The following is a 57,190-nucleotide window of genomic DNA, read 5'->3' as shown; positions in this document are numbered from 1 at the left end:
GCGGTTTGTCCTTGGCGGGCACCACATGGCTGGCGATCGGCGAGCGTCCGGCGGGGAGTTGGTCGAGGACGGAGGTCTCCAGATCGCCGAAGACGGTCATCGCGACCGTGCGCGGGATGGGTGTCGCGGTCATCACCAACAGGTGCGGCGTCTGCTTCTCGCGCTGGGAGTGCCCCTTGCCACGCAGGGCGTCGCGCTGCTCGACGCCGAAGCGGTGCTGTTCGTCGACGACCACCAGCCCCAGGTCGTGGAACTGCACCTTGTCCTCGATCAGCGCATGGGTGCCGACGACGATGCCGGCCTCGCCGGTGACCAGGTCGAGCAGTGCCTGGCGGCGGGCCGCGGCTCCCATCGAACCGGTCAACAGCACCACCTTCGTGCCCCGTTCGGCCCCGCCCAGCATCCCTCCCTCGGCCAGCTCGCCCATCATCTCGGTGATCGAGCGGTGGTGCTGCTGGGCGAGCACCTCGGTGGGCGCCAGCATCGCGGCCTGGCCACCGCTGTCGACGACGCCGAGCATGGCGCGCAGCGCGACCATGGTGTTGTGCGTGACGGTGAAGTGGTCGGTCACATAGGCGTGGGAGGGGTGCGCGACGCTGATGCACTGGACGGGCTTACGGCCCACGTGCTCGATGGCCCGGATGGTGCGCCGGAAGGCGGGGCCGGCACCGGCCCCCTCCTCTGCCCCCTCCTCCGGCAGCGCGACATGGACGTCGTACGCGCCCGCGCCGGCGTCGTGCCGTCGGGCCGCGCCGCCCAGGGAGCGCACCAGCCAGGCGAGGTCGTCGGCCAGCGGGCCGGGCGCGGCACGGAACACCTCGCCGGTCCCGGAGGGCTCTCCCCCGGCGTCCAGCAGGCCCCGCAGCACGGCCCGCCGGTCCTTGACGGGGGCGTTGCGGTAGGCGGCCGGCAGTCCGTCCGCGGGGAGGGACCGGCCGAGGTGGTACGGGTCGAGCGGCCGCTTGCCGCCGTCGTCGAGGTCGACCGGTGTGGCGGGCGCGATGGACCACTTGGGCCGGCCGTCGGCGTCCAGCAGGTCGGCCCGTAGCTCGCGGGTCGTCAGCACCCGCTCGCCGGTGTCGCGGGACCCGACGATCCACAGGTGCTCGTCGTCGCACTCGACGGTGGAGCCGTCCGACAGCACCAGCCGCCACACCTCGCGCTCGCCCTGCGGGAAGACGCCGTCCACCACGGCGCGCTCGCCGCTGGGCACCACCACTTCGGTGCCGACGGTCATCTCGCCCATGGGCCAAAAGCCGCGCGGGGTGAGTACCAGGGCGTCCAGCGGCTGGGCCTTGCCGGAGCCGACCTCGCCCTGGAGGAGGCGGTGCATGGGGTGTGCGGTGGCCAGGTCGTCGAAGATCTCCCGGCTGACCTTCTGCTGGCCTTCGGTGAGCGTGAAGGGCAGCTCGGCGTCGAACGCGTCGAGGATGCCGTCCTTGACCAACTGCCGTGGTACGGCGGGGAGTTGGGTGTCGGCCAGGCGCCGGCGGGCCAGCGCGACCTGCATCACGAACGCCTCGTCCCACTTCAGCCGGTCGCGCGCGTCGGCGATGTCGGCCTTGCTGCCGGGCCGGTGGATCTTCAGCAGGGCCTCGGTGAGCGGGACCAGCGACCGGCCCGCGCGCAGCGCCTCGGGCAGCGGGTCGACGGCGTCCTGGGCGCTGGGCAGCACCGCGTCGACGGCCTTGGTGATCTTCCAGGAGGCCATCTGCTGGCAGGCCGGGTAGATCGGGATGAGTTGACTGGCGAAGGCGTCCACGGCCTCGCCGTCGGTGTCGCCGTCCAGGAGCGCGTATTCGGGGTGGGCCAGCTGGAGTTTGCGGTTGAAGACCGAGACCTTGCCGGCGAACATCGCGCGGCGGCCCGGCAGCAGTTCCTTGTGCGGTTTGTGGATGCCCTTGCCGAAGAAGACCAGCTGGAGCCGGCCGCTGCCGTCCGTGAGCGTCACTTCCAGGCGCTGCCCCCGGCCGGCGTTGAACTTGTGCACCCGGGCGTCGGCCACCCTGGCGACGACCGTGACGTGTTCGTCCAGCGGGAGGTCGGCGAGGCGGGTCAGCTCGCCGCGCTCGGCGTAGCGGCGCGGGTAGTGGTGCAGCAGATCGCCGACCGTGTGCAGGTCGAGATGCTCGGCCAGCACCTTCGCGGTGGTGCCGCCGAGGATTTTCTTCAGGGGTTCGTCGAGCGCAGCCACGCGTCTATTGCACACCACGCCTCTGACAATTGCGCCGGTCCGGGCCGCCGGGGCGGCGTCACTCCACGCCGATGAGCAGCGGGGCGGTGCGCTGACCGCCGTCGTAGACGACCGTGTCGACGGCGAGGTGCCGCTCGCGGACGTGCCGTTCCAGCCGCTCGGCGAGGGCGGCGGGGGCCCCCGCGCCGAGGACCAGGGTCACCATCTCCCCGCCCGCGGACAGCATCCGGTCCAGCACCGTCATGGCGGTGACGGTGAGGTCCGGGCCGATCACCGCGACATCGCCGTCGATCAGGCCGAGGACGTCCCCGGCCTGGCAGACGCCCGCCATGGTCCACGACTGCCGTTCGGCGACGGCGAGCTCGGCGTAGCGGGTGGCGCCGGCGGCGGAGGTCATGGCGACCGCGTCCTCGTCGAAGCTGCGGTCCGGCTCGTGCACGGCCAGCGCCGCGATGCCCTGGACGGCGGCGCGGGTGGGGATCACCGCGACCCGGACGCCTTCGGTGCGGGCCTGTTCGGCGGCGGCCGCGGCGGTGTGCCGGAGTTCGGGGTCGTTGGGCAGCAGCATGACCTCGCGGGCGTGGGCCTGCCGGATCGCCTGCACCAGTTCGCCGCTGGCCGGCGGCTCCCCTGGGCGTACGGTGACCGCGGTCGCGCCGGCCTCGGCGCAGAGGTCGGCGAGCCCGGTGCCCGGCACCACCGCGACCACGGCCCGCGGTGCCAGCGCCGGCTCCTTGGTGCGGCCGCCACCGAAGTGCGTGATGCGGATCCGGTACGGGCGGCCGGCCTCGATGCCGGCCTCCACGGCGGCGCCCGCGTCGTCGACATGGATGTGGACGTGCCACAGCCCGTCCCCGCCGACCACCACCAGGGAGTCGCCGAGCCCGTCGAGCCGGGTGCGCAGCCGCGCCACGGCGTCGTCCGGCGCCTCCAGCAGGTAGATCACCTCGAAGGCGGGCCCGCCGGGTTCGCCGCAGCCGTCCGCCGCCGTGTGTGCCGCGACGTCGCAGCCGGCGGCCTCGGGGAGCGGGGCGTCGGCCCGTACGGCGACGGGGGTGGCGGTGACCTCTCCGGAGAGGGCGTCGGCGAGCGCGCCCAGCAGCGCGACCAGCCCGCAGCCGCCGGCGTCCACGACGCCCGCCCGGCCGAGGACCGCCAGCTGCCCGGGGGTCGCCTGCAGGGCCGTACGGGCCCCTGCATGGGCGGCGCGGGCGACCGCGGCGGCGTCCCGGGCCTCGCCGGCGGCACGTTCGGCGGCATCAGCGGCAGCGGTGGCCACGGTCAGGACGGTGCCCTCCACGGGGTGGGCGACGGCCTCGTACGTGGAGGCGGCGGCCCGGCGCAGGGCCCGGCGCAGCGCCTCGGCCGAGCCGTCACCGGCCGCGGGGTCCGTGCCGTCCGTCGTGCCGCGGGCCGCCAGGACGTCGGTCATGCCGCGCAGCAGCTGCGCCAGGATGGTGCCGGAGTTGCCGCGCGCTCCTATCAGGGCGCCGTGTGCCATCGCGCCGATCGCGTCGGCGAGGCCGGGGGCGGTGCCCGCCGAGGCGTGTCCGTCGAAGGCGGCCTCGACGGCCCGGGCAGCGGATTCCAGCGTCAGATAGAGGTTGGTGCCGGTGTCGCCGTCGGCCACCGGGTAGACGTTGATCGCGTCGATCCGCTCGCGTTCCCGGCCGAGCGCCTCCAGCGCCAGCCCGCACCAGGAGCGGACCGCGGCGGCGTCGAGCGGGTACGGCACATCGTCCTCCTGGGTCACGGGCTGCACCGCACAGTAGCCGCGTGCCGGTGGGAAGGCCGGGGCGGGGGCCGGGAGGTGCGTGGTAGTTTCGTTCTACGGGAGCGGTCGTTGTATGCTGCTCCGGTTGCCCGATGAGAATCGGGCCATTTCCTCTCCTGACGGCGCCGGTCGGGCAATGCACTCGGCCCGTTGGGATTTCACCGTAAGTGCATCTGAAGTCTTTGGAGTGACCCGTGGCTGCCAACTGCGACGTCTGCGGCAAGGGGCCGGGCTTCGGCAAGAGTGTCTCGCACTCGCATCGCCGTACCAACCGTCGTTGGAACCCCAACATCCAGACGGTGCGTGCAGTGATCGGGCGCACGCCGAAGAAGCTGAACGCCTGCACCTCGTGCATCAAGGCCGGCAAGGTCTCGCGCTGACGCCTTAAGTCGTAGCGCAGCCGGCCGGTTGCCTGGGAAAGCCGGTCCACCCCCTGGGGTGGGCCGGCTTTTTGCCGTTCCTGCGGCCCTTCCCGCCCGGCATGACGTGGCACGTCGGTGTCCCGGCCCGCGCGGCGGTCAGTGGTCGCCGCGCAGCCGCCAGCCGTGGTCGACCGGGCCGATGCCGGCGCCCAGCCGGAAGCCGGCCGCGATCGCGCCGGTGACGTAGTCCTTCGCCGCCGCGGCGGCCCGCGGCACGGGGTCGCCCTTGGCCAGCTGCGCGGCGAGTGCGCTGGCGAGGGTGCAGCCGGTGCCGTGGGTGTGCCGGTTGTCGTGGCGAGGGGCGCGCAGCCAGTGCTCCTTAGTGCCGTCGGTGAGCAGGTCGACGGCGCTGCCGCCGCCCCCGTCCGGGGCCGTGAGGTGGCCGCCCTTGATGAGTGCCCAGCGCGGCCCGAAGTCCAGGACGGCGGCGGCCGCCCGGCGCAGGTCGGCCTCCTCGCGGACGGTCACGCCGGTGAGCTGGGCCACCTCGTCGAGGTTGGGGGTGGCGACGGTGGCCGTCGGCAACAGCTTGGTGCGCACCGCGTCCAGGGCGCTCGCGGCGAGCAGCGCGTCACCGTGTTTGGAGACGCCCACGGGGTCGACGACGACCGGGACGTCCAGTCCGCCGAGGAGTTCGGCGACGGTCTCGACGAGTTCGGCCGAGGAGAGCATCCCGGTCTTGACCGCCTGGACGCCGATGTCGTCGACGACGCTGCGGAACTGGGCGCGTACGGCCTCGGCGGGCAGGTCCCACGCGCCCTGCACGCCCAGGGAGTTCTGTGCGGTGACGGCGGTGAGCACGCTCATGCCGTGGGTGCCGAGCGCCAGCATCGTCTTCAGGTCGGCCTGGATGCCCGCGCCGCCGCCGGAGTCGGACCCGGCGACGGTCAGAACGCGTGGAGGTATGTGCATGCCGGCGAATCTACCCGCCCGCCGCACAGGGGTTACTCGGCGTCGGCGTTGTCCCCGAAGTGGTCCCAGCCGGCCTTCGCCCAGGGGGCGCCGTCCACCGTCACCTGCGGCAGCGCGGAGGGGTTGAGGACCTCGCCGATGACCTTCCACCGGGCGGGCAGCTTCACGTCCGGCGGGAACGTGGCCACGATCGCGTGGTCCTCGCCGCCGTTGAGCACCCACTGCATCGGGTCCACGCCGACCGCGGTGCCGATGTCGGACATCTGCGTGGGGATGTCGATCGCGGCGGACCGCAGGTCGATCCGGACCTTGCTGGCCTCGGCGATGTGGCCGAGGTCGGCGACCAGCCCGTCGCTGACGTCGGTCATGGCGGTGGCGCCGAGCCCGGCGGCCGCGGGGCCGGCGTGGTACGGCGGTTCGGGCCGGCGGTGCGCCTCCACGAAGGCGCGCGGCGAGCGGAAGCCGCGGGAGAGGACCGCGTGGCCGGCGGCGGACCAGCCGAGCCAGCCGGTCACCGCGACCACGTCGCCGGGCTGGGCGCCGGCCCGGGTGACCGGCTCCTGGTTGCGCAGGTCGCCGAGGGCGGTGATGGCGACGGTGATGGTGTCACCGCGGACCACGTCCCCGCCGACGACCGCGGCGCCGGCCACCTGGCACTCGTCGCGCAGCCCGTCCATCAGCTCGGTCGGCCAGGTCGCGGGGAGTTCCGCGGGCACGACCAGGCCCAGCAGGATCGCGGTGGGCACCGCGCCCATCGCCGCGATGTCGGCGAGGTTCTGTGCGGCGGCCTTGCGGCCGACGTCGTAGGCGGTGGACCAGTCACGGCGGAAGTGCCGGCCCTCCAGGAGGATGTCGGTGCTGGCGACCACCCTCCGGTCCGGCGCGGTGACCACCGCGGCGTCGTCCCCCGGCCCGATCCGTACCGCCGGAGTGGACGTGAGCCGGGAGGTGAGCTCCCTGATCAGACCGAACTCCCCCAGCTCGCCCACGGTGCCCTTCATGCTGTTGCCCTTCTCATGTGTACGGACCGTTGTACGGACGGTCCGTACGTGGCTGACGGTTGCGCCGCACCTGCCGTGTTCACCGCGCGGGTCTCCCCTCTCCGCACGGTGACGCGGTACCGTGGCGTCCCTTCTTCCCCCATGATCCTCGTAGCCGCCCTGGAGGTTCCGTGGTACAGGCCTACATCCTGATCCAGACCGAGGTCGGCAAGGCATCGGCCGTCGCGGAGGTGATCTCGAAGATCCCCGGTGTGCTGCAGGCCGAGGACGTCACCGGCCCCTACGACGTGATCGTGCGCGCCCAGGCCGACACCGTCGATGAGCTGGGCCGCATGGTGGTGGCGAAGGTCCAGCAAGTGGACGGCATCACGCGCACCCTGACCTGCCCGGTCGTTCATCTCTAGCTCCCCCGTATGCTCGGCCGGGTGATCTCTTCGCGTCGCCGGTGCCGCCTGTTTCTGGCCCTTCCCCTGCTCACCGTGGCGTTCGCCGCGGTGAGCTGTTCGTCTTCCGGGGACGTGGCCGTCCCGTCCCCCCCGGGCGAGGCGGCGCGGCACTGCCGGGCACTCCACGGGGAACTGCCGCGGACCGTCGACGGACTGAGGCGGGGTACCGCCGAGCCCGTCTCCGACTTCACCGCCGTCTGGGGCGACCCCGCCGTACAACTGCGTTGCGGGGTGCCGAAGCCGGACGTCCTGAGACACGGGAGTGAACATTACAACCCCAACCCGGAGGCGGCGGAAGTCAACGGCGTCCGGTGGCTCTTCGAGAAGCAGGACGACGGCTACCGCTTCACGACCGTGCTGCGCAAGGTGTACGTCGAGGTGACCGTGCCCGGGAAGTACGCCCCCGAGGTCGATGTGCTCCCCGACCTCGCGGGCGCGGTGAAGAAGACCATCCCCGCCGGGGTCTAGGGCACCGTCCGCACCTGACCCCTCGCAACGGGCCCCAGTCCTCCCGGCGCCGCCCGGCCGCGGTCCTAGCGCAGGCCGGTGGAGCGCTGCAGCGCCGCCTGCAGGAGGCGGTCGATCAGCTCCGGGTAGCTCACTCCGCTTTCCTGCCACATCCGCGGATACATCGAGATGGGCGTGAAGCCGGGGAGCGTGTTGATCTCGTTGATCACGAACTCGCCGTTGTCCTGCAGGAAGAAGTCCGCGCGGACCAGGCCCTCGCAGGACGCCGCCTCGAAGGCCGCGACGGCCAGTTCCTGGATCTTCGCGGTCTGCTCGTCGGTCAGCGGCGCCGGCACGATACCGGCGGCCGAGTCGATGTACTTGGCCTCGAAGTCGTAGAAGTCGTGCGCGGTGACCGGCGGGATCTCGGCCGGCACGCTGGCCCGCGGCCCGTCCTCGAACTCCAGCACCCCGCATTCGATCTCGCGGCCGCTCAGCAGCGATTCCACGAGGATCTTGGGGTCGTGCCGGCGGGCCTCCTCGATGGCCTCGTCCAGGCCCGCGAGGTCGTCGACCTTGCTGATGCCCATGGAGGAGCCGGCCCGGGCGGGCTTCACGAAGAGCGGCCAGCCGTGTTCGGCGGCGAAGTCGACGATCTTCTTGCGGGCCGCGGCGGGGTCCTTCTCCCACTCCCGGGGGCGGATGACCTCGTAGGGGCCGACCGGCAGCCCGAAGGAGGTGAACACCCGCTTCATGTAGTCCTTGTCCTGGCCGACCGCGGAGGCGAGCACGCCCGAGCCGACGTAGGGCACGCCGGAAAGCTCCAGGAGGCCCTGCAGGGTGCCGTCCTCGCCGTACGGGCCGTGCAGGACGGGGAAGACCACGTCGACCTCGCCGAGGGCCTTGGGCACCGCACCGGGCTCGGTGTAGACGACCTCGCGGTTGGACGGGTCGACGGGGAGCACCACTCCGCCCTCGGTGGACTCGGCGAGCTCGGCCACGCTGGGCAGCCGCCGGTCCGTGATGGCCATCCGCTCGGGATCGTCGGCGGTCAGCGCCCAGCGGCCGTCGGTGGTGATGCCGATGGGCAGCACGTCGTACTTCTCGCGGTCGATGGCGCGCAGTACGGCTCCGGCGGTGACCACGGAGATGGCGTGCTCGGAGCTGCGCCCGCCGAACACGACGGCGACGCGGGGCTTGTGGGAGGAGGTCTGGCTGCTCATATCGCGATGAGGGTACCTGCTGACCGGCGCGGCGTCAGTGCGGCGGCCGCCGTTGGTGGCGTGCCGCGGGCGGCCGGGCCGCAGCTGTCCGCTTCAGTGCCGCTCGGACTTGGCGCTGCGCGCCATCAGCTCCTTGAGGGCCACCAGCGGCGGTTTGCCGTCGTGGACGATGGACACGACCGTCTCGGTGAGCGGCATGTCGACGCCGTGCCTGCGGGCCAGATCCAGTACGGATTCGCAGGACTTGACGCCCTCGGCGGTCTGCTTGGTGACCGCGATGGTCTCCTGGAGCGTCATGCCGCGGCCGAGGTTGGTGCCGAAGGTGTTGTTGCGGGACAGCGGCGAGGAGCAGGTGGCGACGAGGTCGCCCATGCCGGCCAGGCCGGCGAAGGTGTGCGCGTCGGCGCCCATGGCGAGGCCGAGCCGGGTGGTCTCGGCGAGCCCGCGGGTGATCAGCGAGGCCTTGGCGTTGTCGCCCAGTCCCATGCCGGTGGCGATACCGACGGCGAGGGCGATGACGTTCTTCACCGCGCCGCCCAGTTCGCAGCCCACCACGTCGGTGTTGGTGTACGGGCGGAAGTACGAGGTGTGGCAGGCGGTCTGCACCCGGCGGGCGACCGCCTCGTCGGCGCAGGCGACGACCGCGGCGGCGGGCTGCCGGGCCGCGACCTCCTTGGCGAGGTTGGGGCCGGTGACCACCGCGACCCGCTCCGCGGGGGCCTTCGCCACCTCCTCGATGACCTCGCTCATGCGCTTGGCCGTGCCCAGTTCGACGCCCTTCATCAGGGAGACCAGGATCGTGTCGGCGGGCAGCAGGGGCGCCCATTCGGCGAGGTTTCCGCGCAGCGTCTGGGACGGCACGGCCAGGACGGTGAACTCCGCGTCGCGGGCCGCCCGTGCCGGGTCGGTGGTGGCCCGTACGGCCTCGGGGAGCTCGACGCCCGGCAGGTAGTCGGGGTTCGTACGGCCGTTGTTGATGGCGTCGACCAGGGCCGCGCGGCGCCCCCACAGGGTCACCTCGCATCCCGCGTCGGCGAGCACCATCGCGAATGCGGTGCCCCAGGACCCCGTGCCGTAGACGGCGCAGCGCGTCACTTGCCTTCATCCTCCTGTGCCTGCTGGGTGCTTCGGGCCTGCTGGGGGGCGATGGCGCCTTCGGTGGCGGCGGCCGGCTCCGCGGCGGTGGCCTTGGCGGCCTCGCGGGCTGCCCGGCGTTCCTGGGCGATGGCCTTGCGCCAGTCGTACGGTGCGGTCGGTGCGGTCTCGCCGCGCAGCTGGGCCAGCTGCTCGGTGATCGCGCCCATGATGAGGTCGGTGACGGCGCGCAGCACCTCGGCGGTCGGTTCCTGGTCGTAGTAGGCGCTCAGGTCGACCGGCGGCCCCGCCTTGACCCGCAGCGTCTTGCGCGGGAGGAGCTGGAGCTTCTTCTCCTTGGCGTACGGCGGCATCGCTTCGTGGGCGCCCCACTGGGCGACGGGGATGACCGGGGCCTTGGTCAGCAGGGCCACCCGTGCGGCACCGGTCTTGCCCTGCATCGGCCACAGGTCGGGGTCCCGGGTGAGGGTGCCCTCGGGGTAGAAGGCGACGCATTCGCCCTTGTGGATGGCGGTGACGGCGGCGCGGAACGCGTTGGCGGCGTCGGTGGTTTCCCGGTAGACCGGGATCTGTCCGGTGCCGCGCATCATCAGGCCCACAAAGCCGCTCTTGAAGAGTCCGGCCTTGGCGAGGAATCGGGGGACCCGCCCGGTGTTGTACTGATAGTGCGCATAGGAGAGCGGGTCGAGATAGGAGTTGTGGTTGACCGCGGTGATAAATCCGCCGTCGGCCGGAATGTGCTCCATTCCCTGCCAGTCCCGCTTGAACAGAACCAAGAGCGGCGGTTTGCAGATGACCGCGGCCAAGCGGTACCAGAAGCCGATTCTGCGGCGGGACACTGGGACACCCTCCTTGTGGGACCTGTGTAGCTGCTACGGGCCGGCAGCCGCACAAGTGTCGCCCCAGGTACCCGCTATGTCGAGGACACCGTAACCCCCGGCGCTCCCCCGGGGCGTCGGCGGCGGGTGAGAATGGCGCGGATGCGAAGAGACGGAGCGGACGGCGAAGCAGCGGCGGCCTGGAGCCTGGTGGTGCCGCTGAAACCGCTGGTGCGGGCCAAGAGCAGGCTCACCCGGGCCGCCGGGGAGGAGTTCCGGCCGCACCTGGCCCTGGCCTTCGCCCTGGACACCGTGGCAGCGGCGCTGGCCTGCGCGGATGTGCGGGATGTGGTGGTTGTCACGGACGACCGGCTGGCCGCGGAACGGCTCGCGGCGCTGGGGGCACGGATCGTGCCCGACACTCCGGCGGGCGGGCTGAACGCGGCGCTGGCGCACGGCGCTGAGGCGGTCCGGGCGGGTCGTCCGGGCGCGCCGGTGGCCGCGCTGAACGCGGATCTTCCGGCGCTGCGCCCGGCCGAGCTGGCCCGGGTGCTCCATTCCGCCGCGCTATTTCCCCGTGCATTTCTCGCGGATGCGGCGCATTTCGGGACAACACTTCTGACCGCGAGTTCCGGGGTGGAATTGGCGCCGGGATTCGGGGGTGCCTCGCGGGCCCGTCATCTGGCGTCGGGGGCGCGTGAGATCACCGCGCCGGACGTGCCGTCGGTGCGCCGGGACGTGGACACCGGCGAGGATCTGCTGGCCGCGCTGGCGCTGGGCGTGGGCCCGCACACGGCGCGGCAGGTGCCGCGGGTGGCGCGGACGGCGGCGGGAACGGGCGGCGCCGAGGCGGCCGTGGACCCGTCCGGGCCGGCCGGGCCGGTGCCGCCACAGGTCAGAGCGTCTGGAGCGTGACCAGGTCGATGTGCCGGGCGTCGCCTTCGCCGGTGACCTCGATGCGGACCCGCTGACCGGGCCGGAGCAGCAGCAGCCCGCCGGCGTCGAAGGCGGCCGCGTCGAAGGGCAGCGGGGTGCCGTCGTCGAGCAGCACGCTGCCGGAGCGGGTCTGGGGGTCGTACGTGTACGCGGTGGCCTGCATGGGAGAGAGCCTAGACGGCGGCCGGGGCCGGAAAGCACCGCGGGCCGGGCTCCCCGGAGGGAGACCGGCCCGACGCATGGCGTCGCCGCTGCTTGTGGTCACCGCTTGCGGGCGGTGGTCTTCTTCGCGGTGGTCTTGCGCGCGGTGGCCTTCTTGGCCGGGGCCTTCTTCGCCGTCGCCTTCTTCGCGGGCGCGGTCTTCTTGGCGGTCGCCTTCTTGGCGGTGGTCTTCTTGGCCGGTGCCGCCTTCTTGGCGGCGGCCTTGGCGGGAGCCTTCTTCGCCGTCGTCTTCTTGGCGGTGACCTTCTTGGCGGGAGCCTTCTTCGCCGCGGCCTTCTTGGCCGCCGGTGCCGCCTTCTTGGCGGCGGCCTTCTTGGCGGTGGCCTTCTTGGCCGCGGCCTTCTTGATCGCCGTGCCGCCGGTGAGGCTGCCCTTGGGGGCCTTCTTGACGGAGACCTCGCCGCCCTTGGGGAGCTTCTTCGAGCCGCTCACCAGGTCCTTGAAGCCCTGACCGGCGCGGAAGCGCGGCACAGAGGTCTTCTTGACCCGCACCCGCTCACCCGTCTGCGGGTTGCGGGCGTAACGGGCCGGACGGTCGACCTTCTCGAACGAGCCGAATCCGGTGACCGAAACGCGGTCGCCGGAGACCACTGCACGGACGATCGCGTCCAGTACTGCGTCGACCGCGTCCGCCGCGTTCTGGCGGCCGCCGAGCTTGTCGGCAATGGCTTCTACGAGCTGCGCCTTGTTCACGTCTTCCCCTTCGGAGACATTGCTGGAAGGAAAGTTTCCAAGCTTTTTCGCACGTTAGGCAGATATATACCGCAAATCAAACACGAAACGGGCTAATCACCCTTGTGCCGCAACGAACTCGACCTTCACGGACTTCCGTCGGCGTGCACATCTTCGGGATAACGACCTTCGTCGAGGTCTTCCATGAACCACTCCAGACGCCTTGCCGCGTCCGCAAGATCGTGTTTAGCCGCGGCCGTGATGACGAGCAGCTTCCGGGTCAGCGCCATCCGTACGCCCTCCGGGACTTGCAGTGTCCGCACTCTTGCGTGTGCGTCCTTGAGTCGGTCGGCGACGACGCCGTAGAGCTGGAGTTGGTCGTCGCGTTCCATGCGCTAATTGTGCCATCTGCGGCGAGTTGTCGCTTCACGGGGCCTCAACAGCGGTCTCGACAAGCCGATGCGCCCCCTGCCAACTGCACAGGGGGCGCATCGTACGCAATAACGCTTTGAGCCAAAAACCCGAGGTCAGACCTCGATCGTCCGCGGCTTGAAGGACGGGCGATTCGCCTCGTACGCCACGATTGATGACTCCTCCCGAAGGGTGAGGCTGATGTCGTCCAGCCCCTCCAGCAGACGCCAACGGGCGTTCTCGTCCAGCTCGAAGTCGGCGCTGATGCCCTCCGCCCGTACCTGCCGGTCCACGAGGTCGACGGTCACCTCGGCGGTCGGGTCGGCCTCCACCAGCTGCTGCAGCCGGTCCACCGTCTCCTGCGGCAGGACCACCGTCAGCAGGCCGTTCTTGAGGGAGTTGCCGCGGAAGATGTCCGCGAAGCGCGAGGAGATGACGGCCTTGAAGCCGTAGTTCTGCAGCGCCCAGACGGCGTGTTCACGCGAGGATCCGGTGCCGAAGTCGGGGCCCGCGACGAGCACCGTGGCGCCTTTGTACTGCGGCTTGTTGAGGACGAACTCGGGGTCCTTGCGCCAGGCCTCGAACAGCCCGTCCTCGAAGCCGTCCCGGGTGACCTTCTTCAGCCAGTGGGCCGGGATGATCTGGTCGGTGTCGACGTTGCTGCGGCGCAGCGGGACGGCCCGGCCGGTGTGGGTGGTGAAAGCTTCCATGGTTCAGACTCCCGCGGGCGTGGCGACGTCGGACAGGTCGGCCGGTGAGGCCAGATGGCCGAGAACCGCCGTTGCGGCGGCCACCTGCGGCGAGACCAGGTGCGTACGACCGCCCTTGCCCTGCCGGCCCTCGAAGTTCCGGTTGGAGGTGGACGCCGAGCGCTCACCGGGCGCCAGCTGGTCGGGGTTCATGCCCAGACACATCGAGCAACCCGCGTGCCGCCATTCGGCGCCGGCCGCGGTGAAGACCTTGTCCAGCCCCTCGGCGACCGCCTCCAGGGAGACCCGGACCGAGCCGGGAACGACCAGCATCCGTACGCCGTCGGCGACCTTGCGGCCCTCCAGGATCGACGCCGCGGAGCGCAGGTCCTCGATACGGCCGTTGGTGCAGGAACCTACGAAGACGGTGTCCACGGTGATCTCGCGCAGCGGCTGACCCGCCGTCAACCCCATGTACTCCAGCGCCTTTTCGGCGGCCAGCCGCTCCGAGGCGTCCTCGTACGAAGCCGGGTCGGGGACCTGCGCCGAAAGCGGGGCGCCCTGGCCGGGGTTGGTGCCCCAGGTGACGAACGGCGCCAGCGAGGCGGCGTCGATGTGCACCTCGGCGTCGAAGACCGCGTCGTCGTCGGTGCGCAGCGTCTTCCAGTACTCGACCGCGGCGTCCCAGTCCGCGCCCTTGGGGGCGTGGTCGCGGCCCTGGAGGTAGTCGAAGGTGGTCCGGTCCGGGGCGATCATGCCGGCCCGGGCGCCCGCCTCGATCGACATGTTGCAGATGGTCATCCGGGCCTCCATCGAGAGCTTCTCGATGGCCGGGCCGCGGTACTCGATGACATATCCCTGGCCGCCGCCGGTGCCGATCTTGGCGATGATCGCCAGGATCAGGTCCTTGGCGGTGACGCCCTCCGGCAGCTCGCCGTCGACGGTGATCGCCATCGTCTTGAACGGGGCCAGCGGCAGCGTCTGGGTGGCGAGCACATGCTCGACCTGGCTGGTGCCGATGCCGAACGCCAGCGCGCCGAAGGCGCCGTGGGTCGAGGTGTGGCTGTCGCCGCAGACCACGGTGGTGCCCGGCTGGGTCAGTCCCAGCTGGGGGCCCACGACGTGGACGACGCCCTGCTCGACGTCGCCGAGCGGGTGCAGCCGGACGCCGAACTCGGCGCAGTTCTTGCGCAGCGTCTCCAGCTGGGTGCGCGAGACCGGGTCGGCGATCGGCTTGTCGATGTCGAGGGTCGGGGTGTTGTGATCCTCGGTGGCGATGGTCAGGTCCGTCCGGCGCACCTGGCGGCCGGCCTTGCGCAGGCCGTCGAAAGCCTGCGGGCTGGTGACCTCGTGCAGGAGGTGCAGATCAATGAAGAGGAGGTCGGGCTCGCCTTCCGCGCGCCGGACGACGTGGTCGTCCCAGACCTTCTCCGCGAGTGTCCGTCCCATCGCTTTCCCTCCGGCCGGCCGCTGTGCCGGCCTTGCTCGTCCATGCGCGATCGCCCGCAGAACTCCCCCTGCCGGGCCTTACGCCGGGCCCTGGTCGAGGGCCACACCTACAGACTGACGACTTCCCTGGAAAATTGAACTTGCGTTTCACAGTGTGAGACGCGAGTATCGTTGCATGGACAACTCTAGCGGCGTCGGCGTTCTCGACAAGGCAGCTCTGGTTTTGAGTGCCCTGGAGTCCGGTCCGGCCACCCTCGCCGGGCTGGTCGCGGCGACAGGGCTTGCACGACCCACGGCCCACCGGCTGGCCGTGGCTCTGGAACACCACCGGATGGTGGCGAGGGACATGCAGGGCCGGTTCATCCTGGGCCCCCGGCTCTCCGAGCTGGCCGCGGCGGCCGGCGAGGACCGCCTGCTGGCCACGGCCGGACCGGTACTGACGCACCTGCGCGATGTGACGGGCGAGAGCGCCCAGCTCTATCGCCGGCAGGGCGACATGCGGATCTGCGTGGCGGCGGCCGAGCGGCTGTCCGGATTGCGGGACACCGTCCCGGTCGGCTCGACGCTCCCGATGAAGGCCGGCTCGGCCGCACAGATCCTGATGGCCTGGGAGGAGCCCGAGCGGCTGCACCGCGGCCTCCAGGGCGCCCGCTTCACGGCGACGGCCCTGTCGGGCGTACGGCGCCGCGGCTGGGCCCAGTCGATCGGTGAGCGCGAGCCCGGCGTGGCCTCGGTCTCCGCGCCCGTACGCGGCCCCTCGAACCGCGTGGTGGCCGCCGTCTCGGTCTCCGGACCGATCGAGCGGCTGACCCGCCACCCGGGCCGGATGCACGCCCAGGCGGTCATCGACGCGGCCGCCCGGCTCTCCGAGGGCCTGCGCCGCAACGGCTGACGCCCCCGGGTCCCGTACGGCGCGGTCCGTACGGGACCCGGCGCGGGCCGGCCGTTCGCACCCGTGGCCCGGGGCGCGGCTTCCGCGGCATCAGGCCGCCAGCCGGTCGGCCGCCCGCTCCCCGCGGCGGGCGACCGGCACCACCCCGCGGACCGCTCCCAGCCCGTGGGGCGGCATGTTCGCGTAGATGCTCTCGTACGAGCCCGCCGGGACGGCATAGGTCTCGTGCCAGATGCCGACGTGGTCCCGCCCCGCCCGCGCCCGCCGGTTGAAGGCGGCCCAGGCCGGCCGGTGGGCACCGCTCTGGTCGCTCGCGTAGGCCAGCAGCTTCTCCTTGGACTCCCAGTACTGCAGGACGGCGACGTTCCGCAGTCCCGGTACGAAGCGGTAGCCGAGCATCCCGCGCTCCGGGTCCCGCGCCAGCTCCTTGATCATGGGCGTCATCGCCCGGAGCACCGGCAGCCAACTGCGCACCGCCCGCCACTTGTTGATCCGCATCCCGACGAGGAAGACCACCACCTCGCCGGTCCCGTCCGCCGTCATCCGTCCCTGCACCGGCTTACCGCTCATCACGGCCCCCTTGGTCACGCCGTCAGTGTTGGATAGTTCCGCTATCCATGAATAGATAGTGTCACTCTCCAAGAGAAGGCGCAAGGGGTGCGCGACGGGCGGAGCCCAGCGAGTGCGGCGGGGTGTCCACCGGGACGATCAAGCACTGCTTGCGCCCGTGGAGCAGGCGGAGGGGGCGGTGGCTCTGAGGGTGCACTACGAGTCGGCACCGCTCGGCCCGCGCCGGCCGGCCGGGCTGGGACGGGGCGGGGGGGGTCGGGACCGAGGGGTCCAACAGGCGCTGCGGAACGGGCCGTTGACCCACCGGAACAACGGAAAGGCCCCCCGCTTGACGCGGAGGGCCTTCCCTTTGGTACCCCCGACCGGATTCGAACCGGCGCTACCGCCTTGAGAGGGCGGCGTGCTAGGCCGCTACACAACGGGGGCGAGATTTCCTGCAGTTGAGCCTGTCACGGGGACATGCTGCGCTGGGCTACCAGGACTCGAACCTAGACTAAATGAACCAGAATCACTCGTGCTGCCAATTACACCATAGCCCATGGTGGTTTAGACCAGTACCCCCGACCGGATTCGAACCGGCGCTACCGCCTTGAGAGGGCGGCGTGCTAGGCCGCTACACAACGGGGGCCCTAGCGATCCCATCCGGCCGGAGCCGGATGTTGTCACCGCAATACCATCGGGAGCGACCCTGATGATCTACGGGATGGATCTGTACCCCCGACCGGATTCGAACCGGCGCTACTGCCTTGAGAGGGCAGCGTGCTAGGCCGCTACACAACGGGGGCTTTGCAGATGAGCTCTGCGAGCTGGCCTACCAGGACTCGAACCTAGACTAACTGAACCAGAATCAGTCGTGCTGCCAATTACACCATAGGCCATCAAAGCACAACCCCCTGCGGGGGTGGTATTTGACTTACGCTTCCCGGCCGGGCCTCTCGGCCCTCTCGGGCGGCGCAGGAAGAACATTACCTGATCGTGGACGGGGCTCCAAAACCGATAACCCCGCGCAACAGCTCGGGCAGCTCCGCCAGGCCCGCGATCCGCCGCACCCCGGCCGGCAGCGCCCCGCCGGCGCCCGTACGGTCCAGCCAGACGGCGGCCAGCCCGGCGTCCCGGGCGCCGAGCGCATCGATGTCGAGCCGGTCGCCGACGTAGACCACTTCCTCGGGTCCGAGGCCCAGCGCGGCGCAGGCGCCGTGGAAGGCCTCCGCCGCGGGCTTGGCGTGCCCCAGCTCGTCCGCGCACAGCACCGCCTCGAAGTGGGCGCGGATGCCCAGCCTGGTCAGCTTGCGCTCCTGGTTGGCGACGGAGGAGTTGGACAGCACGGCCTGCCGGACCAGGGGGGCCAGGGCCGTCAGTGCGGGCTCGGAGTCGGGGAAGAGCACCCAGGACGCTTCGTAGTGCGCGATGTACCGCGCGAACCAGGCGTCCGCCTCCTCATCACTCAGCGCGACGCCCAGGAACGTCCGGGCCCGCTCCCTGCGGTGGTCGAGGAAGCCCAGCTCGCCGGCGAGGAAGCGGGCGAACTCGGTCTCCATGGCCGCGCGCCACCGCGTCAGCGCCGCCTCTTCCCCGCCGTACGCGGCCAGCAGTCCTTCGGCGCGCAGGTGCCGCAGGGCGCCGGCGCGGTCCGAGCCGGTGTAGTCGAAGAGGGTGTCGTCGATGTCCCACAGGACGGCGCGCAGGGGCATGACGGCAATCTAACGCTCCTGGGCCGTGCCCGGAATGCGGATGCCGAGGGCCCGGAAGCCGGGCGGCTTCCGGGCCCTCGGGCGTCCGTCGGGGTCAGCCGGCCAGCTTGGCCAGCGCGGCGTCGATGCGGGCGATGGTGCGCTCCTTGCCGAGGACTTCGAGGGACTCGAAGAGCGGCAGGCCGACCGTGCGGCCGGTGACGGCGACCCGGACCGGGGCCTGGGCCTTGCCGAGCTTGAGGCCGTGCTCCTCGCCGGCGGCCAGGACGGCCTCCTTGAGGGGCTCGGGGCCGGCGTTCCAGTCGGCGGCGGCGAGCTTGGCCCGGGCGGTGGTGAGCAGGGCGACCGGGTCGCCCTTCATGGCCTTGGTCCAGGACGCCTCGTCCTCCACCGGCTCCTTGCGGAACAGGAAGTCGACGTTGGCGGTGATGTCGGACAGGACCGTGAGGCGGGTCTGGGCGTGCGGGGCGATCGCGCGCCAGGCGGCCTCGTCGAAGTCCGCGGGCTCCCAGTTGGCGAACGGGGCCTTCAGCCAGGGCTCGCACCGCTTGATGAAGTCCTCGGTGTCCAGCTGCCGGATGTGGTCGGCGTTGATCGCCTCGGCCTTCTTCAGGTCGAAGCGGGCCGGGTTGGCGTTGACGTCCGCGATGTCGAACTTCTCGATCAGTTCGGACACCGAGAAGATGTCCTGGTCCGCGGAGAACGACCAGCCGAGCAGCGCGAGGTAGTTGAGCAGGCCCTCGGGCAGGAAGCCGCGCTCGCGGTAGAGGTTGAGGGATGCCTGCGGGTCGCGCTTGGAGAGCTTCTTGTTGCCCTCGCCCATGACGTAGGGGAGGTGGCCGAACTCGGGGATCGCCGAGGCGATGCCCAGCTCGATCAGCGCCTTGTACAGGGCGATCTGGCGGGGGGTGGAGGAGAGCAGGTCCTCGCCGCGCAGGACGTGGGTGATGCCCATCAGGGCGTCGTCGACCGGGTTGACGAGGGTGTAGAGGGGCGCGCCGTTGGCCCGGACGATGCCGTAGTCCGGGACGTTGTCCGGCGTGAAGGTCAGCTCGCCGCGGACCAGGTCGGTGAAGGTGATCGGCTCGTCGGGCATCCGGAAGCGGACGATCGAGCTGCGGCCCTCGGCCTCGTAGGCGGCCTTCTGCTCGGCGGTCAGCTCGCGGCAGGTGCCGTCGTAACCGGAGGGCCGGCCGGCCTTGCGGGCGGCCTCGCGGCGCTCGTCGAGCTCCTCGGTGGTGCAGTAGCAGGGGTACGCGTAGCCGGCGGCGAGCAGCTTCTCGGCGATGTCCTTGTAGCGGTCCATCCGCTGGGACTGGCGGTAGGGCGCGTGCGGGCCGCCGACCTCGGGGCCCTCGTCCCAGTCGAAGCCGAGCCAGTGGAAGGAGTCCAGCAGCTGGTGGTAGGACTCCTCGGAGTCGCGGGCCGCGTCGGTGTCCTCGATCCGGAAGACCAGGGTGCCCTTGTGGTGCCGCGCGTAGGCCCAGTTGAACAGGGCGGTGCGGATCAGGCCGACATGGGGGTTACCGGTCGGGGAGGGACAGAAACGGACGCGGACGGGGGTCGCGTTAGCCACGCTTGATCACCTTGTTGGTGAGAGTGCCGATGCCTTCGATGGTGACGGCGACCTCGTCGCCGACGTTGAGGGGGCCGACCCCGGCCGGGGTGCCCGTGAGGATGACGTCGCCGGGGAGCAGGGTCATCGCCTCCGTGATGTGGACGATCAGGTCCTCGATCGGGCGGACCATGTCGCTGGTGCGGCCGAGCTGGCGCTGTTCGCCGTTGACCGTGCACTGGATCGCGAGGCCGGCGGCGATGTCGGCGGGGTCCAGTCCGGTCTCGACCCAGGGGCCGAGCGGGCAGGAGCTGTCGAAGCCCTTGGCCCGGGCCCACTGCTTCTCGCGCTGCTGGACGTCGCGCGCGGTGACGTCGTTGGCGCAGGTGTAGCCGAGGATGACGTCCTTGGCGCGTTCGCGGGGCACCTCGCGGCACATCCGTCCGATGACGACGGCGAGCTCCGCCTCGTGGTGCACCTCCTGGGAGAAGGAGGGGTAGGCGATGGGGTCGCCGGGGCCGATCACCGAGGTGGACGGCTTGAAGAAGGTGACCGGCACGTCCGGGACCTCGTTGCCCAGCTCGGCGGCGTGCTCCGCGTAGTTGCGGCCCACGCAGACGACCTTGTTGGGCAGGACGGGGGGCAGCAGCCGGACCTTGTCGAGGGGAACCTTCTGGCCCGAGCGCTCGAATTCCGCGAAGGGATGACCCTTGATGACGTCGAGTTCGTCGCCTTCGAGGACGCCGAAGCCGACGTTGCCGTCGATGGAGAATCTGGCGATGCGCACGGGTGCCGCTGCCCCTCAGTGATCATTGACCGGAGTTGACACTCCAGGCTATCGCCCCTTTTTGGGCGCGCGCTCACCTATTGGGTGCCCGGGCGGTACGCGGCCGCTGCCCTTCCGCCGTGTGATCAGGCCGTGACGGCCTGCTCGGGGGCGTCCATCAGGACGGTGCGCCGGGGGTTGGCCGTCCGGGCGGGGAGATCGACGGTGTGCTCCGGGACCTCGGGGAGGGTGGTGCCGAGCTCGTCGGCGTCCTTGAGGTGGGCCAGGGTGGTGCGCCGCGGGTTGGCTATGTTGCGGAACATCATCGTCGTCTTCACTTCGGTATGCCTCGTGTGGGTCGAAAGCTGGTGATCGGCCGGTGAAAAGCCGTTGCGGAAACCTGTCTTGTCAGTTCCGGCAACTGTGTAAAGCGTCAGGCTATGCGGGCTATTCCCTGCGAAGTGATGGGGAACTCAACGATCTTCCTGTGAGTTTGCTCACGAGCTGCGCGACAAAAGCCACATTTCTCATGATCAACATCCCTGGGCGAATCGGACAATGGCGGATTGAAGCGCACGTTCCGCTCCCGATCACCGCACCTGGGACAGCCGTCCAGCGCATGCGACTCGTGGGCAAAAGTCCGTTATCTCCAGCGAGTTCCTCTACAAGTCGTGACGTGGTCCATACATTGCGTCATCCATGTCACAGGCACCGGCTCCGCTCTTGTTGGAGATCCGGCACTGTGCTGGAATTCCACGGACCGCCGCACGTTTCAGCCGGCGCGCAGGGCGCAAGGTGGCGCCGCGCGGTGGTGCCGCTCTCTCGGCCAGAGGGGGCAGCCCGCCGGTCATTTCACGACCGCCATGGGGGATTCACGGTCCCCGATACGACTCGACACCGTCCCACCGAGGTGGGACGCCTGGTCCAGAGGTTGCGACGCTAGTGCAGGGACGTTTCAAGAGGGATGGCAGCGCTGCGGCGGACCCGGAGCTGCGCGGCGGGACCGACCGCGCCTCCTCGCCCCAGCGCGACCGCAACAACCCGGCGGGCGGCCTCACGGCGTCCGACCGCGGCCAGGCGCCGGGCGGTGACGCCGCGGACACCGGTGCGCCCAAGGGCGCGCAGGCCGCGAGCGGGCCCGGCTCGCGCATGGCGCTGCGCAACTGGCGCATCAGCACCCGACTGGTCTCCCTGCTCGCGCTACCCGTCGTCGCCGCCACCACGCTCGGCGGCATGCGCATCGCCACGCAGCTGGACAACATCGACCAGCTCGACAAGATGCAGATGCTCACCGAGATGACCCGGCAGGCCACCGAGCTCGCCGACGCGCTGCAGATCGAGCGGGACAAGTCGGCCGGTCCGCTGGCCGGCAGCGGCAACGTCAAGGACGACGCGAACGTCGTCGCGCCCCGTGAGGCGACCGACCGCGCCAAGCTGTCGTTCAACCAGGCCACCGGCGACATCCAGGGCGACGACGCCACGATGGCCGGCGTCCGGGCGACCATCCTGGAGATCGGCCGCCAGCTCAACACCCTCAACGAGATCCGCGCCAACGCCTACAAGGACGACGGCAACACCGCGCGGACCGTCACCAGCTACAACCAGCTGATCAACTCGCTGCTGTCGCTCTCCCAGGACATGGCGCAGGCGACCAGCAACCCGGAGATGATCCGCAGTACCCGTGCGCTGGCGGCGTTCTCGTCGGCCAAGGAGTACGCGTCGATCCAGCGCGCCCTGATCAGTGCCGGTCTCGCCCACAAGGGCGGCCCGCAGCTGTCCGCCAACGACCGGCAGGCCGGCCGTAACGCCGAGATCAGCGAGAAGGCGGCCCGGGACCGGTTCTCGCAGATCTACGCGAACAACGCCGGCGCGCTCACCCGCGGTCTGGACGGCAACAACGACGAGATCAAGGCCGCGGCCGCCTTCTCCCACCGCGCCTTCGCCAGCGGCTCCGGCATCCGCAGCCAGGACTACCGCTACCTCGACTGGTACGACTCCGACACCGTCAAGATCGACGAGATGTCGCGGATCGAGACCACGCTGCTGTCCGAGATGGAGCAGAAGTCCCGCGAGCTGCGCAACGAGGCCACGCAGGACGCGCTCATCAACGGTGCGCTGATCCTGCTCGTCCTCGGCGTCTCGCTGGTCGGCGCGTTCGTCGTGGCCCGCTCCATGGTCCGCTCGCTGCGCCGGCTGCAGGACACCGCGCAGAAGGTCGCCCAGGACCGGCTGCCCGAGCTGGTCAAGCAGCTGTCCGAGTCCGACCCGCAGGACGTGGACACCTCCGTCGAGTCGGTCGGTGTGCACAGCCGGGACGAGATCGGCCGGGTGGCCGCGGCCTTCGACGACGTGCACCGCGAGGCGGTCCGCCTCGCCTCCGAGCAGGCGCTGCTGCGGGGCAACGTCAACGCGATGTTCACCAACCTCTCGCGCCGCTCCCAGGGTCTGATCCAGCGTCAGCTCTCGCTGATCTCCGAACTGGAGTCCCGCGAGGCCGACCCGGACCAGCTCTCCTCGCTCTTCAAGCTCGACCACCTCGCGACCCGTATGCGCCGTAACGGCGAGAACCTCCTGGTCCTCGCGGGTGAGGAGCCGGGCCGCCGGTGGACCCGCCCGGTGCCGCTGGTCGACGTGCTCCGTGCCGCCGCCTCCGAGGTGGAGCAGTACGAGCGCATCGAGCTCAACGCGGTCCCGCAGACCGAGGTCGCCGGCCGGGTCGTCAACGACCTCGTGCACCTGCTCGCCGAGCTGCTGGAGAACGCCACCTCGTTCTCCTCCCCGCAGACCAAGGTCAAGGTCACCGGTCACGCGCTGCCCGACGGCCGGGTCCTGGTCGAGATCCACGACACCGGTATCGGCCTGTCCCCCGAGGACCTCTCGGCGATCAACGAGCGGCTGGCCAGCCCGCCGACCGTGGACGTCTCGGTCTCCCGCCGGATGGGTCTGTTCGTGGTCGGCCGCCTGTCCCTGCGGCACGGCATCCGCATCCAGCTCCGGCCGTCCGACTCCGGCGGCACCACCGCACTGGTCATGCTGCCGGTCGACGTCGCCCAGGGCGGCAAGAAGCCGGCGCCGAGCACCGCCAAGAGCGGCTCCGGCGAGGTCGGCGGTGCGCCGTCCAGCCGGCTCGCCGGGCTCCAGCCGCGCGGCCAGGTCGGTTCCGGCCCGGGTGCCGGCGGCCGTCCCGCGCTGCCCGGCCGCGGCGGCCCCGGCGGCGCCCCGAACGCCTTCGGTGCCCCGTCCGGGCGTCCCACGCCCCCCGGCGCCCCGGCCGCGGGCGGCGACGCCCGTCCGCCCGCCCCGCGTTCCGGTGCGCGCCCCGCGCTGCCCACCCGCGGTGCGGACAGCGGCCCCGCCACCAGCCCCATGCCGACGGTCGCCCCGCCCACCGGTGCGCCGCGCCGCGAGGAGCGGGCGGAGCTGCCGGCCCGCGGTCCGGCGGCCGAACTCCCGGGCGGTGCCCCGGCCGGCGGCCGCGGCGGCCAGGACACCTTCGGCGGTCAGCAGCAGCCGGGCGGTACCAGCTGGGGTGCCCGCCGCGAGCGCGGCGGTGACGACGACTGGCCGCTGACGCCCCGCGAGGCGCAGGACCTGCCGCGCGGCCACGAGGAGCCGGAGACCACCGGCAACTTCGAGCGGCCCGCACCGGCGAACGGCCCCGGTGACACCGCCGCCTTCCCCCGTCCCGACTTCAACGCCCCGCCGCCCGCGGCCCAGGCCCCGGAGCGCGAGCCGGACCGGTACGACACGGGCGAGTACCCGGCGGACCGGTACGACACCGGCGAATACCCGGCGGACCGGTACGACACCGGCCAGTACCCGGCGGACCGGTACGACACCGGCCAGTACCCGGCGGACCGCTTCGCGCAGCCCGCCGCCGAGGCCGACCCGTACGAGACCGGGCAGCTCGACGCCCGTCAGCTGCAGCAGCCGGGCGCGGACCGGGCCGGATACGCCGACGACCCGCAGAGCACCGGGCAGTTCCCGGTGGCCGGGCCGCAGGACGGCCGGGCGCCGGAGCCGGACGTGCTCGGCAGCGCCGACGCCGGTCCCGGTGACGGCCGTACGCCGATCTTCGACACGATCGAGTCCAACTGGTTCAACCACCCGGCGTCCGCCGCCGCCGGTGTGCCGCCGCAGGCCGCCGAGGAGCCGGAGGCGCCACGGCTGCCGCGCCGCGGTTCCGCGGCGGCCCCGAGTGCGCCCGCCGAGCCGCAGCGCAACGGCACCCGCAACCCGGAGCGGGCCGACACCACCGCCCAGTGGCGCAGCTCGCCGAACGACGAGACCTGGCGGCAGGCGGAGCAGATCCGTCAGCCTGCCGCGGGCGGCATCACCACCTCGGGGCTGCCCCGCCGGGTCCCGCGCGCCAACCTCGTCGCGGGCACCGCACAACAGCAGCAACCCGCCCAGAGCGGTCCGCAGGTCTCCCGCGCGCCCAGCGATGTGCGCGGCCGGCTGACCAATCTCCGTCGCGGTATCCAGCAGGGCCGGCAGGCCGGGACGTCGCCCACCGGCAACCACGGCATTGTCGATCCCACTCACCAGCAGGAGCGTTAGTTGAGTCCGATGAGCCAGGCGGCGCAGAATCTGAACTGGTTGATCACCAACTTCGTGGACAACACCCCTGGGGTGTCGCACACGGTGGTGGTCTCCGCGGACGGGCTGCTCCTCGCGATGTCCGAGGGCTTCCCTCGTGACCGCGCCGACCAGTTGGCGGCGGTGGCCTCCGGGCTGACGTCGCTGACCTCCGGCGCATCCCGCATCTTCGAGGGCGGGAGCGTCAACCAGACCGTGGTGGAGATGGAGCGCGGCTTCCTCTTCATCATGTCCGTCTCCGACGGATCGTCGCTGGCCGTGCTCGCGCACCCCGAGTGCGACATCGGTCTGGTCGGCTACGAGATGGCCCTGCTGGTCGACCGCGCGGGCACGGTGCTGACGCCCGACCTGCGCGCCGAACTCCAGGGCAGCCTGCTGAACTGACGGCGTCCGCAGCGCCCGACGGTCCAGCACCACACCATCCATTCGTGCCGCACCCCCCACCGGCCCAACCCGACGACAGCGCGCGCTGTCCCGTCCGGAGGACCCCATGACCCCGCCACCTGCCACTTCCGGCCCGTACGGCGCCTACAGCCAAGCGCCGTACGGGAGCGAAGGTGACCAGCCGCTGGTGCGCCCGTACGCCATGACCGGAGGCCGGACCCGGCCGCGCTACCAGCTCGCCATCGAGGCGCTGGTCAGCACGACCGCCGACCCCGCCCAGCTGCCCGGGCTGCTGCCCGAGCACCAGCGGATCTGCCACCTGTGCCGTGAGGTGAAGTCGGTCGCCGAGGTCTCCGCGCTGCTGCAGATCCCGCTGGGCGTGGCACGGATCCTCGTCGCGGACCTGGCAGAGGCCGGGATGGTGGCGATCCACCAGCCCGGTGGCAGCGGCGAGGCCGGCGGTACGCCGGACGTGACCTTGCTGGAGAGGGTGCTCAGTGGACTTCGCAAGCTCTGACAGCGGCTTCGCCGCGAGCCCGGCCCGCGCCACCACGTCTGCGAAGATCGTGGTGGCGGGGGGCTTCGGCGTGGGCAAGACCACGTTCGTCGGCGCGGTCTCGGAGATCAATCCGCTGCGTACGGAGGCCGTGATGACCTCCGCGTCGGCGGGGATCGACGACCTCAGCCACGTGCAGGACAAGACCACGACGACCGTGGCGATGGACTTCGGCCGGATCACGCTGGACCAGGACCTGATCCTGTACCTCTTCGGTACGCCGGGTCAGGACCGTTTCTGGTTCATGTGGGACGACCTGGTCCGCGGTGCCATCGGCGCGGTCGTGCTGGTGGACACCCGCCGTCTGGCGGACTGCTTCCCGGCCGTCGACTACTTCGAGAACAGCGGCCTGCCGTTCGTCGTCGCCCTCAACGGCTTCGAGGGGCACCAGCCCTACACGCCCGACGAAGTGCGTGAGGCGCTGCAGATCGGTCCCGGCACCCCGATCATCACGACCGACGCCCGGCACCGCAGCGAGGCCAAGAGCGCGCTCATCACGCTCGTCGAACACGCCCTGATGGCCCGGCTGCAGTAGGAACCGGCCGCCGCTCCGGTTCGTCATCTGTAGGGGGAAACCCGTCAGTTGACTCTTATGGGGTGCGCGGCCCTGCCCAGGGCCGCGCACCACCATCCGCGAAGGGATCTGTGTCCTTCGACACGCCCACAAATTCGCTTCATAACGTTTCGACAGTGAATCCCTGAGGTTTCGACACCGCGCGCGCATGCCCGGCTTCGCTGCGCTCATGAATCGCCTTCGTTTTGCTGCGCCTCGCCCTTAACGCCCCTTTTATCTGAGGGCCTTCCGGGCCTGCTCCGACTTTGCTCAGTGTTTGGAACGCACAGCCCTGACGTGCTGAAATTCGCTGAACTCCGGAGTAGGAAAGCCCAGAAGAAACGGCACAGCAGGTAGTGCCGGCCGCCGAGAGGTTGTTGGTCGAGTGAGGCGAAGCACGTCGAGCCCCGAGCCGCAGGAACCGCGGCGGGGCAACTTCACCCCGCCACCGAGAGGTGGCGTACCGGCTTCCGACGCGCCCGAAGACACGGTCGCGAAGCCTCCGGTCAGCGGTAGCAAGTACTCCCCGCGCAACTGGCGGGTGGCCACCCGGCTGAACGCGATCCTGCTGATCCCCGTGCTGCTCGCCCTGGTCCTCGGCGGCCTGAGGGTGAACACCTCGCTCGCCACCTGGCAGGAGGCGCAGGACGCGGAGCACACCGCGAAGCTCGTGCGCGCCGCGCTGTCCTACAGCACCGCCCTGATCGACGAGCGGGACCGCACCGCGGCGCCGCTGCTGGAGGGCAAGAAGGACGACCCGGTCGTCCAGGAGGCCCGGAACGCCACCGACGCCGCCGCCGACGCGTTCCACAAGGCCGCCAAGGCCATGCCGGACAAGCCGGGCCTGAAGCGCCGGCTCGCCTCGTTCCAGAAGGTCGAGCCCAAGCTCCAGCAGCTGCGCCAGGCCGCGTACACCTCCAAGCTGCACGGTGTGCAGACCGAGGAAGGCTATATCGAGGTCCAGCACCCGCTGATGGAGTTCGCCAACGAACTCGGCCTGGGCACCGGCAACATCACCTCGTACGGCCGCACCGTCTACGCCGTGGCGCTGGCCAAGGCGGCCGAGTCGCTGGAGCGCTCGATCGGCACCCACCTGCTGGTCGACCCGGCGACCCCGCAGGGCGGCAAGGAGCACAAGCTCCAGCTGACCGCCTTCGCGTCGTACCGCTACCTCGAGGGCATCGCCATCGCCGAGTACACCTCCGGCGGCACCCCCGAGGACGTCGAGCGGCTGAAGAAGGACGCCGCCGCCCTCAAGCAGGCCGCACAGCAGAAGATCGCACAGGCAAAGGAGCAGGCGCAGGCCGCGAACCGGCCGTTCCGCGCCCCGCCGTCGATCGACCAGATGTCCGCCTTGATCGGGACGGGCGCGGCGCCGGAGACGCTGAGCCTGAAGGGCATCACCTCCGACAGCTTCTTCGCGGCCGAAACCGGCAAGTTCAACATGTACCGGTCCATCGAGAAGGACCTGGCCGACAAGGCCGTGAACGAGGCCGCGCAGATCTCCGCGGACGCCAAGCAGGCCACCTTCGTCGACTCCGCGATCGTGCTCGCCGCGCTGATCATCGCGTTCGTGGTGGCCGGTCTGATGGCCCGACGGATGAGCCGGAACATGCGCCAGCTGCGCAACGCCGCCTTCGGGGTGGCCGAGCAGCGGCTGCCGATGCTGGTCGACCAGCTCTCCCGGACCGCCCCGGGCCGGGTCGACACCCGGGTCACCCCGATCCCGATCGCCACCACCGACGAGATCGGCGAGGTCGCCCGCGCCTTCGACCAGGTGCACCGCGAGGCCGTCCGGCTGGCCGCCGAGCAGGCGCTGCTGCGGGGCAACGTCAACGCGATCTTCACCAACCTCTCCAGCCGTAACCAGGGCCTGATCGAGCGTCAGCTGGAGCTGATCACCGACCTGGAGAACAACGAGGCGGACCCGGACCAGCTGGAGAGCCTCTTCCGGCTGGACCACCTCGCCACCCGTATGCGCCGCAACGGCGAGAACCTCCTCATCCTCGCCGGCGAGGAGCCCGGGCGCCGCTGGAACCAGCCGGTGCCGCTGGTCGACGTCCTGCGGGCGGCGATCAGTGAGGTCGAGTCGTACGAGCGAATAGACCTCACCGGTGTGCCGGAGAGCGAGATCCACGGCACCGCCGTGACCGACCTCGTGCACCTGCTCTCCGAGCTGCTGGAGAACGCCACCACGTTCTCCTCGCCGCAGACCAAGGTGCGGGTGACCGCGACCCGGCTGCCCGACGGCCGGGTGATGATCGAGATCCACGACAAGGGCATCGGGCTGACCCCCGAGGACTTCGCGGACATCAACCACAAGCTGGCGAACCCGCCGAGCGTGGACGCCGCGATCTCCCAGCGCATGGGCCTGTTCGTGGTCGGCCGGCTGGCCGACCGGCACGGGATCCGGGTGCAGCTGCGCCCCTCCGGCGAGCAGGCGGGCACCACGTCCCTGGTCATGCTGCCCGAGGCGATCACCCACGGTGGTGGCGGCGACGAGCAGTTCGAGGACGACTTCACGGTGTCCCGGATCGTCCCCGAGCACCAGCAGGGCGCCTACGAGAGCCACCAGCGCACCGCCGCCGAGCTGGGCTTCGACGACAGCCGTTACGCCCGCACGGACGCCACGGACCTGGACATGGTCGGCCGCTCGCTGATGCGTGAGGAGCGCCGGGCCGCGCTGGAGGCGCAGGCCACCGGCGGCGAGCGGCCGGACGACGGGCCGCAGGTGGGCAATCCGCTCTTCCGTGACGCGCCGACGTCCGCCACCGGCTACCAGGACCACCCCGCCCCGGGCTATCCGGAAGCCGATCAACCGCTCTACGACGACCGGTCGCACGGCAGCCAGGCGTTCGGCGATCCGGGCTTCGCGGAGACCACCGGCCAGCAGCCATACGTTTCGCATGAACCGGCACAGTCGGACGAATGGCCCGAACGCAACGCGTTCGAGGGCTACTTCGGGACCGAAGCGGAATCTGACCGGAATACAACTGCCGCTCCCGCTGGCGCGTCCGAACGCGTACCATTCGAGCGTCCGGGCCCCACACCGAGCGACCCGCACCCGCTGACGGGCGCCGGCCTTCCGCGCCGCGGAGGCCGCGACCAGCAGGCACCACAGGTTCAGCAGCCGCGGAGCGCGCCGGAGACCGGCCAGGACGGCTCCGACTGGCGCAGCTCCAACGACGAGCGCTGGGAGCGGGCGGAGCGGCTGCGCGAGCCGAAGGCGGGCGGAGTCACAGCCTCCGGTCTTCCCCGCCGGGTGCCCAAGGCCAACCTGGTCGAGGGTGCAGCGGAGCAGACCCCGCAGGGCGGCCCCCAGGTCTCCCGCGCCCCGGAGGACGTCCGCGGCAGGTTGAGCAACCTGCGCCGCGGGGTCCAGCAGGGACGCAGTGTCGGCACGGACCCCTCCGGGGTCCCCCAGAATGACCAACAGGGCTTCGGCCCCGGCAGCACCTACGATCAGGAGCGTTAGTGTGAGCCCGATGAGCCAGGCGGCGCAGAATCTGAACTGGTTGATCACCAACTTCGTGGACAACACCCCCGGGGTGTCCCACACGGTCGTGGTCTCCGCGGACGGACTCCTCCTCGCGATGTCCGAGGGCTTCCCTCGTGACCGCGCCGACCAGTTGGCGGCGGTGGCCTCCGGGCTGACGTCGCTGACCTCCGGCGCATCCCGCATCTTCGAGGGCGGGAGCGTCAACCAGACCGTGGTGGAGATGGAGCGCGGCTTCCTCTTCATCATGTCCGTCTCCGACGGATCGTCGCTGGCCGTGCTCGCGCACCCCGAGTGCGACATCGGTCTGGTCGGCTACGAGATGGCCCTGCTGGTCGACCGCGCGGGCACGGTGCTGACGCCCGACCTGCGCGCCGAACTCCAGGGCAGTCTTCTCAACTAGCAAACAGGCAGTGCGTTTCCCGCCGCCGCGTCTTATGGTTCGGTGGCGCGACCGGCGTCAGACAGGCAAGTTGGAGGAGGAGACGTGGCAACGCCCCCTAGCGGATACCCGTACGGTTCCGGGCAGGAGTCCGGGCCTGTGGGCGAGACCCATCACAACCGCTTCAACTTCCCGTCTGCGCCGAGCCACCGGCCGCAGCGACCCCAGCCGCCGCAGCCGCGGCAGCCGGGACCGTACGACTCCCAGCCGTACGAGCCGTCGGTGTACGACCAGCCGCAGGCACCGCGCATCCAGCCGGTGCAGCCGCCGCGCAAGCCCGAGCCCGCGCCCTCCGGGGCGAACAACCCGCTCGTGCGCCCGTACGCCATGACCGGTGGTCGGACCCGGCCGCGCTACCAGCTCGCCATCGAGGCGCTGGTCAGCACGACCGCCGACCCGGCCAAGCTGCAGGGCCAGCTGCCGGAGCACCAGCGCATCTGCCACCTCTGCCGCGAGATCAAATCGGTGGCCGAGATCTCGGCCCTCCTCTCCATCCCCCTCGGCGTCGCCCGAATCCTCGTCGCCGACCTGGCGGAGGCCGGGCTCGTCGCCATCCATCAGCCCGGCGGGGACGAGACCGCCGGCGGACAGCCAGATGTGACACTGCTCGAAAGGGTGCTCAGTGGACTTCGCAAGCTCTAGCGGTGCAGCCCGCTCCACCACCTCCGCGAAGATCGTGGTGGCGGGCGGCTTCGGCGTGGGCAAGACCACGTTCGTCGGGGCCGTCTCAGAGATCAATCCGCTGCGTACCGAAGCCGTGATGACCTCCGCCTCCGCGGGGATCGACGACCTCACGCACGCGCCGGACAAGACGACCACGACCGTGGCGATGGACTTCGGCCGGATCACGCTGGACCAGGACCTGATCCTGTACCTCTTCGGTACGCCGGGCCAGGACCGCTTCTGGTTCATGTGGGACGACCTGGTCCGCGGTGCCATCGGCGCCGTCGTCCTGGTCGACACCCGCCGGCTCGCCGACTGCTTCCCGGCCGTCGACTACTTCGAGAACAGCGGCCTGCCGTTCGTCATCGCCCTCAACGGCTTCGACGGACACCAGCCCTACACGCCCGACGAGGTCCGTGAGGCCCTCCAGATCGGCCCGGACGCCCCGATCATCACCACGGACGCCCGGCACCGCAGCGAGGCCAAGAGCGCGCTCATCACCCTCGTCGAGCACGCCCTCATGGCGCGGCTGCGCTGACGCCGCCGCGTACCGGCTCCCCGTGCCCGTACGCCGCACCGCACCTGCCGGAAGGCCCCCACATCGCGTGATGCGGGGGCCTTCGGCATGACTGCGGGGGTCGGCCGCGGGCGGCCGGCGGCTACTTACGTGCCGGGCACTCCTTCCAGGCGAAGTGGTACACGGTGTTGATGCTGCCGTCGGTGGAGTCCATGGCCATGAAGCTGGTGGCCTTGGGGTCGGCCGACTTGCCGTCCACCCTCAGCTCGGTGTTGATGTTGAAGTAGCGTTCCTCGCCGCAGGGCGCGTAGACGAGGGCGTCGACGTCGGTCTCGTCCGAGGTCTGCCAGTTGGTGTCGTAGGGGCCGGTGAAGGTGTGGCTCTTGCGGGCCGTCTGCTGCTGGCCCTGGAAGTAGTAGTTCGCCTGCTCCAGGCCCTTGGCGCCGGCGGCCAGCGAGGCGTAGCCGCGGTAGTCGGCGCGGGCGATGGCGTAGGTGAAGCCCTGTGGGACGTGGACGTTCAGGGCGATCTGGCAGTTCTTGCGGGCGTCGGTGGGCTTGCTGGTGCCGCCCGCCTGGGCGAGGTACTCGCTGTAGGTGACGGTGAAGGCGGTGTTGTCGGGGGCGATGGCCACCGCGGCGCTACCGGGTCTGCAGCCCGATCCGTTGACCGTGGCGACGGTTATCGTGATCTTGCCGGACGGCGGGTCGTCGCCGAACCGCGCTGGTGTGGTGGGGGATGCCGATCCGGCGAGGAGCAACGATGCCACTGCGGCACCAGCACTGAGCGTGCTGAGCATGGGCTCTTTCCTTCCGGTCGTCCTGGCCCGCGGCGCGGGAACACCAGGAGTGGGGATGACGAGCGCATGCCAGCACGGGAATCTCCCCTTGACCAGCTCTGCTCCGCAGGATTGGGGCGAACCTACGCCTTGATTCGGACGTCGGCTGCCGAATCGGAATACCCGGACGCCGGGGTACCGATGTCATGTCAACGCCCTTTGTTCACAAGGAAGTTGAAAAGGGAATGGGAAGGGCCCCGCGGCCGTGCCGCGGGGCCCTTCCCTCTGCGTCTGCGCTCGGTCAGCGCTGCCAGCTGGTCGCGCCGTGGAAGCCGGTCTGGCGCTCCAGACGGCGCCAGCGGGCGGCGGTGGCGCGCGGGCCGGCCGGGGCGGCCGGGCGGTGCGCGGCACGGGCCAGGAGGACGGCGGTCAGGGCGGCGAGCTCTTCCTCGCTGGCCTGACCCTTCTCCACGCGGATCGGGGCGGTGCGGTGGGCAGGATTCACGGTGTCTTCTTCTCCGTCGTCGCGTCGTCGGTGGATCGCGGGTGCCAGATGGGCTACTGGGGCGGGTTGCCGTGCTTGCGGGCCGGGAGGTCGGCGTGCTTGGTGCGCAGCATGTCCAGGGCCCGGATGAGGGTCTGACGGGTGTCGGCGGGGTCGATGACGTCGTCGACCAGACCGCGCTCGGCCGCGTAGTACGGGTGCATCAGCTCGGACTTGTACTCCTTGACCATGCGGGTGCGCATGGCCTCGGAGTCGTCGGCCTCGGCGATCTGCTTGCGGAAGATGACGTTGGCGGCGCCCTCCGCGCCCATCACCGCGATCTCGTTGGTCGGCCAGGCGTAGGTCAGGTCGGCGCCGATGGACTGGGAGTCCATGACGATGTAGGCGCCGCCGTAGGCCTTGCGCAGGACGATGGAGATGCGCGGGACGGTGGCGTTGCAGTACGCGTACAGCAGCTTGGCGCCGTGCCGGATGATGCCGCCGTGCTCCTGGTCGACGCCGGGCAGGAAGCCGGGCACGTCGAGCAGGGTCACGATCGGGATGTTGAAGGCGTCGCACATCTGGACGAAGCGGGCGGCCTTCTCGGACGCCTCGATGTCCAGCACACCGGCCAGCGACTGCGGCTGGTTGGCGATGATGCCGACCACCTTGCCGTCGAAGCGGCTCAGCGCGCAGATGATGTTGGTCGCCCAGCGCTCGTGGACCTCCAGGAACTCGCCGTCGTCGACGATCTCCTCGATGACCTTGCGCATGTCGTACGGGCGGTTGCCGTCGGCCGGCACCAGGTCCAGCAGCGCGTCGCCGGAGCGGTCGGCCGGGTCCTCGCACGGAACCGCCGGCGGGTTCTCACGGTTGTTCGCCGGCAGCAGGGAGAGGAGGTAGCGGACCTCCTCCAGGCAGCTCTGCTCGTCGTCGTAGGCGAAGTGGCAGACGCCGGACGTCTCGGCGTGCACATCGGCGCCGCCCAGGCCGTTCTGGGTGATCTCCTCGCCGGTCACCGCACGGACCACGTCCGGGCCGGTGATGAACATCTGGGAGGTCTCGCGGACCATGAACACGAAGTCCGTCAGGGCCGGGGAGTAGGCCGCGCCGCCCGCGCACGGGCCGAGCATGACCGAGATCTGCGGGATGACCCCGGACGCCTTGGTGTTGCGCTGGAAGATGCCGCCGTAGCCGGCGAGCGCCGAGACGCCCTCCTGGATGCGGGCGCCGGCGCCGTCGTTGAGCGACACCAGCGGGGCACCGGCCTGGATGGCCATGTCCATGATCTTGTGGATCTTCGTGGCGTGCGCCTCACCGAGCGCACCGCCGAAGATCCGGAAGTCGTGTGCGTAGACGAAGACCGTGCGGCCGTGGACCGTGCCCCAGCCGGTGATCACACCGTCGGTGTACGGCTTCTTCGCCTCCAGACCGAAGCCCGTCGCCCGGTGCCGGCGCAGCGGCTCGACCTCGTTGAACGAATCCTCGTCCAGCAGCAGCTCGATCCGCTCGCGCGCCGTCAGCTTGCCCTTGGCCCGCTGGGCCTCGGTCGCCCGCTCGCTGGGTCCTCGCCGGACCTGCTCACGGATGGCGTGCAGCTCGGCGACGCGCCCGCGGGCGTCGTTGGCGCCGGCGGGCAGATCTTCGACAGTGGTCATGCATCGACGGTACGTGTGCGGGGCCCCGCACACCGATGTCGGTTTCGTACAACGTCACATGCGTTTTGGTGGGCAGGCAGTACAGAACCCTCCTGTACGCGGCCCGCGTCCCGGCCCCCGTTCGGGTGGCCGGACCCCGCTCCCTCTGTATGGGCCCGACAAACGGCCGCGGAGTGATGTTGTGGTGCCCGGTGGTCCGCGGACCCGGGTGCCGGACGGTCCGCGGCCCGGCGGTACGGCCCCCGCGCAGGTCAGCGCAGCCGCACGGTGCAGCGGTGGGTGGCGCAGACCGTACCGGGCCGGACCCGCAGCCGCAGGCCCGGTCCGATCTGCCGCACCTCGATCGCCGGGTCCTGGTCGAGCACCGCGCGCACCGGCCGCGACCAGGTGATCTCCACCGGATCGCCGGTCCGCGTGGGGGCCGCGACGCACAGCCGGGCGGTCCGCCCGCCGGGCTCCTCGCGCACCAGCACGCTCACCGGGCCACTGCTGCCGAGCGGCCCCGCGCACCCCGCCCGCCAGAAGTTCGCGGCCGTTACGCCGAGCGGGTGGACGGCGATCGCCTGACTGCACGCGTCGTTGGCGAGCACGGTCAGCCAGTGCGGGTCGGCAGCCCGCGCCGCGACGGCGTGCGCGCCGGCCCCCGGCATCAGCAGATACGCATAACGGGCAGCGACCGGATCGACCCCGTGATCACACCACAACGTGACATACCGCCGGGTGAACGGCTCCGGGGACGAGGTGGTGTTGATGTCGTGCCAGCAGCCGGTACGGGCCTCGCGCAGCGCGTGCAAGCCGGCACCACCGGGGAAGACATAGCCGCCGTGCCCGGCGAGGTGGGCCCAGCGGGCGCGGCGGAAGGCCGTGCGGCGGCCGAGCGTGCCGGGCTGCCGCACGCCGTCGACGGTGAGCGCGGCCGTGCCGTACTCCCCCAGGCACCGGTTGTCGACGACGGTCTCGACGGCCACGCCGTCCCGCGCGGTGATCCCCGCGCCCAGACAGACGACACAGTCCGCCAGCGCGAACCAGGACTTCCGGGCGCTCAGCGTCGAGGACAACCCGCGCAGATGCTGCCCGAGCGCGGCGAATTCCCCGTCCGTCGTACCGCCCACCCACCGGACATCGGGCTTCGGCTCCCCCCATCCCCCGCCCTCGTTGTCCGCGAGCCGCTTGGTGGAGACGGTCGTGCCGGGCAGCCGGTACGGGTCGACGGTCGGCCAGAACGCGTCCGTGTACTGGTCACCGCCGAAGTCCGCGCCCCACCAGTACGTCATCCCCGCACCGGTGTGCCAGCCGCGCCGGTTCTCGCCGTTGCCGTTCTCGTAGTACGTGATCCGGTCGGAGCACATCGCCACGTTCGCGACCCAGCCGGGGCGGCGGTGCACGGCACGGTCCATGGCCGCGAAGAGCCGGTGGTCGACGGGCTCGGCGGCGGCCGGCCCGGGCCCGTCGGCGATCTTCCGCAGCCGGGCGAGGTCGGCGACACCGTACTGCCGGTCGGTGAGGACCGGCAGGGTGTGGTCGCGGGCGATCCAGCCCTTGATCATCGCGTGCCAGCGGTCCCGCTCGGCGGGGCTCGCGCTCTCGCCGAGCAGCGCGATGGCGGCGATCAGCGCATGCCCGTGGTAGTGGTCGCTGCGCAGCACCTTCCGCTCGTCGTTGCGGAGGTAACCGCGGCTGATCGCACGGCCGTTGACGCTGTCCATCATCAACCCGTTGTGCAGCAGCGGCGCGTACGCGTGCGCCACACTGTCCAGGATGATCTGCCGCCGCGGATCGGTGACCTCCCACTCCGACCCGCCGAGCAGCGCGAACAGCCGCCCCAGCCCGTCCAGCAGCACATAGCCGTACGTACCGGAGTAGGCGACCCAGGTGTGCTGCACGAACGAGCCGTCGGCGTAGAGCCCGTCGCCCTCAGTGACGTACGGGAAGACCGGCGAGAGGGCGTCCCGGGCCAGTGCGATCTTGGCCGGCGCCCGGCCGAGGATGCCGCGCAGGGCGACCACCCGGCACAGGTCGACGCGGTTGGCGCCGGTGCTGGTGCCGGTGTAGTCACCGAGCATCGTGTCCGGAACGAAGTGGTCGACGGCGGCGAGACACCGCCCGCGCAGGTCCTCGGGCAGCCCGCCCGGCAGGCGCTCTTCGACGACCACGAGCGTGTCGAGAAGAAGCCTCGGACTCCCGATCTGCCACTCCCACCAGTTGCCGTAACGGGTGGTACCGGGGTGGTAGACGGTGGCGTCCAGATGGCCGAGTCCTCGGCGGACGGCATCGGCGAGGTCCGGATCACCGGTGTGCCCCGTCCCGGGCTGCGCACACGCCTGGGCCATGGTGTTCAGCCGGCCGTAGCTCTGGGTGATACCGGAGGGCGGATCGTACGGGGCGTCCGCCCACAACGAGCCGGCGGCCGGCCGCATGCTCGCCAGGAACTCGGCGGCGAGTGCGCCGGTTTCCTGCAGTACGGCCGCGTACGGCGGCGCGTCCGGCTCGAACCCGGTCCCGAGCGAGAGCTCACACCATCGGCGGCGTAACGGGGCGTAGGGGTCCTCGGACCCGTACGCCACTGGTCCCGCGAGCCCGCAGGCGCCCGCGGCGGACAACGTGAGAAAGCGTCTGCGCTTCACGCAGGAAACATCCCCACGATTGCGGCGCCTTCCACGTACTTGGCCGTCCCGCCGCGGTGGTTTCTCGCCGTTGCGCGCTGTGCGGCGCCCCGCACGTACCCGTCTGTCCCGCCGTCGAGGTTGCTCGCCGTTGCTCCCCCACTGCCTAAAGGGCGTGGGGAGCCCCCCCACTCCAAATCGGCGGGGGGGGGAGCAACGGCGAGAAACCACCGCAGCGGGACGGCCGACAACGTGCGGGGCTACTCCTGCGGCTCGACGCCCGCCCGCAGCAACCCATACGCGTACGCGTCGTCCAGTGCCTGCCAGGACGCCGCGATGACGTTTTCCGCGACGCCGACCGTGGACCACTCGCCGCGGCCGTCGCTGGTGGAGACCAGGACGCGGGTGATGGAGCCGGTGCCGAGGGCGCCTTCCAGGATGCGGACCTTGTAGTCGACGAGTTCCATGTGGGCGAGCTGCGGATAGATCCGTTCCAGGCCCACCCGCAGGGCGCGGTCGAGTGCGTTGACCGGGCCGTTGCCCTCCGCGGTGGCGACGATCCGCTCGCCCTTGGCCCACAGCTTCACGGTCGCCTCGTTGGCGTGCGTGCCGTCGGGGCGGTCCTCGACGATCGCCCGCCAGGACTCCACCGTGAAGTAGCGCAGCGCCTTGCCGCGGACCTCCTCGCGCAGCAGCAGCTCGAAGGAGGCGTCGGCCGCCTCGTACGTGTAGCCGGCCAGTTCGCGTTCCTTGACGCGTGCGACGACCCGGCCGACCAGCTCGCGTTCGCCGTCCAGGTCGAAGCCGAGTTCCTTGCCCTTGAGCTCGATGGAGGCCCGGCCGGCCATGTCGGAGACCAGCATCCGCATCGAGTTGCCGACCAGCGCCGGGTCGATGTGCTGGTAGAGGTCCGGGTCGACCTTGATCGCGGAGGCGTGCAGCCCGGCCTTGTGGGCGAAGGCGGAGACGCCGACGTAGGGCTGGTGGGTGGAGGGGGTGAGGTTGACGACCTCGGCGATGGCGTGCGAGATCCGGGTGGTCTCGGCGAGCTTGCCCTCGGGCAGCACCCGGCGGCCGTACTTGAGCTCCAGCGCGGCGACGACCGGGAAGAGGTTGGAGTTGCCGACCCGCTCGCCGTAGCCGTTGGCGGTGCACTGGACATGGGTGGCGCCGGCGTCCACCGCGGCGAGGGTGTTGGCGACCGCACAGCCGGTGTCGTCCTGGGCGTGGATGCCGAGCCGGGCGCCGGTGTCGGCGAGGACGGTGCGGACGACGGCCGTGACCTGCGCGGGGAGCATGCCGCCGTTGGTGTCGCAGAGGACCACGACGTCCGCGCCGGCCTCGCTCGCGGTGCGGACGACCTGCTTGGCGTAGACCGGGTCCAGCGCATAGCCGTCGAAGAAGTGCTCGCAGTCGAGGAAGACCCGGCGGCCCTGGGCCCGGAGGTGGGCGACGGTGTCCCGGACCATCGCGAGGTTCTCCTCCGGGGTGGTGCGCAGCGCCAGCTCGACGTGTCCGACGTGGGACTTGGCGACCAGCGTGATGACCGGGGCTTCGGAGGCCAGCAGGGCGGCGACCTGGGGGTCGTCCTCGACGCGGACGCCGGCCTTGCGGGTGGCGCCGAAGGCGACCAGCTGGGCGTGCCGGAAGTCGATCTCCTGGCGGGCGCGCTGGAAGAACTCGGTGTCGCGGGGGTTGGCGCCGGGCCAGCCGCCCTCGATGAAGCCGACGCCGTAGTCGTCGAGGTGCCGCGCGATGGTCAGCTTGTCGGCGACGGTGAGGTTGATGCCCTCGCGCTGCGCGCCGTCGCGGAGGGTGGTGTCGAAGACATGGAAGTCGTCGGGCACCGCGCCGGCGGGACGGGTGGCGGGCGACGGGGAGGCTGCGTCCGTCATGCTGGTCTGGCTCCTGTCGGTTCTCGGTCTACCGGAATTACCGGTGCCACCGCCCCTCCATGCTCCCTCGCGCTCCGCCTCCGGTGGGTGTGGGCCGGAAACGAAAAAACCTCTCGCGGGTGCGAGAGGTCTGCGCGCGGGTCTGGGACGACGGTGGCCGCGCCGTACTCGGGTCGTACGGGGCGGTCACTGCGGACCGGCGCGCCTGCTGCCAATAATCATGGCGAACGAGAGCACGGTCCGCAGTGTGCCATATCGGACGCACCGTGCACCCGCTCGTCTCACTATGCGGTCGGTGTGTCCACGGCGGCCCAGCGGCGGAGCGTGGCGGTGGCCCGGGCGCGGTCCCGGGGGGCCAGCTGGGCGAGGGTCGTGCCGTGGTTGCCGCCGGGCCCCAGGTAGACGTGCGCGTCCCGGCTGCCCTTGCCGGTGCGGAAGGGTTCCGCCCGGGTGGGGTCGTTCTCGCCGTAGACGAAGAGCAGCTGGCTGCCGTGGTGGCGCACCCAGCGGTCGATGTCGGGCATGGCGCCGGGCCGGAAGCGCATCGGGATGCTGCGCGGTACGTAGGTGCGCATGGACTGGATGCCGGGGTAACGGAGCAGGTCGGCGAGGTGGGGCGTGGCGAGGTCGACGAAACCGAGCTCGGTGCCGAGCTGGTAGTAGGAGGCGGTGACCGGGGCCAGGTAGTGGTCGGTGTAGCCGGGCACCAGGGAGGTGGTCGTCCACCAGTCGTACAGCTCGTCGGAGGTGGCGGACGGCTTGGGGATGCGGTCGCAGGCCGTCTTGTCCGCGCGCATCCAGAAGACCATGGGGAGCTGCAGCGCGGTGAGTTCCAGTACCCGGTCGGCGCTGCCGAGGGTGTGGAAGGTGTAGCCCTGACTTGCGGCCCAGCGCCCGAGTCGGTCCGTCATCTCCGCCCGCCGGGTGCCCAGCAGCTCGCGCTGTACGGCCGTGAGTGCGGCACGGCATTCGGGGGTGCCGACCCGTGCGAGGAAGCGGTCCTCGGCGGTGTCGTCCCGGTCGTCGGTGTTGTTGGGCGCGGAGTACACCACCGAGCCGGCCACGTCGTGGGGGTGGAAGCGCCGGTGGTAGACGGTGGCCATACCGCCCTTGCTGCCGCCGGTGGAGATCCAGGCGGCGCGGTAGATCTGTTTGAGGGCCTGCACGATCCGGTGGTGGTCGCTCGCCGCCTGCCGGATGTCGAGCTTCGACCAGTCGGTGGGGTGCGGCGTGGAGGTGCCGAAGTAGCGGTGCTCGACGCTGATCTGGTTGGCGTCGAGGATCTGGGTCGGCTCGGTGCGGTACCCGGGGGCCTGGTACTGGAGGTCGTAGCCGCCGATGTGCAGGACCGTCGGCCGGTCGGTGGACCTGTGGAGCAGCAGCAGCCGCTGCTCGAAGGTGCCCCGGGCGGGGTGCCGGTGGTCGACGGGCTGGCGGTAGTCGAGGGTGAAGGAGCGGTAGCCGGCCGGGGCGGGGTTCTCCTTGAGCACCCGCATGCCGGGGACGGCCGCGAGCCTGGTGCGGATGTCGTCGGCGGCCGGGCGGGACGTGGCCGGGTGCGCGGTGGCCGGGTGGGCCGTGGCGGGCCGGGCCGCCGCCGCGGCGGGAGCCGCAAGTCCCGCCGCGAGCAGGCCGGTCAGCAACAGAGGTACGAGTGGATGCCTCGTCTTCGTCATGCCTCCAGCCAAGCCGTCGGGGGCCGGTCGCGGATCCCCCGGGAACGGGGAACGGCCTCCCCCGGGCGGGGGAGGCCGTGGCCGGACGGGCGCGGCTCAGTCGGCGACGGGCTCCCGGCCCGGCGTCCGCACGGCCTCCGCGGGCGCCTCGGTGCCGACCCGGTGCAGATCGATGTTCCTGGTCTCCCGCATGGTGATGTAGACGATCAGCGAGACCGCCGCACAGCCCGCCACGTACCAGTAGTAGCCGGACTCGATGCCGCCGTTCTTGAACCACAGGGCGACGTATTCGGCGGTGCCGCCGAACAGTGCGTTGGCGATCGCGTAGGGCAGTGCGACGCCCAGCGCGCGGATGCCGGTGGGGAACAGCTCGGCCTTCACACAGGCGTTGATCGAGGTGTAGCCGGTGACCACGACCAGCGCCAGCAGCGACAGCCCGAGCGCCGGCCAGAAGCTGCCGGCGTGCTGAAGCATCGTCATGATCGGCACGGTCAGGAAGGTGGACCCGACCGCGAAGGTGATCAGCAGCGGCCGCCGCCCGATCCGGTCCGAGAGCCGGCCGGCGAACGGCTGCAGGCACATGAACAGGAACAGCGCGCAGAAGCTGACCAGCGAGGCGGTCGGCTTGGGCAGCCCGGCGCTCTGCGAGAGGTACTTGGTCAGGTAGGTCGTATACGTGTAGTAGGCGACGGTGCCGCCCATGGTGAGGGCGATGACCAGGAACGCCTCGCGCTTGTGGGCCAGCAGCGCCTTGATCGTGCCGCGCTCCGGGTCGGTCTGGGCGCCCTCGTCGTGGGCGTAGACCTCCGTCTCCAGCATGTTGCGGCGCAGGTAGAAGACGATTCCGGCGCCCAGTGCGCCGACGATGAACGGGATCCGCCAGGCCCAGCTGTGCAGCGCGTCCTCGGACAGGGTGCGCTGGAGCACGATCTGCAGCCCGAGGCCCACCAGCTGGCCCGCGGTCATCGACACGTACTGGAAGCTGGAGGCGAAACCACGCTGCCCTTCGGCGGACGCCTCGGTCAGGTAGGTGGCGCTGGCCGCGTACTCCCCGCCGACCGAGAGGCCCTGCAGCATCCGGGCGAGGAGCAGTACGGCGACCCCGCCGTAGCCGGCTACGGCGTACGTCGGCGCGATCGCGATCAGGACCGCCGAGGCGGACATCAGGGTGACGGTGAGCGTCAGCGCGGCCTTGCGGCCCTTGCGGTCGCCGATCCGGCCGAGCAGCCAGCCGCCCACCGGCCGCATGAAGAAGCCGACGGCGAAGATCCCCATGGTGTTCATGAGGTTTGCGGTGTCATTCCCCTTGGGGAAGAACGCATCCGCGAAGTACACCGCGAAGCTGGCGTACACGAACCAGTCGAACCACTCGACCATGTTGCCGGCCGAACCGACCCAGATCTTCTTCCACTGCTCTCGTCCCATAGCCGATCACGGTCGCGGACCGGTCGGCCTTCGGCAAGAGAGAGCACGGCAACGATCGGGCGTACTTACGTGCGTTGTGGTCACGCGGCCGGGTGCGGCATCGGCTACGGGTGCGGGACGCCGAGGGATTCATCGAGGAAGTCCCGTATGTGGTCGCGGACTTGTTCCCGGTCGGTGCCGGGGAGGCCGACGACGAGGTGGGTGCCGAAGCCGTCGAGGAGGGCGCGGGTGCGGGTGGCGAAGCGTTCGGCGTCGACGGCGCGGAACTCGCCCTTGGACGCGCCCTCGACGAGGAGGGCCACCAGGTCGCGGTGCCAGGCGAGTTCGAGTTCCAGCTGGCGTTCGCGGGTCTCGTCGTCGGCGTTCTGGGAGCGGTTCCAGACCTCCAGCCAGAGGGTCCAGCGCGGGTCGCGGTGGCCCTGGGGGAGGTAGAGGTCGATCAGCGCGTCCAGCCGCTCGCGGGCCGGGACGCGGCGGGAGAGGGCGGCCCGGCGCTCGGCGCCGAGCTGCTCCTCGCTCCACTGCAGGGTCTGCAGCAGCAGCTCGTCCTTGGTGCCGAAGTAGTACAGGATGTGGCCGCTGCTCATGCCGACCTCGCGGCCCAGGCCCGCCATGGTCAGCCGGTCCAGGCCCTCCGCGGCGATGGTGGCCATCGCCGCGGCGAGGACCTGCTCGCGGGGCTGGTTGAGCCGGCGCCGGGGACGGCGCACGGGACCGGTCACGGGGACCTCCGGGTCGGCTGGACGGGGCCTTGAGGATCAGACCTTCGGCTGCTGCTGGGTGATGCAGTGGATACCGCCACCCGCTGCGAAGATCGTACGGGCGTCCACGAGCGTCACGGTCCGCCCGGGGAACAGCCGGCGGAAGATCGCGGCCGCTTCCTCGTCCCGCGGGTCGTCGAAGGCGCACAGCACGATGCCGTCGTTGCACTGCAGGTGGTTGATGTACGAGTAGTCCACCAGCTCGCCGTCCTCCTCGATGACGGTGGGCGCGGGGATCTCCACGACCTCCAGTGGGCGGCCCTTGGCGTCGGTGGCGGCGCTCAGCAGCTTGCCGATCTCGTGGCAGATGGCGTGGTCGGGGTGGTCCGGGTTCGGCTGGGTGTGGACCATGACGACGCCGGGGCGGGCGAAGGCGGCGACGATGTCGACATGGCCGCGGGTGCCGAAGCGGCCGTAGTCGGCGGCGAGGCCGCGCGGCAGCCAGATCGCCTTGGTGGTGCCGAGGTGGGCGTGGATCTCCGCCTCGACCTCTTCCTTGGTGCGGTCGGGGTTGCGGCCCGGGTCGAGCTGGACGGTCTCGGTGAGCAGTACCGTGCCCTCGCCGTCGACGTGGATGCCGCCGCCCTCGTTGACCAGGGGCGTGGCGTAGCGGCGGGCGCCGGCCAGTGCGGCGACCTGCTCGGCGATCTTCTCGTCGCGGTCCCAGCGGGCCCATTCCTGGGCGCCCCAGCCGTTGAAGACCCAGTCGGTGGCGGCGAGGTTGCCCTTGCCGTCGGTGAGGAAGGTCGGGCCGATGTCGCGCATCCAGGCGTCGTTCAGCGGCCGTTCGACCAGCTCGATGTCGTCGCCGAGCAGCTCGCGGGCGCCGGCCAGCTGACCGGGGCCGGCGACGACGGTGACCGGTTCGTACCGCCGCACCGCGCGGGCGACCGCGGCCCACGCGCGGCGGGCCCCGGCCAGGGTCTCGCCGCCCTCCTCGCCGAAGGTGAAGTTGGGGCCGGGCCAGGCCATCCAGGTGCGCTCGTGCGGTGCCCACTCCGGGGGCATGGCGAATCCGTCGGCGACGGGAGTGTTCATGTGGGGTCCTTGGGAGGGAGCCGGTGCGGTCAGCGGACACCGGTGGGGTCGGGGAAGCGGTGGGTCAGAGGAAGTACAGGCGCGAGAGCGAGACGGTGTCGGCCGGCTCGGAGCGCATCGGGTCGCCGTCGAGGGTGACCAGTCCGCTGCGGGCGTCGACCTGGACCTGTCCGACCCGGGAGTTGTGGACGAGGTTGCCGGGGCCGATGCCGCGGGTGCCGCGGACCGCGACCCGGCGGCGGCGGGTGGGCATCTTGTCGTTGCCCTGGTCGACCGCGGCGCCCGCGACGAAGGCGACGGAGATCTCGGCGGGCGTCGCGCCGTGCGCCCCGAACTGCGGGCCCAGCACGAGGGGTTCGCAGGTGTCGGTGGCGGCGTTGGGGTCGCCGGTGACGCCGTAGGCCGGGAAGCCGGACTTCAGCACCAGCTGCGGCTTGGCGCCGAAGAACTGCGGTGTCCAGAGCACGATGTCGGCCATCTTGCCGACCTCGATGGACCCGATCTCGTGCGAGAGGCCGTGGGCGAGGGCGGGGTTGATGGTGAGCTTGGCGATGTAGCGCAGGACGCGGGCGTTGTCGTCGTGCGGGCCGTCGCCCTCCATGGGGCCGAGCTCGGCCTTCATCTTGCCGGCCATGGCGAAGGTGCGGCGTACGGTCTCGCCGGCCCGGCCCATGCCCTGGGCGTCGGAGGAGGTGATGCCGATCGCGCCGAGGTCGTGCAGGACGTCCTCCGCGCCCATGGTCCCGGCGCGGATGCGGTCGCGGGCCATGGCGGCGTCGCCGGGCAGGTCGGTCTTCAGGTCGTGGACCGAGACGATCATGCCGTAGTGCTCGGCGACCGCGTCCCGTCCGAAGGGGAGGGTGGGGTTGGTCGAGGAGCCGATGACGTTGGGGACGCCGGCCATCTTCAGGACGTTGGGGACGTGCCCGCCGCCGCAGCCCTCGATGTGGAAGGCGTGGATGGTGCGGCCGTCCAGGACGCGCAGGGTGTCCTCGACGGTGAGGCATTCGTTCAGGCCGTCGCTGTGCAGGGCGACCTGGACGTCGTGGTCCTCGGCGACCCGCAGCGCGGTGTCCAGGGCGCGGGCGTGCGCGCCCATGTCCTCGTGCACCTTGAAGCCGCAGGCGCCGCCCTCGGCGAGCGCCTCGACGAGCGGGGCGTCGCCGGAGGAGGAACCGCGGCCCAGGAAGCCGATGTTGACCGGCCAGGCGTCGAAGGCGCTGAACGCATGGCCCAGCGCCCAGGGGGAGTTGACGCCGACGCCCCACACGGGACCGAATTCCTGGCCGATGATCGTGGTCACGCCGGAGGCCAGCGAGGCCTCCATGACGCGCGGCGAGAGCAGGTGGACGTGGGTGTCCACGGCGCCGGCGGTGGCGATCATGCCCTCGCCGGAGACGATCGAGGTGCCGGTGCCGACGACCACGTCGACGCCGTCGAGGGTGTCGGGGTTGCCGGCCCGGCCGATGGCGTGGATGCGGCCCTCGCGGATACCGATGGAGACCTTGCGGATGCCCTGCACCGCGTCGATGACCAGGACGTTGCTGATCACCACGTCGCAGGTCTCGCGGACCGCGGCGGCCTTGAGCAGCAGTCCGTCCCGGGCGGTCTTGCCGAAGCCGGCCAGGAACTCGTCGCCGGGCTTCTGGGCGTCCGACTCGACCCGGACGACCAGGCCCGAGTCGCCGAGGACGACCCGGTCGCCGGCGCGCGGGCCGTGCACCGACGCGTACTCGTGGGGATCGATGCTCATGCCTGCTCCTCCGCTCCCAGGTAGCCGCAGGCGGCGGCCCGCCGCAGCGCTTCTTCCTTCGCGCCCGGTGCGTCCAGCGGGCCGTCCACCAGACCGGCGAAGCCGATCGCGATCCGGGCGCCGCCGATGGGCACCAGACCGACCTCCGAGGTGCCGCCGGGGTCGAACCGGACCGACGAGCCGGCCGGTACGCACAGCCGCATGCCGTACCCGGCCGCGCGGTCGAACTCCAGCCGGGGGTTGGCCTCGAAGAAGTGGAAGTGGGACGTGACGCTGATCGGCACCGTCGCGGTGTTGCGCACGGTCAGCACCACCGCGGGCTGCGGCTCCGGGTCGGCCGGGCCGGGGAGCACCGCGCCGGGCGCGGGGGCCTCGGCCCCGTCGCGCTCCCCCGCCGCGGCGCCGATCGGGTCGGTGACCACCGCGAGCCGGGAGCCGTCGTCGAAGACGGCCTCCACGTGCACCTCGGTGACGACGTCGGCCACCCCCGGCAGCACGTCGTCCGGGCCGAGCACGCTGCGTGCCGCCTCGATGGCTTGAGCGAGGCGGCGCCCGTCCCGCGCCGCCTCGCAGACTGTGTCCGCGATCAACGCGGTCGCCTCGGGCACATTCAGCTTCAGTCCGCGGGCCCGGCGCGTCCGCGCCAGCTCGGCTGCGCCGAACAGCAGCAGCCGGTCGCGTTCCGTCGGCGTCAACCGCATCCCGTCCCACCTTCCAGCTCGATTAGAGCATCACTCTAACCATGAAATTAGTCAACGCGAAAGCATTGACCTACAGGCTGGGCGTGAGTCACATTGAGCGCTGTTCTAAATAAGCGGTGAATAGAGTGCCGCTCTAAATGATCTCGCGGCGGTCCCGCAGCGCGAGTCCTCGCTCACACCCGAGCACTGTCCACACCCGGAGCACTGCACGCGGAGCACTGCTCACACACTGCTGTCCGGCCTCTCAGGGGAGCCCTCATGCCGATCGAACAACGCGGAGTCGACACCATCCCGGACGAGGAGCGCACCAGCGGTCCCCGCGACCTCGTCTCGATCCTGCTCGGATCGAACCTCGCCCTCGGCGTGGTGATCTTCGGCTGGCTCCCGGTCTCCTTCGGCCTCGGCTTCTGGGGTTCGGTCAGCTCCCTGGCCGCCGGCACCCTGGTCGGCGCCGCGCTGACCGCACCGCTCGCCCTGGTCTCGTTGCGCAGTGCGACCAACCTCTCCACCAGCAGCGGCGCCCACTTCGGCGTGCGCGGCCGGCTGATCGGCTCGGTCATCGGCCTGCTGCTCTCGCTCGGCTACACCGCGCTGACCCTGTGGGTGGGCGGCGACGCCATGGTCGGCTGTCTGCACCGCCTCCTGGGCCTGCCGACCGGCGGAGCGTCCTACGCCGTCGTCTACGCCCTCCTGGCGGGCTGTACCGCCGTGGGCGCGGTCTACGGCTACAGGGTCCTGCTGCGGATGAGCAAGGTGCTCTCCATCGGCCTGACGGTCCTGCTGGTGGTCGGTGTCTTCGCCTACGCGCACCACTTCACCACCGGCCCGGTGCCCGGCGTGCCGTACGCGCTCGGCGGCTACTGGCAGACCTGGCTGCTCTCCGCGGTCTCCGCCGGTCTGAGCGGCCCGATCGCCTTCATCACCCTGCTCGGCGACTACAGCCGCTACATCTCGCCGCGCCGCCACTCCTCGAAGAAGGTCTTCGCCGCCACCTACCTCGGCCTGGTGACCGGCCTGCTGGTGCCGCAGCTCTTCGGCACGTTCAGCGCGCTGGCGGTCGGCGCGGGCGACGACTACGCGGGCCCGCTGGTGGCCGGCGCCCCGCTCTGGTACCTGGTCTTCCTGCTGCTCAACGCGTCCGCCGGCTCGGTGGGCAACTCCGGTCTGATGCTCTACAGCATGGGTCTCGACCTCGATGCGATCCTGCCGCGGGCGACCCGCACCCAGGCCACGTACGTGGTCGCGGGCGTCTCCACGGCGCTGGTCTACGCCGGCCACTTCCTGTGGGCGGCACAGGACGCCATGACGTCCTTCGTGCTGCTGATGACCGCGATCGGCACGCCCTGGGCGGTCATCACGGTCATGGGCTTCGCGCGCTGCCGCGGCGACTACGACGCCGACTCGCTCCAGGTCTACAACCGCGGCACCCGCGGCGGCGTGTACTGGTTCAAGGCCGGCTGGAACGTCCAGGCCACCGTCGCCTGGGCGCTGGGCTCGGTCGTCGGCCTGATGGGCGTGGACACGCCGTTCTACCAGGGCCCGCTGCTGGGCTGGACCGGCGGCATCGACCTCAGCTTCCTGCTGGCCGCGGCCGTCGCCGGGCTCGCCCACCTGCTGCTCACCGCCCGCCGGCCGCGCCCGGTCCCCGCCCTGCGCGGCCTCTCCACTCCCCCGCCGGCCGCCGCACCGGAGGCCCCCGCGGAGGTCGGCTGAACCCCGCCCGCTACGGCCGAGGCCGCCCCCGACGATGCGTCGGGGGCGGCCTCGGTCGTGTCCGGGCGGGCGCCGGCCGTCGCCGGTCCCGCCGCCGGGGTCAGCCCAGGGGGTGCATCCAGCCGTGGGTGTCCTCGGCGACGCCGCGCTGGATGTCCAGCAGCGCCTCGCGCAGCTTCAGGGTGACCTTGCCGGGCTCGCCGTCGGACTGGGTCCACTCGACGCCGTCGCGCTTGACCGTGCCGACCGGGGTGATCACCGCGGCCGTTCCGCAGGCGAAGACCTCGGTGAGGGTGCCGTTGGCGGTGTCGGCCTGCCACTGGTCGATGGAGACCCGGGCCTCCTTGGCCTCGAAGCCCAGGTCACGGGCGACGGACAGCAGTGAGTCACGGGTGACGCCGGCGAGCAGCGAACCGGTCAGCGTCGGGGTGACGATCACCGGCTTCTGATTGTCCGCGGCGCCGTAGACGAAGTACAGGTTCATCCCGCCGAGTTCCTCGACCCACTTGTGCTCCACGGCGTCGAGGTAGGCGACCTGGTCGCAGCCGTGCACCGCGGCCTCGGCCTGGGCCAGCAGCGAGGCGGCGTAGTTGCCGCCGGTCTTGGCGTCGCCCACGCCGCCGGGCACCGCGCGCACCCGGTCCTCGGACAGCCAGATGGAGACCGGCTTGACGCCACCGGGGAAGTAGGCGCCGGCCGGCGAGGCGATGACGACGAAGAGGTACTCGTTGGCCGGCTTCACGCCCAGCCCGACCTCGGTCGCGATCATGAACGGACGCAGATAGAGCGACTCCTCGCCGCCGTGCGCCGGCACCCAGTCCTTGTCCTGCTGGACGAGCAGGTCACAGGCCTCGATGAAGGTCTCGACCGGCAGCTCCGGCATCGCCAGCCGGCGCGCCGACGCCTGGAAACGGCGGGCGTTGGCGTCCGGGCGGAAGGTCGCGACGGAGCCGTCGGGCTGGCGGTACGCCTTGAGGCCCTCGAAGATCTCCTGCGCGTAGTGCAGGACGTTGGTCGCCGGGTCGAGGGAGAGCGGCCCGTACGGCACGAGCTGTCCGTCGTGCCAGCCACGGCCCTCGGTCCACCTGATCGTCACCATGTGGTCGGTGAAGTGGCGCCCGAAGCCCGGGGCGGCCAGGATCTTCTCCCGCTCCGCGTCGGACAGCGGGTGCGAGGAGGGCTTGAGCTCGATCGTGGGCGTCGTCATGTATGCATGTCCTTCACTGCGTGGTCCGCGCCGGGCGGTTGGCGGTGGCCGCGTACGACGGGATCTTGACGTACCGGTCGTTACTGGGACGTCCGAGTTTCCCCGCGGACGGCGGCCCCCGTCTCCGATTATCGCTCGGGGGTGTCCGCCGCCGTACGCGCGTATGCGGTCTCCGGGTCCGATGGTCGCATCCCTCCCGGCGTTAGCACAGGGGCGGCCGGCGGGTGGCGTGCGACCGGAATGCGGACAGCGCCGGATCCCCGCGGGGCCCGGCGCTGTCGGTGGGTGCTGCGTGGTGCGCTGCGGGCCTCAGCCCGCTACTCGTGCGGCGAGCGCGTCGCCGATCTCGTCCGTGCTGCGGGCGGTGCCGTCCCGGGCCTCCAGGTCGGCCGCGACGACCGTCTCGATGCGCGCGGCCTCGGTCTCGTAGCCGAGGTGGCGCAGGAGCAGCGCGACGGAGAGGATCGTGGCGGTCGGGTCGGCCTTGCCGGTGCCGGCGATGTCCGGGGCGGAGCCGTGCACCGGCTCGAACATCGAGGGGAACTCACCGGTCGGGTTGATGTTGCCGGAGGCGGCCAGCCCGATGCCGCCGGTGACGGCCGCGGCGAGGTCGGTGAGGATGTCGCCGAAGAGGTTGTCGGTGACGATCACGTCGAACCGCTCGGGCTGGGTGACGAAGAAGATCGTCGCCGCGTCGACGTGCAGGTAGTCGGTGGTGACCTCGGGGTACTCCTGGCCGACCTGGTCGAAGATCTTCTTCCACATGTGGCCGGCGTAGACCAGCACGTTGTTCTTGTGGACCAGCGTCAGCTTCTTGCGGGGGCGGGCGTTGGCCCGCTCGTACGCGTCCCGGACCACGCGCTCGACGCCGTAGGCGGTGTTCACGCTGACCTCGGTGGCAACCTCGGCGGGGGTGCCGGTGCGCAGGCTGCCGCCGTTGCCGGTGTACGGGCCCTCGGTGCCCTCACGGACGACGACGAAGTCGATGTCCGGGCGCCCGGCCAGCGGCGTGCTCGTGTTCGGGAAGAGCTTCGACGGGCGCAGGTTGACGAAGTGGTCGAAGGCGAAGCGGAGCTTGAGCAGCAGCCCGCGCTCCAGCACGCCGGAGGGGACGGACGGGTCGCCGATCGCGCCGAGCAGGATCGCGTCGTGCTGCTTGAGCGACTCCAGCTCCGCGTCCGGCAGGGTCTCGCCGGTGGCGTGCCAGCGCCTGGCCCCGAGGTCGTACTCCTTGGTTTCCAGCTTGACGTCCTGCGGCAGGACGGCGGTCAGGACCTTCAGGCCCTGGGCCACGACTTCCTGGCCGATGCCGTCACCGGGGATCACTGCGAGGCGAATGCTGCGAGACATGGTTGGACCCTACTCTTCGTCCCATTGATTGACACGTGACGTCCGCCATGCGGACAGGCGCGAAAGCCGGTCAGCTGCCGTTCATCCGGACGACCCGTAACTGTCGGGTCATGCTGCCAAATTCGGCCACATGACTGGTACCTCCCGGGCGTCCACGCCCCCGCCCTCGCACACCCCGCGCGTCGGCATACCGGAGCAGCTCGCGGCCCGGATGACCATGCCCGAGCAGCACGACTACCTCCGTACCAAGCTCACCCGCCGGGGGCTGCTGCGCACCTCGGCCGTCACGGCGGGCTCCGGTCTGCTGGCCGGTTCGGCTCATGCCGGCTCCCCCACCCTGCTGGCGTCCTCCGCCGCCGCCACGGTCGACGGTTCGCTCGTCGCCCCCTTCGGCCGGCACCTCGCCTTCGGCGCCGACCCCACGTGCCGGATGCGGGTGAGCTGGTAGGTGCCGTTCGCGGTCCGGCGGCCGTACGTCCGGGTCGGGCTGAAGCCCTGGGACCTGGGCCGCAAGATCGAGGCCGAGGTGCGCCCGCTGCACACCCCCGCGCTCTCCGCGAAGCTGCCGGCCGTCGACCAGTACTACCTGCACGCTGCCCTGGACGGCCTGCACCCGGGCACCACGTACTACTACGGCGTCGGCCACGACGGTTTCGACCCGGCCGACCCGCGCCACTTCTCCACCGTCGGCACCTTCCGCACCGCCCCGGCCCGCGCCGAGACGTTCGTCTTCACCGCCTTCGGCGACCAGGGCGTCAGCTACCACGCGCTCGCGAACGATCAGTTGATCCTGGGTCAGAACCCGTCCTTCCACCTGCACGCGGGCGACATCTGCTACGCGGACCCGGACGGCCAGGGCTCCGACCACGACACCTACGACGCCCGGGTCTGGGACCAGTTCCTCGCCCAGACCGAGTCGGTGGCCAAGTCCGTGCCGTGGATGGTGACCACCGGCAACCACGACATGGAGGCCTGGTACTCGCCCAACGGCTACGGCGGCCAGAACGCCCGCTGGTCGCTGCCCGGCAACGGCCCGGACCCCGAGAACGCCCCCGGGATCTACTCGTTCACCTACGGCAACGTCGCGGTCGTCGCCCTCGACGCCAACGACGTCTCCTACGAGATCCCCGCCAATCAGGGCTACACCGGCGGCAAGCAGACCCGCTGGCTCGACCGCCGCCTCGCCGAGCTGCGCGCCGCCCGGGACATCGACTTCCTCGTGGTCTTCTTCCACCACTGCGCCTTCTCGACGACCACCTCGCACGCCTCCGAGGGCGGGGTGCGCGACGCCTGGCTACCGCTGTTCGAGAAGCACCAGGTGGACCTGGTCATCAACGGCCACAACCACGTCTACGAGCGGACCGACGCCCTCAAGGGCGGCCGGGTCGCGAAGAAGATGCCGATCGGCGAGTCCGTCGACGCCGCCCGCGAGGGCATCGTTTACGTGACGGCCGGCGGCGCGGGCAAGTCCCTCTACGACTTCCCGGTGCCCGACAGCTACGAGGGCCACGTCAAGGACCTCGACCACGTCGACACGTACCACTGGTCGAAGGGCCAGGTGAAGACCAAGGACACCGTGGAGTGGTCCCGGGTCCGCTACACCGGCTACTCGTTCCTCGCCGTCGAGGTCACCCCGGGCCACCGCCCGCGGATGACGGTCACCGCCCTCGCCGAGTCCGGCGAGCGCATCGACCACTTCGAGGTGACCCGCTCCCCCTGAGCGACCACCTCCGGCACGCACTCCCGTACGCGCTCCCGTACCTCAGGGGCGCCCGCACACCGGGCGCCCCGGTGGGCGTCTTCCGGGCCTCAGTGGCCGGTGGCCCCACCGTTGTCACGACGGTCGAGGGCACGCTGGAGAGCGGCCGCGGCGGCCCTGCGGTCGGCGTCGTTGGTCGTACGCGCGGAGTGGCGGGTCCTGCGGACAGCGGTCTCGGCCATGATTCACGTCTCCAATGCCAAAGCCCCGAGAACGGATGGGACACGTCGATCCAGAAGCGGGCCGGAATGGGCGGGGGCCTCGGCACAAACAGGGGTCACCTGCGCACACGCACCGGGCCACATCCGCAGTCGCTCGATGGAGCGTTACGTTCGGCTCCTACAAAGCTAGGACAGCCCGGCCGTGATGTCTGCACAATTACTTGGGCTTCCTACTATCTGAGACGGAAGCTACCCGCGGTCCGGCAAAGCCGACGGCCCGGCCCCCTTTTCCGGGGAGCCGGGCCGTGGTGCGTACCGCTGGGCGTCAGCCCATGTGCGGGTAGCGGTAGTCCGTCGGGGGGACCAGGGTCTCCTTGATGGAGCGGGTGGAGGTCCAGCGCATCAGGTTCTGCTTGGCGCCGGCCTTGTCGTTGGTGCCGGAGGCGCGGCCGCCGCCGAAGGGCTGCTGGCCGACGACGGCGCCGGTGGGCTTGTCGTTGATGTAGAAGTTGCCCGCGGCGAAGCGGAGCTTCTCGCAGGTCGCGGCGGCCGCGGCGCGGTCCTGGGCGATGACGCAACCGGTCAGGCCGTACGCCGAGGCGGACTCCATCTGGGTGAGCATCTCGTCGTAGTCGGCGTCGTCGTAGACGAAGACACCGAGGATCGGGCCGAAGTACTCGTCCTTGAAGATCTCGTTGTCCGCGTCGGTGGAGACCAGGACCGTCGGACGGACGAAGTAGCCCTCGCTGTCGTCGTACGTGCCGCCGGCCACGACCTCGATCGTCGGGTCCGCCTTGGCGCGGTCGATCGCCGCCTTGTTCTTGGCGAAGGAACGCTCGTCGATGACGGCACCGATGAAGTTCGACAGGTCGGTGACGTCACCCATGGCGAGCGACTCGACCTCGGCGGCGAACTCCTCCTTGAAGCCGGAGTTCCACAGGGAGGCCGGGACGTACGCGCGGGAGGCCGCGGAGCACTTCTGGCCCTGGAACTCGAAGGCGCCACGGGTCATGGCGGTCTTCAGCACGGCGGGGTCGGCCGAGGGGTGGGCGACGATGAAGTCCTTGCCGCCGGTCTCGCCGACCAGACGCGGGTAGGTCTTGTAGTTCTCGATGTTCGCGCCGACCGTCTTCCACAGGTACTGGAAGGTCTTGGTCGAGCCGGTGAAGTGGATGCCCGCGAGGTCCGGGTGGCTCAGCGCGACCTCGGAGACGTTCTTGCCGTCACCGGTGACCAGGTTGATCACGCCCTTGGGCAGCCCGGCCTCCTCCAGCAGCTCCATCAGCAGCACGGCCGCGAAGGTCTGGGTCGGCGAGGGCTTCCAGACGACCACGTTGCCCATCAGCGCGGGCGCGGTCGGGAGGTTGCCGGCGATCGCGGTGAAGTTGAACGGCGTGATCGCGTAGACGAAACCCTCGAGGGGGCGGTGGTCCGAGCGGTTCCAGACGCCGGGGGAGTTCGCCGGGGGCTGCTCGGCGAGGATCTGGCGCGCGAAGTGCACATTGAAGCGCCAGAAGTCGATCAGCTCGCAGGGGGTGTCGATCTCGGCCTGCTGGGCGGTCTTGGACTGGCCGAGCATGGTGGCGGCGGCCAGCGTCTCGCGCCAGGGGCCGGAGAGCAGCTCGGCGGCCCGCAGGATGATCGCGGCACGGTCGTCGAAGGACATCGCGCGCCAGGCGGGGGCGGCGGCCAGCGCGGCGTCCACCGCGTCCTGGGCGTCCTTGACCGTGGCGTTGCCGTACGTGCCGAGCCGGGCTGCGTGGTTGTGCGGCTGAACGACGTCGAAGCGCTCGCCGCCGCCCATCCGGCGCTCACCGCCGATGGTCATCGGCAGCTCCCGCGGGTTGTCGGCCAGCTCCTTGAGCTTGACCTCCAGGCGGGAACGCTCGGCGCTGCCGGGGGCGTAGGTGTGGACCGGCTCGTTCACCGGCACGGGGACCTGGGTCACAGCGTCCATGGCGGCCGTTTCTCCTTCGGTGGTCGGTTCGTACGTACGTAAAGGGGCCGGGGGGGGTCAGCCCCGGGCCGCCGTCATCCTCGGGTCGCGAGCGACCTCAGGAAGAAGGCCAGGTTCGCGGGGCGCTCGGCGAGCCGGCGCATGAAATATCCGTACCAATCGGTGCCGTACGGGATGTACACCCGCATACGGTTTCCCTCGGCTACCAGTCGCCGCTGCTCCGCCTCGCGGATGCCGTACAGCATCTGGAATTCGTAGTCCGCCGGCTTACGGCCGTTGCGGTGTGCCAGCTCCTGGGCGATGGCCACCATCCGCGGGTCGTGCGACCCGATCATGGGGTAGCCCCGGCCGGCCATGAGGATCTTCAAACAGCGCACATAGGCCCGGTCGACCTCCCGCTTGTCCTGGAGGGCGACGGTCGCGGGCTCCTTGTACGCGCCCTTGACCAGTCGCACCCGGGAGCCTTCCCCGGAGAGCGCCCGGCAGTCGTCCTCGGTGCGGAAGAGGTAGGACTGCAGCACCGCGCCCGTTTGGGGGTACCGCTTGCGCAGCTCGGCGAGGATCGCCAGGGTCGAGTCGACCGTGGTGTGGTCCTCCATGTCGAGGGTGACGGTCGTCCCGGCCTCGGCGGCCGCCTCGACCACCGGAGTGACGTTCCGCAGGGCCAGCTCGTGGCCGCCCGGCAGCGCCTGGCCGAAGGCCGACAGCTTCACCGACATCTCGGCCTTCACGCCGAGCCCGTGCTCCTTGAGGGCTTCGGCCAGCCCGAGGTAGGCGTCGCGGTTGCGCAGCGCCTCCACCGGGTCCGTGATGTCCTCGCCGAGGTGGTCGAGCGTGACCTCCAATCCACGCGCGGCCAGATTCCGCACCGCGGCCATGGCCTCGTCCAGCCGCTCGCCGGCGACGAACCGTTCCACCACGGGGCGGGTGACCGGAGCGGCCGCGACGATGCGCCGGATGCTGTCGCTGCGCGCTGCGGCGAGGAGCACGGGACCCAGCATGGGGCACCTCCACATTCAGGGTGACAAGTACCGGGCGGCGCCGTGCAGGGCGGACGCGTCGGCAAGATTGAGCCACCTGAAATTTAAGGATCGCGCCACTTCGCGGCCATCGACAGCTGTCACGCCTTCGTGGCCGGGATCTCAGACACATGTATGAGAATGGGAGGGGGACGACGCGACAGGAGAGGGGCCGAACGGCGGATGCGGGGCGACTACCAGCAGCTCGTGGACGAGATCTCGGCGGCGCTCGGCGCACCGGCGACGCTGGAGGACCGGGACTTCGGGCTGATCGCGTTCGGCGCGCACGAGGGCGAGGACGACGACGTCATGGACCCGGTGCGGACCCGGTCGATCCTGCAGCGCCGCTCCTCCGCCGCGGTCCGGGCCTGGTTCGAGGCGTTCGGGATCGCCCGGGCGACGACGCCGCTGCGGATCCCGCCGGACCCGGCCGCCGGCGTCTTCCGCGGCCGGATCTGCCTCCCCGTACGCCACCGGGGCGTGGTGCACGGGTACGTCTGGCTGCTGGACGACGGGCACCTGACCGACCTGGCCCTGGGCGGCCACGGCACCCCGCCCGATCCGCGGATCGCCCAGGCGATGGAGACCGCCGCCCGGATCGGCGCACTACTGGCCGACGAGGCCCGCGCCGGCTCCGAACTCGGCGATCTGCTACGGGAGTTGCTGACCTGCCCGGCCGACGCCCGGCCGGCCGCGGCGACCGCGCTGCGGGACGCGCTCCGCGACACCCTGCGCTTCACGCCCGGCCTGCCGCTCACCCTGGTCGCGGTGATGCCCTGGGACACCTCGGACACCGACGCGGCACCGCTGCCGAGCCTGCCCGGGCTGCTCGCGGCGTGCGCACTGCGTTCCCCCGGCGGGCCCCGGGCCGCGCCGGGACCGCCCGCGCTGGCGGCGCTGGTCCGGCTGCGGGCCACGGGCGGGCCGGCCCCCGCCCGTACGGTCGCGGAACACCTGCTGCGCTCCCCACGGGCGGGCGCGGCCCCGGCCACCGCGGGGTCGCCCGGCCCCGCGCGGTCCAGGACCGCCGCTCGCCCGGCACCGCCCCGCCCGGGCGCGGCCGGCATCGGCACCGCCACCCGGGAGCCGGTCGACCTCCCCACCTCCTGGCACGAGGCCCTGGCCGCGGCCCGCGCGGCCCGCGCGGAACCCCGGCTGGGCCCGGTCGCCCAGTGGGACACCATCGGCTCGTACCGCATGCTGACCGCTCTGCCGGCCACCGATCCCGACCCCGCGATCAGCCCCCTGCTCACCCCCGCACACGCCGAACTCGCCCGCACCGCCGAGGTGTTCCTCGACTGCGCGGGCCAAGCCAGCCGCACCGCCCAGATCCTGGGCATCCACCGCCAGACCCTCTACTACCGCCTCGGCCGCGTAGAAAAACTGACGGGCCTCGACCTGGACGACGGCGAACACCGCCTCCTCCTGCACATGACCCTGAAGTCGGCCCATCTGTGAGGGTGCCGCCCACGTAACTGTCTGCGGCGCCGCGGTTGTTGCACTTGGCGGCGCCTCCCACGTAGCTGTCTGTCCCGCCGCGGGGCGTCTCGCCGTTGCGCTTTGCGGCGCCCCCGCACGTAGCTGTCTGTCCCGCCGCGGGGCGTCTCGCCGTTGCGCTTTGCGGCGCCCCCGCACGTACCTGTCTGTCCCGCCGCGGGGCGTCTCGCCGTTGCGCTTTGCGGCGCCCCCGCACGTACCTGTCTGTCCCACCGCGGGTGTTGTTCGCCGTTGCGCCTGCGGCGGGCTGGGTGTTTTTGGGTACGGTGACGGTCCTCCGGGGCCGGTTGTGTGGACTGCTTCGCTTTACGTCCACACAACCGGCCCCACCGGCCCGTCCCCAACCGTTGGGGGGAAGTT

At 71.2% G+C, this 57,190-nt stretch carries 48 protein-coding genes, 5 tRNA genes and 1 pseudogene (1 of these 54 cut by a window edge); 16 read left to right on the top strand and 38 right to left on the bottom strand.

The window, feature by feature from the left end:
• Positions 1-2,194, bottom strand: partial view of a helicase-related protein gene (locus ACFV1J_RS30775; RefSeq protein WP_385863502.1) — the 5' portion only. Its footprint begins 794 nt before the window's first position; the window shows 2,194 of its 2,988 coding nt (coding positions 1-2,194); the start codon lies at positions 2,192-2,194; its stop codon lies off the left edge, out of view.
• Between the two features lie 58 nt (positions 2,195-2,252).
• Positions 2,253-3,929 (bottom strand): DAK2 domain-containing protein, encoded by a 1,677-nt coding sequence (locus tag ACFV1J_RS30770; RefSeq protein WP_385863529.1) that lies wholly within the window; start codon positions 3,927-3,929, stop codon positions 2,253-2,255.
• 233 nt (positions 3,930-4,162) lie between these two features.
• Between ACFV1J_RS30770 and rpmB the strand changes: the two genes are divergently transcribed.
• The gene (gene rpmB, locus ACFV1J_RS30765; protein WP_006602870.1) at positions 4,163-4,348 is read left to right on the top strand and encodes a 50S ribosomal protein L28; all 186 of its coding nucleotides are present in this window, start codon (positions 4,163-4,165) and stop codon (positions 4,346-4,348) included.
• A 138-nt stretch (positions 4,349-4,486) separates the two neighbouring features.
• On the opposite strand, the gene thiD is transcribed toward rpmB, so the two are convergent.
• Positions 4,487-5,302: a bifunctional hydroxymethylpyrimidine kinase/phosphomethylpyrimidine kinase gene (thiD, locus tag ACFV1J_RS30760; protein WP_385863501.1), complete on the bottom strand. Its 816-nt coding sequence runs from the start codon at positions 5,300-5,302 to the stop codon at positions 4,487-4,489.
• Between the two features lie 32 nt (positions 5,303-5,334).
• A complete protein-coding gene (locus ACFV1J_RS30755) occupies positions 5,335-6,303 on the bottom strand; it encodes a thiamine-phosphate kinase (RefSeq protein ID WP_261955472.1) in 969 nt (322 codons plus the stop codon).
• Positions 6,304-6,473: 170 nt separating this feature from the next.
• Here ACFV1J_RS30755 and ACFV1J_RS30750 point away from each other — a divergent pair, with 170 nt between their 5' ends.
• Positions 6,474-6,707 carry an Lrp/AsnC family transcriptional regulator gene (locus tag ACFV1J_RS30750; protein ID WP_385863499.1) on the top strand — a complete coding sequence of 78 codons (234 nt, stop codon included), beginning with the start codon at positions 6,474-6,476 and terminating at the stop codon, positions 6,705-6,707.
• A gap of 9 nt (positions 6,708-6,716) precedes the next feature.
• Complete coding sequence (locus tag ACFV1J_RS30745; protein ID WP_385863498.1) at positions 6,717-7,217, top strand: DUF3515 domain-containing protein; 501 nt, start codon at positions 6,717-6,719, stop codon at positions 7,215-7,217.
• Positions 7,218-7,282: 65 nt separating this feature from the next.
• Here the strand turns inward: ACFV1J_RS30745 and ACFV1J_RS30740 are convergent, their stop codons facing one another.
• The 3 genes from ACFV1J_RS30740 to ACFV1J_RS30730 form a co-directional block, all read right to left on the bottom strand.
• A complete protein-coding gene (locus tag ACFV1J_RS30740; RefSeq protein WP_385863496.1) occupies positions 7,283-8,419 on the bottom strand; it encodes a D-alanine--D-alanine ligase family protein in 1,137 nt (378 codons plus the stop codon).
• A 93-nt stretch (positions 8,420-8,512) separates the two neighbouring features.
• Positions 8,513-9,514, bottom strand: coding sequence for an NAD(P)H-dependent glycerol-3-phosphate dehydrogenase (locus ACFV1J_RS30735; protein ID WP_385863494.1), 1,002 nt, complete (start codon positions 9,512-9,514; stop codon positions 8,513-8,515).
• Complete coding sequence (locus ACFV1J_RS30730; RefSeq protein WP_385863492.1) at positions 9,511-10,353, bottom strand: lysophospholipid acyltransferase family protein; 843 nt, start codon at positions 10,351-10,353, stop codon at positions 9,511-9,513. Before ACFV1J_RS30730 ends, ACFV1J_RS30735 begins: the two co-directional genes overlap by 4 nt.
• Positions 10,354-10,494: 141 nt before the next feature.
• Here ACFV1J_RS30730 and cofC point away from each other — a divergent pair, with 141 nt between their 5' ends.
• The gene (gene cofC, locus ACFV1J_RS30725) at positions 10,495-11,247 is read left to right on the top strand and encodes a 2-phospho-L-lactate guanylyltransferase (RefSeq protein ID WP_385863491.1); all 753 of its coding nucleotides are present in this window, start codon (positions 10,495-10,497) and stop codon (positions 11,245-11,247) included.
• Here cofC and ACFV1J_RS30720 read toward each other — a convergent pair.
• The 5 genes from ACFV1J_RS30720 to leuC all read right to left on the bottom strand — a co-directional run bounded on the left by ACFV1J_RS30720 (position 11,228) and on the right by leuC (position 14,711).
• A complete protein-coding gene (locus ACFV1J_RS30720; RefSeq protein WP_030414220.1) occupies positions 11,228-11,431 on the bottom strand; it encodes a hypothetical protein in 204 nt (67 codons plus the stop codon). The two genes, cofC and ACFV1J_RS30720, sit on opposite strands and share 20 nt — an antisense overlap.
• A gap of 98 nt (positions 11,432-11,529) precedes the next feature.
• Positions 11,530-12,183 (bottom strand): HU family DNA-binding protein, encoded by a 654-nt coding sequence (locus ACFV1J_RS30715; protein WP_385863488.1) that lies wholly within the window; start codon positions 12,181-12,183, stop codon positions 11,530-11,532.
• A gap of 125 nt (positions 12,184-12,308) precedes the next feature.
• On the bottom strand, positions 12,309-12,554 hold the full coding sequence (locus ACFV1J_RS30710; RefSeq protein WP_030414222.1) for a hypothetical protein: 246 nt from the start codon (positions 12,552-12,554) through the stop codon (positions 12,309-12,311).
• A 135-nt stretch (positions 12,555-12,689) separates the two neighbouring features.
• Positions 12,690-13,283 (bottom strand): 3-isopropylmalate dehydratase small subunit, encoded by a 594-nt coding sequence (gene leuD, locus ACFV1J_RS30705; protein ID WP_385863485.1) that lies wholly within the window; start codon positions 13,281-13,283, stop codon positions 12,690-12,692.
• A gap of 3 nt (positions 13,284-13,286) precedes the next feature.
• Positions 13,287-14,711: a 3-isopropylmalate dehydratase large subunit gene (gene leuC, locus ACFV1J_RS30700; protein ID WP_385863484.1), complete on the bottom strand. Its 1,425-nt coding sequence runs from the start codon at positions 14,709-14,711 to the stop codon at positions 13,287-13,289.
• Between the two features lie 175 nt (positions 14,712-14,886).
• Between leuC and ndgR the strand changes: the two genes are divergently transcribed.
• Entirely contained in the window at positions 14,887-15,603 is a 717-nt protein-coding gene (gene ndgR / locus ACFV1J_RS30695) for an IclR family transcriptional regulator NdgR (protein ID WP_030414225.1), read from the top strand.
• 90 nt (positions 15,604-15,693) lie between these two features.
• On the opposite strand, the gene ACFV1J_RS30690 is transcribed toward ndgR, so the two are convergent.
• The 10 genes from ACFV1J_RS30690 to ACFV1J_RS30645 form a co-directional block, all read right to left on the bottom strand.
• Positions 15,694-16,173, bottom strand: coding sequence for a DUF4188 domain-containing protein (locus ACFV1J_RS30690; protein ID WP_385863527.1), 480 nt, complete (start codon positions 16,171-16,173; stop codon positions 15,694-15,696).
• A 350-nt stretch (positions 16,174-16,523) separates the two neighbouring features.
• Positions 16,524-16,599, bottom strand: a tRNA-Glu gene (locus ACFV1J_RS30685).
• Positions 16,600-16,640: 41 nt separating this feature from the next.
• Positions 16,641-16,712: transfer RNA gene (locus ACFV1J_RS30680), tRNA-Gln, on the bottom strand.
• 16 nt (positions 16,713-16,728) lie between these two features.
• Positions 16,729-16,801: transfer RNA gene (locus tag ACFV1J_RS30675), tRNA-Glu, on the bottom strand.
• A gap of 84 nt (positions 16,802-16,885) precedes the next feature.
• Positions 16,886-16,958, bottom strand: a tRNA-Glu gene (locus ACFV1J_RS30670).
• Positions 16,959-16,979: 21 nt separating this feature from the next.
• Positions 16,980-17,051: transfer RNA gene (locus ACFV1J_RS30665), tRNA-Gln, on the bottom strand.
• 87 nt (positions 17,052-17,138) lie between these two features.
• Positions 17,139-17,864 (bottom strand): HAD family hydrolase, encoded by a 726-nt coding sequence (locus tag ACFV1J_RS30660; protein ID WP_385863482.1) that lies wholly within the window; start codon positions 17,862-17,864, stop codon positions 17,139-17,141.
• 94 nt (positions 17,865-17,958) lie between these two features.
• Positions 17,959-19,440 (bottom strand): glutamate--tRNA ligase, encoded by a 1,482-nt coding sequence (gene gltX, locus ACFV1J_RS30655; RefSeq protein WP_385863480.1) that lies wholly within the window; start codon positions 19,438-19,440, stop codon positions 17,959-17,961.
• Positions 19,433-20,206, bottom strand: a complete 774-nt coding sequence (locus tag ACFV1J_RS30650; protein ID WP_385863478.1) for a fumarylacetoacetate hydrolase family protein — start codon at positions 20,204-20,206, stop codon at positions 19,433-19,435. The genes gltX and ACFV1J_RS30650 overlap by 8 nt, the downstream gene beginning before the upstream one ends.
• 125 nt (positions 20,207-20,331) lie before the next feature.
• Positions 20,332-20,523 (bottom strand): hypothetical protein, encoded by a 192-nt coding sequence (locus ACFV1J_RS30645; protein WP_385863477.1) that lies wholly within the window; start codon positions 20,521-20,523, stop codon positions 20,332-20,334.
• A gap of 604 nt (positions 20,524-21,127) precedes the next feature.
• Here ACFV1J_RS30645 and ACFV1J_RS30640 point away from each other — a divergent pair.
• The 8 genes from ACFV1J_RS30640 to ACFV1J_RS30605 all read left to right on the top strand — a co-directional run bounded on the left by ACFV1J_RS30640 (position 21,128) and on the right by ACFV1J_RS30605 (position 31,416).
• Positions 21,128-24,745 (top strand): nitrate- and nitrite sensing domain-containing protein, encoded by a 3,618-nt coding sequence (locus ACFV1J_RS30640; RefSeq protein ID WP_385863475.1) that lies wholly within the window; start codon positions 21,128-21,130, stop codon positions 24,743-24,745.
• Between the two features lie 9 nt (positions 24,746-24,754).
• Positions 24,755-25,168 carry a roadblock/LC7 domain-containing protein gene (locus ACFV1J_RS30635; RefSeq protein ID WP_018087204.1) on the top strand — a complete coding sequence of 138 codons (414 nt, stop codon included), beginning with the start codon at positions 24,755-24,757 and terminating at the stop codon, positions 25,166-25,168.
• 106 nt (positions 25,169-25,274) lie between these two features.
• Positions 25,275-25,685 carry a DUF742 domain-containing protein gene (locus ACFV1J_RS30630; protein ID WP_360956250.1) on the top strand — a complete coding sequence of 137 codons (411 nt, stop codon included), beginning with the start codon at positions 25,275-25,277 and terminating at the stop codon, positions 25,683-25,685.
• Complete coding sequence (locus ACFV1J_RS30625) at positions 25,666-26,259, top strand: ATP/GTP-binding protein (protein WP_385863472.1); 594 nt, start codon at positions 25,666-25,668, stop codon at positions 26,257-26,259. The genes ACFV1J_RS30630 and ACFV1J_RS30625 overlap by 20 nt, the downstream gene beginning before the upstream one ends.
• A gap of 403 nt (positions 26,260-26,662) precedes the next feature.
• On the top strand, positions 26,663-29,752 hold the full coding sequence (locus ACFV1J_RS30620; RefSeq protein ID WP_385863469.1) for a nitrate- and nitrite sensing domain-containing protein: 3,090 nt from the start codon (positions 26,663-26,665) through the stop codon (positions 29,750-29,752).
• A 10-nt stretch (positions 29,753-29,762) separates the two neighbouring features.
• The gene (locus tag ACFV1J_RS30615) at positions 29,763-30,176 is read left to right on the top strand and encodes a roadblock/LC7 domain-containing protein (RefSeq protein ID WP_018087204.1); all 414 of its coding nucleotides are present in this window, start codon (positions 29,763-29,765) and stop codon (positions 30,174-30,176) included.
• 84 nt (positions 30,177-30,260) lie between these two features.
• Positions 30,261-30,857, top strand: coding sequence for a DUF742 domain-containing protein (locus ACFV1J_RS30610; protein ID WP_385863467.1), 597 nt, complete (start codon positions 30,261-30,263; stop codon positions 30,855-30,857).
• The gene (locus ACFV1J_RS30605) at positions 30,838-31,416 is read left to right on the top strand and encodes an ATP/GTP-binding protein (RefSeq protein WP_073447656.1); all 579 of its coding nucleotides are present in this window, start codon (positions 30,838-30,840) and stop codon (positions 31,414-31,416) included. Before ACFV1J_RS30610 ends, ACFV1J_RS30605 begins: the two co-directional genes overlap by 20 nt.
• A 121-nt stretch (positions 31,417-31,537) precedes the next feature.
• On the opposite strand, the gene ACFV1J_RS30600 is transcribed toward ACFV1J_RS30605, so the two are convergent.
• The 11 genes from ACFV1J_RS30600 to ureA all read right to left on the bottom strand — a co-directional run bounded on the left by ACFV1J_RS30600 (position 31,538) and on the right by ureA (position 46,167).
• Entirely contained in the window at positions 31,538-32,194 is a 657-nt protein-coding gene (locus ACFV1J_RS30600) for a DUF4360 domain-containing protein (RefSeq protein ID WP_385863464.1), read from the bottom strand.
• 280 nt (positions 32,195-32,474) lie between these two features.
• Positions 32,475-32,678 carry an acyl-CoA carboxylase epsilon subunit gene (locus tag ACFV1J_RS30595; RefSeq protein ID WP_385863462.1) on the bottom strand — a complete coding sequence of 68 codons (204 nt, stop codon included), beginning with the start codon at positions 32,676-32,678 and terminating at the stop codon, positions 32,475-32,477.
• A gap of 53 nt (positions 32,679-32,731) precedes the next feature.
• Positions 32,732-34,315 (bottom strand): acyl-CoA carboxylase subunit beta, encoded by a 1,584-nt coding sequence (locus tag ACFV1J_RS30590; RefSeq protein WP_385863461.1) that lies wholly within the window; start codon positions 34,313-34,315, stop codon positions 32,732-32,734.
• Positions 34,316-34,566: 251 nt separating this feature from the next.
• Positions 34,567-36,939: a polysaccharide lyase 8 family protein gene (locus ACFV1J_RS30585; RefSeq protein WP_385863459.1), complete on the bottom strand. Its 2,373-nt coding sequence runs from the start codon at positions 36,937-36,939 to the stop codon at positions 34,567-34,569.
• A 239-nt stretch (positions 36,940-37,178) separates the two neighbouring features.
• Complete coding sequence (gene cimA, locus ACFV1J_RS30580) at positions 37,179-38,813, bottom strand: citramalate synthase (protein WP_385863457.1); 1,635 nt, start codon at positions 38,811-38,813, stop codon at positions 37,179-37,181.
• A gap of 284 nt (positions 38,814-39,097) precedes the next feature.
• On the bottom strand, positions 39,098-40,489 hold the full coding sequence (locus tag ACFV1J_RS30575; RefSeq protein WP_385863455.1) for a S28 family serine protease: 1,392 nt from the start codon (positions 40,487-40,489) through the stop codon (positions 39,098-39,100).
• Between the two features lie 96 nt (positions 40,490-40,585).
• Entirely contained in the window at positions 40,586-41,914 is a 1,329-nt protein-coding gene (locus ACFV1J_RS30570; RefSeq protein ID WP_385863452.1) for an MFS transporter, read from the bottom strand.
• Positions 41,915-42,018: 104 nt separating this feature from the next.
• Positions 42,019-42,636: a TetR/AcrR family transcriptional regulator gene (locus ACFV1J_RS30565; RefSeq protein WP_385863450.1), complete on the bottom strand. Its 618-nt coding sequence runs from the start codon at positions 42,634-42,636 to the stop codon at positions 42,019-42,021.
• A 36-nt stretch (positions 42,637-42,672) separates the two neighbouring features.
• The gene (locus tag ACFV1J_RS30560; protein ID WP_385863448.1) at positions 42,673-43,713 is read right to left on the bottom strand and encodes an agmatine/peptidylarginine deiminase; all 1,041 of its coding nucleotides are present in this window, start codon (positions 43,711-43,713) and stop codon (positions 42,673-42,675) included.
• A 64-nt stretch (positions 43,714-43,777) separates the two neighbouring features.
• Positions 43,778-45,466: an urease subunit alpha gene (locus ACFV1J_RS30555; RefSeq protein ID WP_385863446.1), complete on the bottom strand. Its 1,689-nt coding sequence runs from the start codon at positions 45,464-45,466 to the stop codon at positions 43,778-43,780.
• The gene (gene ureA, locus ACFV1J_RS30550) at positions 45,463-46,167 is read right to left on the bottom strand and encodes an urease subunit gamma (protein ID WP_385863444.1); all 705 of its coding nucleotides are present in this window, start codon (positions 46,165-46,167) and stop codon (positions 45,463-45,465) included. The genes ACFV1J_RS30555 and ureA overlap by 4 nt, the downstream gene beginning before the upstream one ends.
• A gap of 258 nt (positions 46,168-46,425) precedes the next feature.
• On the opposite strand from ureA, the gene ACFV1J_RS30545 reads away from it, so the two are divergent.
• Entirely contained in the window at positions 46,426-47,880 is a 1,455-nt protein-coding gene (locus tag ACFV1J_RS30545; protein ID WP_385863442.1) for a cytosine permease, read from the top strand.
• A 100-nt stretch (positions 47,881-47,980) separates the two neighbouring features.
• Here the strand turns inward: ACFV1J_RS30545 and ACFV1J_RS30540 are convergent, their stop codons facing one another.
• Together ACFV1J_RS30540 and ACFV1J_RS30535 are read right to left on the bottom strand one after the other, a co-directional pair.
• A complete protein-coding gene (locus ACFV1J_RS30540; protein WP_385863439.1) occupies positions 47,981-49,087 on the bottom strand; it encodes a branched-chain amino acid aminotransferase in 1,107 nt (368 codons plus the stop codon).
• A gap of 309 nt (positions 49,088-49,396) precedes the next feature.
• On the bottom strand, positions 49,397-50,437 hold the full coding sequence (locus tag ACFV1J_RS30535; RefSeq protein ID WP_385863437.1) for a 3-isopropylmalate dehydrogenase: 1,041 nt from the start codon (positions 50,435-50,437) through the stop codon (positions 49,397-49,399).
• 130 nt (positions 50,438-50,567) lie between these two features.
• On the opposite strand from ACFV1J_RS30535, the pseudogene ACFV1J_RS30530 reads away from it, so the two are divergent.
• Positions 50,568-52,157: pseudogene (locus ACFV1J_RS30530) on the top strand (purple acid phosphatase family protein).
• An 89-nt stretch (positions 52,158-52,246) separates the two neighbouring features.
• Here ACFV1J_RS30530 and ACFV1J_RS30525 read toward each other — a convergent pair.
• The 3 genes from ACFV1J_RS30525 to ACFV1J_RS30515 form a co-directional block, all read right to left on the bottom strand.
• Positions 52,247-52,378, bottom strand: coding sequence for a hypothetical protein (locus tag ACFV1J_RS30525; protein ID WP_385863435.1), 132 nt, complete (start codon positions 52,376-52,378; stop codon positions 52,247-52,249).
• A gap of 304 nt (positions 52,379-52,682) precedes the next feature.
• Positions 52,683-54,314 (bottom strand): L-glutamate gamma-semialdehyde dehydrogenase, encoded by a 1,632-nt coding sequence (pruA, locus tag ACFV1J_RS30520; protein ID WP_385863434.1) that lies wholly within the window; start codon positions 54,312-54,314, stop codon positions 52,683-52,685.
• Positions 54,315-54,388: 74 nt separating this feature from the next.
• Complete coding sequence (locus ACFV1J_RS30515; RefSeq protein WP_385863432.1) at positions 54,389-55,315, bottom strand: proline dehydrogenase family protein; 927 nt, start codon at positions 55,313-55,315, stop codon at positions 54,389-54,391.
• Between the two features lie 201 nt (positions 55,316-55,516).
• Here ACFV1J_RS30515 and ACFV1J_RS30510 point away from each other — a divergent pair, with 201 nt between their 5' ends.
• Complete coding sequence (locus tag ACFV1J_RS30510) at positions 55,517-56,791, top strand: PucR family transcriptional regulator (RefSeq protein ID WP_385863430.1); 1,275 nt, start codon at positions 55,517-55,519, stop codon at positions 56,789-56,791.
• Positions 56,792-57,190 lie beyond the last annotated feature (399 nt).

This window comes from Streptomyces sp. NPDC059649 (assembly GCF_042734445.1).
Taxonomy (GTDB): Bacteria; Actinomycetota; Actinomycetes; order Streptomycetales; family Streptomycetaceae; genus Streptomyces.
This window is presented reverse-complemented; position numbering and strand designations above follow the sequence as displayed.

Bases quoted from the DNA above. Each gene is read 5' to 3' on its own strand.
- ACFV1J_RS30545 (WP_385863442.1), top strand. From the start codon at position 46,426: ATGCCGATCGAACAACGCGGAGTCGACACCATCCCGGACGAGGAGCGC.
- ACFV1J_RS30690 (WP_385863527.1), bottom strand. From the start codon at position 16,173: ATGAGCGGTAAGCCGGTGCAGGGACGGATGACGGCGGACGGGACCGGC.
- ACFV1J_RS30570 (WP_385863452.1), bottom strand. From the start codon at position 41,914: ATGGGACGAGAGCAGTGGAAGAAGATCTGGGTCGGTTCGGCCGGCAAC.
- ACFV1J_RS30600 (WP_385863464.1), bottom strand. From the start codon at position 32,194: ATGCTCAGCACGCTCAGTGCTGGTGCCGCAGTGGCATCGTTGCTCCTC.
- cimA (WP_385863457.1), bottom strand. From the start codon at position 38,813: ATGACGGACGCAGCCTCCCCGTCGCCCGCCACCCGTCCCGCCGGCGCG.
- ACFV1J_RS30590 (WP_385863461.1), bottom strand. From the start codon at position 34,315: ATGACCACTGTCGAAGATCTGCCCGCCGGCGCCAACGACGCCCGCGGG.
- ACFV1J_RS30755 (WP_261955472.1), bottom strand. From the start codon at position 6,303: ATGAAGGGCACCGTGGGCGAGCTGGGGGAGTTCGGTCTGATCAGGGAG.
- ACFV1J_RS30720 (WP_030414220.1), bottom strand. From the start codon at position 11,431: ATGCAGGCCACCGCGTACACGTACGACCCCCAGACCCGCTCCGGCAGC.
- ACFV1J_RS30740 (WP_385863496.1), bottom strand. From the start codon at position 8,419: ATGAGCAGCCAGACCTCCTCCCACAAGCCCCGCGTCGCCGTCGTGTTC.
- leuD (WP_385863485.1), bottom strand. From the start codon at position 13,283: ATGGAAGCTTTCACCACCCACACCGGCCGGGCCGTCCCGCTGCGCCGC.
- ACFV1J_RS30745 (WP_385863498.1), top strand. From the start codon at position 6,717: ATGCTCGGCCGGGTGATCTCTTCGCGTCGCCGGTGCCGCCTGTTTCTG.
- ACFV1J_RS30575 (WP_385863455.1), bottom strand. From the start codon at position 40,489: ATGACGAAGACGAGGCATCCACTCGTACCTCTGTTGCTGACCGGCCTG.
- ndgR (WP_030414225.1), top strand. From the start codon at position 14,887: ATGGACAACTCTAGCGGCGTCGGCGTTCTCGACAAGGCAGCTCTGGTT.
- ACFV1J_RS30630 (WP_360956250.1), top strand. From the start codon at position 25,275: ATGACCCCGCCACCTGCCACTTCCGGCCCGTACGGCGCCTACAGCCAA.
- ACFV1J_RS30560 (WP_385863448.1), bottom strand. From the start codon at position 43,713: ATGAACACTCCCGTCGCCGACGGATTCGCCATGCCCCCGGAGTGGGCA.
- thiD (WP_385863501.1), bottom strand. From the start codon at position 5,302: ATGCACATACCTCCACGCGTTCTGACCGTCGCCGGGTCCGACTCCGGC.
- ACFV1J_RS30515 (WP_385863432.1), bottom strand. From the start codon at position 55,315: ATGCTGGGTCCCGTGCTCCTCGCCGCAGCGCGCAGCGACAGCATCCGG.
- ACFV1J_RS30510 (WP_385863430.1), top strand. From the start codon at position 55,517: ATGCGGGGCGACTACCAGCAGCTCGTGGACGAGATCTCGGCGGCGCTC.
- ACFV1J_RS30525 (WP_385863435.1), bottom strand. From the start codon at position 52,378: ATGGCCGAGACCGCTGTCCGCAGGACCCGCCACTCCGCGCGTACGACC.
- ACFV1J_RS30555 (WP_385863446.1), bottom strand. From the start codon at position 45,466: ATGAGCATCGATCCCCACGAGTACGCGTCGGTGCACGGCCCGCGCGCC.
- ACFV1J_RS30660 (WP_385863482.1), bottom strand. From the start codon at position 17,864: ATGCCCCTGCGCGCCGTCCTGTGGGACATCGACGACACCCTCTTCGAC.
- cofC (WP_385863491.1), top strand. From the start codon at position 10,495: ATGCGAAGAGACGGAGCGGACGGCGAAGCAGCGGCGGCCTGGAGCCTG.
- ACFV1J_RS30635 (WP_018087204.1), top strand. From the start codon at position 24,755: ATGAGCCAGGCGGCGCAGAATCTGAACTGGTTGATCACCAACTTCGTG.
- ACFV1J_RS30535 (WP_385863437.1), bottom strand. From the start codon at position 50,437: ATGTCTCGCAGCATTCGCCTCGCAGTGATCCCCGGTGACGGCATCGGC.
- leuC (WP_385863484.1), bottom strand. From the start codon at position 14,711: ATGGGACGGACACTCGCGGAGAAGGTCTGGGACGACCACGTCGTCCGG.
- ACFV1J_RS30710 (WP_030414222.1), bottom strand. From the start codon at position 12,554: ATGGAACGCGACGACCAACTCCAGCTCTACGGCGTCGTCGCCGACCGA.
- pruA (WP_385863434.1), bottom strand. From the start codon at position 54,314: ATGGACGCTGTGACCCAGGTCCCCGTGCCGGTGAACGAGCCGGTCCAC.
- ACFV1J_RS30540 (WP_385863439.1), bottom strand. From the start codon at position 49,087: ATGACGACGCCCACGATCGAGCTCAAGCCCTCCTCGCACCCGCTGTCC.
- ACFV1J_RS30615 (WP_018087204.1), top strand. From the start codon at position 29,763: ATGAGCCAGGCGGCGCAGAATCTGAACTGGTTGATCACCAACTTCGTG.
- ureA (WP_385863444.1), bottom strand. From the start codon at position 46,167: ATGCGGTTGACGCCGACGGAACGCGACCGGCTGCTGCTGTTCGGCGCA.